General features: G+C 63.2%; 37 protein-coding genes and 1 tRNA gene. 27 read left to right on the top strand and 11 right to left on the bottom strand.

Annotated features, from left to right (window positions below):
* Positions 1-375 precede the first annotated feature (375 nt).
* From ACR30Z_RS22195 to xerD, 9 genes are all read left to right on the top strand, one after another.
* Positions 376-2,217 (top strand): hypothetical protein, encoded by a 1,842-nt coding sequence (locus ACR30Z_RS22195; protein WP_434374619.1) that lies wholly within the window; start codon positions 376-378, stop codon positions 2,215-2,217.
* Positions 2,210-3,196: an HAD-IIA family hydrolase gene (locus ACR30Z_RS22190; RefSeq protein WP_144652849.1), complete on the top strand. Its 987-nt coding sequence runs from the start codon at positions 2,210-2,212 to the stop codon at positions 3,194-3,196. The genes ACR30Z_RS22195 and ACR30Z_RS22190 overlap by 8 nt, the downstream gene beginning before the upstream one ends.
* A gap of 9 nt (positions 3,197-3,205) precedes the next feature.
* A complete protein-coding gene (locus ACR30Z_RS22185; RefSeq protein WP_434374618.1) occupies positions 3,206-3,463 on the top strand; it encodes a hypothetical protein in 258 nt (85 codons plus the stop codon).
* Between the two features lie 3 nt (positions 3,464-3,466).
* Complete coding sequence (locus tag ACR30Z_RS22180) at positions 3,467-4,279, top strand: TlyA family RNA methyltransferase (protein ID WP_144652847.1); 813 nt, start codon at positions 3,467-3,469, stop codon at positions 4,277-4,279.
* A gap of 13 nt (positions 4,280-4,292) precedes the next feature.
* Positions 4,293-5,324 carry an NAD kinase gene (locus tag ACR30Z_RS22175; protein ID WP_434374617.1) on the top strand — a complete coding sequence of 344 codons (1,032 nt, stop codon included), beginning with the start codon at positions 4,293-4,295 and terminating at the stop codon, positions 5,322-5,324.
* A 3-nt stretch (positions 5,325-5,327) separates the two neighbouring features.
* Complete coding sequence (gene recN / locus ACR30Z_RS22170; protein ID WP_144652845.1) at positions 5,328-7,067, top strand: DNA repair protein RecN; 1,740 nt, start codon at positions 5,328-5,330, stop codon at positions 7,065-7,067.
* Positions 7,068-7,209: 142 nt separating this feature from the next.
* Entirely contained in the window at positions 7,210-8,955 is a 1,746-nt protein-coding gene (locus ACR30Z_RS22165; protein WP_144652844.1) for a CTP synthase, read from the top strand.
* Between the two features lie 28 nt (positions 8,956-8,983).
* Positions 8,984-9,646: an NUDIX domain-containing protein gene (locus ACR30Z_RS22160; protein WP_144652843.1), complete on the top strand. Its 663-nt coding sequence runs from the start codon at positions 8,984-8,986 to the stop codon at positions 9,644-9,646.
* Positions 9,619-10,608: a site-specific tyrosine recombinase XerD gene (gene xerD / locus ACR30Z_RS22155; RefSeq protein WP_434374616.1), complete on the top strand. Its 990-nt coding sequence runs from the start codon at positions 9,619-9,621 to the stop codon at positions 10,606-10,608. Before ACR30Z_RS22160 ends, xerD begins: the two co-directional genes overlap by 28 nt.
* Positions 10,609-10,640: 32 nt before the next feature.
* Here the strand turns inward: xerD and ACR30Z_RS22150 are convergent, their stop codons facing one another.
* Positions 10,641-11,411, bottom strand: coding sequence for a hypothetical protein (locus ACR30Z_RS22150; protein WP_434374615.1), 771 nt, complete (start codon positions 11,409-11,411; stop codon positions 10,641-10,643).
* Positions 11,412-11,467: 56 nt separating this feature from the next.
* Between ACR30Z_RS22150 and ACR30Z_RS22145 the strand changes: the two genes are divergently transcribed.
* On the top strand, positions 11,468-11,965 hold the full coding sequence (locus ACR30Z_RS22145; protein WP_144652840.1) for an 8-oxo-dGTP diphosphatase: 498 nt from the start codon (positions 11,468-11,470) through the stop codon (positions 11,963-11,965).
* 74 nt (positions 11,966-12,039) lie between these two features.
* On the opposite strand, the gene ACR30Z_RS22140 is transcribed toward ACR30Z_RS22145, so the two are convergent.
* The 6 genes from ACR30Z_RS22140 to ACR30Z_RS22115 all read right to left on the bottom strand — a co-directional run bounded on the left by ACR30Z_RS22140 (position 12,040) and on the right by ACR30Z_RS22115 (position 18,810).
* Positions 12,040-13,179 (bottom strand): bifunctional 2-methylcitrate synthase/citrate synthase, encoded by a 1,140-nt coding sequence (locus ACR30Z_RS22140; protein WP_434374614.1) that lies wholly within the window; start codon positions 13,177-13,179, stop codon positions 12,040-12,042.
* A gap of 77 nt (positions 13,180-13,256) precedes the next feature.
* Positions 13,257-14,162: a methylisocitrate lyase gene (gene prpB / locus ACR30Z_RS22135; protein ID WP_434374613.1), complete on the bottom strand. Its 906-nt coding sequence runs from the start codon at positions 14,160-14,162 to the stop codon at positions 13,257-13,259.
* Positions 14,163-15,683: an MmgE/PrpD family protein gene (locus ACR30Z_RS22130; RefSeq protein ID WP_434374612.1), complete on the bottom strand. Its 1,521-nt coding sequence runs from the start codon at positions 15,681-15,683 to the stop codon at positions 14,163-14,165. It lies immediately after the preceding gene.
* Positions 15,684-15,693: 10 nt separating this feature from the next.
* On the bottom strand, positions 15,694-16,335 hold the full coding sequence (locus ACR30Z_RS22125; RefSeq protein WP_144652836.1) for a GntR family transcriptional regulator: 642 nt from the start codon (positions 16,333-16,335) through the stop codon (positions 15,694-15,696).
* 118 nt (positions 16,336-16,453) lie between these two features.
* Positions 16,454-17,167 carry a response regulator gene (locus tag ACR30Z_RS22120; RefSeq protein ID WP_144652835.1) on the bottom strand — a complete coding sequence of 238 codons (714 nt, stop codon included), beginning with the start codon at positions 17,165-17,167 and terminating at the stop codon, positions 16,454-16,456.
* Positions 17,164-18,810 carry a sensor histidine kinase gene (locus tag ACR30Z_RS22115; protein WP_434374623.1) on the bottom strand — a complete coding sequence of 549 codons (1,647 nt, stop codon included), beginning with the start codon at positions 18,808-18,810 and terminating at the stop codon, positions 17,164-17,166. The genes ACR30Z_RS22120 and ACR30Z_RS22115 overlap by 4 nt, the downstream gene beginning before the upstream one ends.
* A 138-nt stretch (positions 18,811-18,948) precedes the next feature.
* Here ACR30Z_RS22115 and ACR30Z_RS22110 point away from each other — a divergent pair, with 138 nt between their 5' ends.
* The 10 genes from ACR30Z_RS22110 to ACR30Z_RS22065 all read left to right on the top strand — a co-directional run bounded on the left by ACR30Z_RS22110 (position 18,949) and on the right by ACR30Z_RS22065 (position 28,714).
* Positions 18,949-20,295: a cation:dicarboxylate symporter family transporter gene (locus tag ACR30Z_RS22110; RefSeq protein WP_144652834.1), complete on the top strand. Its 1,347-nt coding sequence runs from the start codon at positions 18,949-18,951 to the stop codon at positions 20,293-20,295.
* 250 nt (positions 20,296-20,545) lie between these two features.
* The gene (locus tag ACR30Z_RS22105) at positions 20,546-21,445 is read left to right on the top strand and encodes a ParA family protein (RefSeq protein WP_434374611.1); all 900 of its coding nucleotides are present in this window, start codon (positions 20,546-20,548) and stop codon (positions 21,443-21,445) included.
* Between the two features lie 6 nt (positions 21,446-21,451).
* Positions 21,452-22,375: a segregation and condensation protein A gene (locus ACR30Z_RS22100; RefSeq protein ID WP_434374610.1), complete on the top strand. Its 924-nt coding sequence runs from the start codon at positions 21,452-21,454 to the stop codon at positions 22,373-22,375.
* Entirely contained in the window at positions 22,368-23,024 is a 657-nt protein-coding gene (gene scpB / locus ACR30Z_RS22095) for an SMC-Scp complex subunit ScpB (protein ID WP_434374609.1), read from the top strand. The genes ACR30Z_RS22100 and scpB overlap by 8 nt, the downstream gene beginning before the upstream one ends.
* A 152-nt stretch (positions 23,025-23,176) precedes the next feature.
* Positions 23,177-24,388, top strand: coding sequence for a pseudouridine synthase (locus ACR30Z_RS22090; RefSeq protein WP_144652830.1), 1,212 nt, complete (start codon positions 23,177-23,179; stop codon positions 24,386-24,388).
* A 3-nt stretch (positions 24,389-24,391) separates the two neighbouring features.
* Positions 24,392-25,498: a prephenate dehydrogenase gene (locus ACR30Z_RS22085; RefSeq protein WP_144652829.1), complete on the top strand. Its 1,107-nt coding sequence runs from the start codon at positions 24,392-24,394 to the stop codon at positions 25,496-25,498.
* Entirely contained in the window at positions 25,498-26,211 is a 714-nt protein-coding gene (cmk, locus tag ACR30Z_RS22080; RefSeq protein WP_434374608.1) for a (d)CMP kinase, read from the top strand. Before ACR30Z_RS22085 ends, cmk begins: the two co-directional genes overlap by 1 nt.
* Positions 26,201-26,935, top strand: a complete 735-nt coding sequence (locus tag ACR30Z_RS22075; protein ID WP_434374607.1) for a lysophospholipid acyltransferase family protein — start codon at positions 26,201-26,203, stop codon at positions 26,933-26,935. Before cmk ends, ACR30Z_RS22075 begins: the two co-directional genes overlap by 11 nt.
* A 10-nt stretch (positions 26,936-26,945) precedes the next feature.
* Positions 26,946-28,496: a ribosome biogenesis GTPase Der gene (gene der / locus ACR30Z_RS22070; protein WP_144652826.1), complete on the top strand. Its 1,551-nt coding sequence runs from the start codon at positions 26,946-26,948 to the stop codon at positions 28,494-28,496.
* Positions 28,497-28,637: 141 nt separating this feature from the next.
* A tRNA-Pro gene (locus tag ACR30Z_RS22065) sits at positions 28,638-28,714 on the top strand.
* A 74-nt stretch (positions 28,715-28,788) separates the two neighbouring features.
* On the opposite strand, the gene ACR30Z_RS22060 is transcribed toward ACR30Z_RS22065, so the two are convergent.
* Positions 28,789-29,235, bottom strand: coding sequence for a MarR family winged helix-turn-helix transcriptional regulator (locus tag ACR30Z_RS22060; RefSeq protein WP_144652825.1), 447 nt, complete (start codon positions 29,233-29,235; stop codon positions 28,789-28,791).
* A 172-nt stretch (positions 29,236-29,407) separates the two neighbouring features.
* Between ACR30Z_RS22060 and ACR30Z_RS22055 the strand changes: the two genes are divergently transcribed.
* The gene (locus ACR30Z_RS22055) at positions 29,408-30,616 is read left to right on the top strand and encodes an MFS transporter (protein ID WP_434374606.1); all 1,209 of its coding nucleotides are present in this window, start codon (positions 29,408-29,410) and stop codon (positions 30,614-30,616) included.
* A gap of 61 nt (positions 30,617-30,677) precedes the next feature.
* Here the strand turns inward: ACR30Z_RS22055 and ACR30Z_RS22050 are convergent, their stop codons facing one another.
* Entirely contained in the window at positions 30,678-31,259 is a 582-nt protein-coding gene (locus tag ACR30Z_RS22050) for a hypothetical protein (RefSeq protein ID WP_144652823.1), read from the bottom strand.
* A gap of 117 nt (positions 31,260-31,376) precedes the next feature.
* Here ACR30Z_RS22050 and gcvH point away from each other — a divergent pair, with 117 nt between their 5' ends.
* The 5 genes from gcvH (at position 31,377) to ACR30Z_RS22025 (ending at position 34,446) form a co-directional block, all read left to right on the top strand.
* Positions 31,377-31,763 (top strand): glycine cleavage system protein GcvH, encoded by a 387-nt coding sequence (gene gcvH, locus ACR30Z_RS22045; RefSeq protein ID WP_144652822.1) that lies wholly within the window; start codon positions 31,377-31,379, stop codon positions 31,761-31,763.
* Positions 31,764-31,900: 137 nt separating this feature from the next.
* Complete coding sequence (locus tag ACR30Z_RS22040; RefSeq protein ID WP_144652821.1) at positions 31,901-32,377, top strand: FHA domain-containing protein; 477 nt, start codon at positions 31,901-31,903, stop codon at positions 32,375-32,377.
* Between the two features lie 20 nt (positions 32,378-32,397).
* On the top strand, positions 32,398-33,114 hold the full coding sequence (gene ftsR, locus ACR30Z_RS22035; RefSeq protein WP_434374622.1) for a transcriptional regulator FtsR: 717 nt from the start codon (positions 32,398-32,400) through the stop codon (positions 33,112-33,114).
* A complete protein-coding gene (locus tag ACR30Z_RS22030) occupies positions 33,114-33,617 on the top strand; it encodes a bifunctional nuclease family protein (protein WP_144652820.1) in 504 nt (167 codons plus the stop codon). Before ftsR ends, ACR30Z_RS22030 begins: the two co-directional genes overlap by 1 nt.
* Before the next feature lie 235 nt (positions 33,618-33,852).
* On the top strand, positions 33,853-34,446 hold the full coding sequence (locus ACR30Z_RS22025) for a MerR family transcriptional regulator (RefSeq protein ID WP_144652819.1): 594 nt from the start codon (positions 33,853-33,855) through the stop codon (positions 34,444-34,446).
* A gap of 86 nt (positions 34,447-34,532) precedes the next feature.
* Here the strand turns inward: ACR30Z_RS22025 and ACR30Z_RS22020 are convergent, their stop codons facing one another.
* On the bottom strand, positions 34,533-35,342 hold the full coding sequence (locus ACR30Z_RS22020; protein ID WP_144652818.1) for a ParA family protein: 810 nt from the start codon (positions 35,340-35,342) through the stop codon (positions 34,533-34,535).
* 303 nt (positions 35,343-35,645) lie between these two features.
* Between ACR30Z_RS22020 and ACR30Z_RS22015 the strand changes: the two genes are divergently transcribed.
* Entirely contained in the window at positions 35,646-39,041 is a 3,396-nt protein-coding gene (locus ACR30Z_RS22015) for a pyruvate carboxylase (protein ID WP_434374605.1), read from the top strand.
* 97 nt (positions 39,042-39,138) lie between these two features.
* Here ACR30Z_RS22015 and ACR30Z_RS22010 read toward each other — a convergent pair whose 3' ends face one another.
* On the bottom strand, positions 39,139-40,950 hold the full coding sequence (locus ACR30Z_RS22010; protein WP_144652816.1) for an AMP-dependent synthetase/ligase: 1,812 nt from the start codon (positions 40,948-40,950) through the stop codon (positions 39,139-39,141).
* Positions 40,951-41,095: the final 145 nt, after the last annotated feature.

Below are 41,095 nucleotides of genomic sequence, written 5' to 3'. Positions count from 1 at the left end.
CACAGCGCCGATGGTACTGCACCCGGGAGGGTGTGGGAGAGTAGGACACCGCCGGACAACCATTCGAAGAGCCCCGACCACAGGTCGGGGCTCTTCACCTTTAACACCCACACACCAGGCAGGCAGACCCCGGGCGGGCGTGAACAGCGAACGTCCCCCCGCGGCTGATTGTTCCGGCGTCACTGCCACGTTGTGAGACTTGCCACGGGTGGCGCAAAAACACCCTCCGCGTTCTGGGGTGTTGGCGGGGTCGAATAGAATTGAACAAGATATACGAGCCGGGAGCTACGCGCTGCCGGCGGCGTGACAACGAAATAAGGGTTATGAGCGACTACGCACGCGCCAGTGGTCGGCTCGCAACAGGAGGAATCCACCATGGCTGAGCACAACGGCGGCAATCGCGGCGGCAATCGCGGAAACTTCGGCGGGAACCGGGACGACCGGGGTTCGTACCGCCCCAACAACAATTCCGGCGGAGATCCTCGTGGGTTCCGTTCCAGGGAAAACCGGGACGGCAATGACCGTCCCGCACGCGACGGCGATCGTCGCCCCTTTGGTAGCGATCGTCCGGCTCGTGATGGTGAGCGTCGTCCGTTTAACAATGACCGTGGGGATCGTAAGCCGTTCGGTGACCGCGATCGTAGCGATCGTCCGGCTCGTGATGGTGAGCGTCGTCCGTTCAACAATGACCGTGGGGATCGTAAGCCGTTCGGTGACCGCGATCGTAGCGATCGTCCGGCTCGTGATGGTGAGCGTCGTCCGTTTAACAATGACCGTGGGGATCGTAAGCCGTTCGGTGACCGCGATCGTAGCGATCGTCCGGCTCGTGATGGTGAACGTCGTTCGTTCGGTGACCGTCCTGAGCGCGGCCCGCGGAACTTTGACGGTCCCCGTCGAGACAGCGATGACCGCCGCCCGTTCAATAACGACCGCGGCGGCCGGAAGCCCTTCGGCGATCGTCCGGCACGTGATGGTGAACGCCGTTCCTTCGGTGACCGTCCTGAGCGCGGCCCGCGGAACTTTGACGGTCCCCGTCGAGACAGCGATGACCGCCGCCCGTTCAATAACGACCGCGTCAATAACGACCGCGGTGATCGGAAGTCATTCGGTGACCGCCCGGACCGTGGCGGCGAACGCCGCTCGTTCGGAGACCGCCAGGACCGCCCGGCACGCGATGGTGAACGCCGATCCTTTGGCGGCGACCGTGGCAATTCCTGGGAAGAGCGCCCGGCCCGCGTGCCGAACGCCAAGGATATCCGCAGCGCCAACCGCCCTGACCGTGAACGTTCGCCCGAGATCGATGAAGACGTCACAGGCAAGGAACTCGACCGCGCCACGGGTCACCAGATCAAGACCCTCGAAGAGCAGAGCGCAGGCTGGGTCGCGAAGCACCTGGTCATGGCAGGCCGCTTGATTGACATCGAGCCTGAGTTGGCGTTCCAGCACGCCCTCGCTGCCAGCCGACGCGGTGGCCGTCTCTCGGCCGTCCGTGAAGCTGTGGGTCTGACCGCCTACGCTGCCGGTCACTATGGAGAAGCCCTGCGCGAATTCCGTACGTACCGCCGCATCAGTGGGTCCAATGTGCATCTGCCGGTGATGGCTGACTGCGAGCGTGGCCTTGGCCGTCCGGACCGCGCACTTGACATGGTCCGCTCTCCGGAAGCCCAGGATCTTGATGCTCCGGGCAAGGTGGAGTTGGCGATTGTGGCGTCGGGGGCGCGCGCTGACTTGAAGCAACTGGATGCTGCTGTCAGCGAGCTGGAGATCCCGCAGTTGGACATCAACCGGGCCTTCTCGTATAGCCCGCGCCTGTTCCGTGCGTACGCTGAGGCACTGAGCGCTGTGGGCCGCAATGAGGAAGCTGACAAGTGGGCCCGACAGGCGCTCGTAGCCGAGAACGCTTTGGGTGTCGGCGACTTTGCGGAGCCGGAGATCCTTGACCTCGGCTGGGATGAGCAGGACGAGGAAGCCGCACGCAAGCCGCGCTTCCAGAAGCCGGCCCCGGAGGCCGACGTCGTGAAGGCCGAAACTGAAACGGTCATCGTGGAAGCCGCAGCGGCTGACGTTGATCACGATGATGTTGAACTGGATGACGCTGAGTCGGACTACTTCGAGTCGGATGACGCTGAGTCGGACATCGACTCCGTTGAAGACGAGGATGAGCACAAGGAAGCAGCAGAGGCTGACAACGAGGGCACCGAATCCCAGCATGGCTGATTCACTGATCTCATCATTTGATGCTGTCCTGTCCGATCTTGATGGAGTGGTCTACGCAGGACCGCACGCCATCCCTGGGGCTGTGGAGTCGTTGCGGCGTCTCGAAACTGTGGGCGTTGGCCTGGGTTACGTCACCAACAACGCATCCAGGACTCCAGCGCAGGTCGCTGCGCACCTGCGTGAGCTTGGTGCGCCGGCCGAGGACCATCAAGTGGTCAGTTCCTCCCAGGCAGCAGGGGAGCTTCTGGCTTCCATGCTGCCTGCGGGGGCGCATGTCCTCATCACTGGCAGCGCAGCATTGGCCCATGAGATCGAATTGGTGGGCCTCAAGCCGGTTCATAGCGCCGAAGAGTCTCCTGTAGCGGTGGTCCAGGGGTTCAACCCGGAGATCGGTTGGAAGGACCTCGCGGAGGCGTCGTACGTGGTGGCCGGCGGAGCCATGTGGTTCGCAACCAACACGGACATGTCCATCCCGCAGGCCCGAGGCATGGCGCCCGGCAACGGAACACTCGTTGCTGCCGTTGCGGCAGCCACAGGTAAAACACCCCTGGTGGCAGGCAAGCCTGAAGCGCCGTTGTTCCATGCGGCCGCCAAACGGCTAAAAGCCGATCGCCCACTGGTGGTCGGCGACCGCTTGGACACAGACATCCTGGGTGGCAATCGCGCAGGATTTGCGACGGCGGCAGTCCTCACCGGTGTTGACACCACCCACACCATCTTGGCTGCGCGGACCGACGAGCGCCCCGACTACCTGCTGGCGGACCTCGAGGGCCTTTATGCTCCCTATCCCGAGGTCATGGGCGACGCCGGTTCCTACCGATGCGGGGCAGCCTCAGCTGTGGCTGAAAACGGCACGGTGACGGTGACTGGTGACGCACACGACCTCGATGCGTGGCGCGCCGCGTGTGCAGCCTGGTGGGCTGCCGTCCCGGACACGTCGGTAGCGCAGGCGCCGAAGCTGGAATGGCGAACTCACTAGACTGGTGCGATGACCGAGCCCAACACTTCTCCGCTGCCCGAGACTCCCGGGCCCGACCTCGACGTTCAGTGGCCTGACGACGCCACACCCACCGGTGACGCACTTGTTGACAGGGCGCTCGGCTTGCTGGAAGGCGTCCCGGACTCCCCGGTAGCCGAGCATGGTGAACTGTACGCCGGGATGCATGACTCCCTGTTGGAGGCTTTGGATGCGGAGCCGGGGCTACCGGCCGCGCCGAGGCCCAACAGCCCGGAAGGCGATAGCTAGAGAATGGCACGACTCGATCAGGAACTCGTCACCCGCGGGTTGGCGAGGTCCCGTACCCACGCGGCCAAACTCATTAGTGATGGCAAGGTCAGTTCCGAGGGCCACGTCCTCGGCAAGGCTGCCCACCAGGTGGACCCCGATACGGAGCTCACGGTCCAAGCCCACCTGGAGGACATCTACGTCAGCCGTGCCGGACATAAACTCGCCGGTGCGCTGGAAGCCTTTCCCGCCGTCGTGGTCGCCGGAAGGCGGTGTCTCGACGCCGGTGCCTCCACCGGCGGTTTCACTGACGTGCTGCTTCGGCAAGGTGCGGCGCACGTGGTGGCAGTCGACGTCGGGCATGGACAGTTGGTGCCGCACCTTCGGGACGATTCACGCGTGGACGTCCATGAAGGTCTCAACGTCCGGTACATGAGCCCGGAACAGATCGGCGGCACGGCTGCATTGACCGTCGCGGACCTGTCTTTTATTTCACTGACGCTGGTAGTGGGGCCCTTGGCGTACTGCACCGAGCCTGGTGGTGACCTTGTCCTCATGGTCAAACCCCAGTTCGAAGTGGGCAAGGAGCGGCTGAGCCGGACGGGCGTGGTGTCGTCGGAGAATGAACGACGCCGTGCGGTTGCCCAGGTGGCCCGCGCAGCAGTGGATGCGGGGCTGGATCTACAGGACGTGGCGGCCAGCCCGCTCCCGGGTCAAGACGGAAATGTTGAATACTTCCTGTGGATGAAGCGCAGGATGTCCGCGGAGTTGCCTAAGATCGAAGAGCGGGACGAGCACGTTGCTGCGTTGATCAAGAAACTCTGGCCAAACCACTAGAAAGCAGAACCCGATGAGCAGGCGTGTACTGGTCCTTGCCCACACAGGGCGGGAGGAATCGCTACGCGCAGCATGGGATGCCTGTACGCAACTGCACTCTTCAGGCCTGGTTCCCGTGCTGCAGAAATCAGAACTTGCCGATATCGAGCGGTTCTTCGGTGCCTTGGATACGCCGATCGAGATTCTCAACGACCACGTCAGCTTGGAGGACGTGGAATTGGTCATGGTCCTGGGCGGCGACGGAACCATCCTGCGCGCGGCCGAACTGGTCCGTGAAGTGGATGTCCCGCTGCTGGGTGTGAACCTGGGGCATGTGGGTTTCCTGGCCGAAAGCGAACGGGCTGACCTCGCCCAGACGGTGGAGTGGATCGCGAGCCGCCAGTACACGGTGGAAGAACGCATGACCATCGATGTCCAGGTATGGATCAAAGGTCAAAAGATCTGGCATACGTGGGCTTTGAATGAGGCAGCCATTGAGAAGGCCAACCGGGAGCGGATGCTGGAGGTCGTCACCGAGGTGGATGAACGTCCCCTGACGTCCTTCGGCTGCGATGGCGTGGTGATGGCTACCCCCACCGGTTCCACAGCCTACGCTTTCTCATCGGGCGGACCCGTGGTGTGGCCCGAGGTAGAGGCCCTGGTCATCGTTCCCATCAGTGCGCATGCCCTCTTTGCCAAACCGCTGGTGGTGTCGCCGCGCTCCAAGCTGGCCGTCGAGATCATGAACCGGACGGACGCCCTGGGGGTGCTGTGGTGCGATGGGCGGCGGTCGGTGGACCTCCCGCCCGGTGCCCGTGTTGAAGTGACACGCTCGGCAACTCCGGTGCGGCTCGCCCGGACCCACAAAACGCCGTTCTCGGCCCGACTCGTCCGCAAATTCGAGCTCCCCATCCACGGCTGGCGTGGCCCGGCCCCCCGGAGCGGCGAAGTCCACACTGGTCCCATCCCCGTGATCCGGACCCTGTCGCCGGCTCCCTTGCCCAGTCCGCGGGATGTTGACAGTCCCCGGGACGGTGAACCTTCCGACCCCACGAATGCGAAGTGAACCATGCTTGAAGAACTCCGAATCCGTGACCTCGGCGTCATCACTGACGCCGCCCTGCCGCTGGGCCCCGGGCTCAGCGTCGTCACGGGCGAAACCGGCGCGGGCAAAACCATGGTGGTGACCGCCGTCGGGCTTCTCCTTGGCGCCCGTTCGGACGCGGGAGCTGTCCGGAGCGGCGCCAAGTCCGCCTCTGCGGAGGCCGTGCTGAAGCTCGATCCCGCGCACAGTGCCGTTGAACGCGCCAAGGAGGCCGGCGGTGAGGCCGAGGAGTTCGACGGCGTCGCAGAGCTCCTGCTGGCCCGCACCGTGGGTGCCGATGGGCGCAGCCGTGCTTACGTTGGCGGACGTGCGGCACCTGTGGGCGTGCTGGCGGAGTTGGGCGAAAGCCTGGTGGTGGTCCATGGACAGTCGGACCAGATCCGCCTCAAGAGTGCTACGGCGCAGCGGCATGCCTTGGACAGGTTCGCTGGAGCCCCCCTCGCCAAAAGCCTGGGGGAGTACCAGGAGCTCTTCAACCATTGGAAGGCCATCCAGGCCGAGCTCGAAACCTTGCGGAGTGAAGCTCGCGAACGTCTCCGTGAAGCTGAGTCGTTGGACGCTGCCCTCAAGGAAATCGACGATGTCGACCCCCAGCCGGGCGAGGACGAAACGCTCAAGGCCGAGGCCGTGAAGCTGGCGAATGTCGAAGAGCTGAGGCTGGCAGCGGCTGCGGCCCATGAATCTCTCATCGCGGAGGAATTCGGGGACGCCGGGGACGCAACCTCCATGGTGGATGCGGCAAAACGGACACTCGAGCATGTGGCCGAGCATGACGAGGAGTTGCGTTCTGCCGCTACCCGGCTTGCTGAAGTCGGGTTCCTCCTCAATGACATCGCGGCCGAGCTGTCCAGCTACCAGGCCGCGTTGGACACGGAAGGGCCGGAACGGCTCTCCGAGATCGAGGACCGCCGAGCCGCTTTGGCCAAGCTGATCCGCAAGTACGCCCCCAGCATCGATGAAGTGCTGGAGTGGGCAGCGGCCGCGAGGACTCGCTTGGACGAGCTGCAGGACGACTCAAGCCGTATCGAGTCCCTGGACGCCGAGGTGGCTTCTGCCGAGGGCACCTTGAGGAAGCAGGCGGCAACAATCAGCAAAGCCCGCCAGAAGGCTGCCAAGGACCTGTCATCAAGGGTCAGCGCGGAGCTGAAGGCCCTGGCCATGGCGGACGCCACGTTGGTCATCGAGGTGGACGGCAGCGGATCGTTGGGCCCGTGGGGCACCGACGAGATCGCCTTCCTCCTGCGGCCGCATTCGGGCGCTCCCGCCAGGCCACTGGGCAAAGGGGCGTCAGGCGGTGAACTCTCCAGGGTGATGTTGGCTATAGAGGTGGTTCTGGCAGCTGTGGATCCCGTCCCGACTTTCGTCTTTGACGAAGTGGACGCGGGCGTTGGCGGCCGGGCCGCCGTCGAAATCGGACGCCGCTTGGCCATGTTGGCCCGCCACGTCCAGGTGCTGGTGGTGACCCACCTGCCCCAGGTGGCTGCTTTCGCCGACCAGCACATCCGCGTGACCAAGACATCCGTGCGGGGCTCCGACGGAAAGACGACCACAGGATTCACCTCCAGCGACGTGCAGTTGCTCAGCGACGACGAACGTGTCAAGGAACTTGCCCGCATGTTGGCCGGGCAAGAGGATTCCGAGTCTGCGCAGGCCCACGCCCAGGAACTGCTGGACGACGCGAAGCTCCTGCCCCAGCGCGCCTAGCCGGCTCAGGCAGGAGGGTTTGACCGACGTGCCCACAATCACATCGCAGCACTTGGTCCGGCCCGGCTCTTGATTGGAACGCGGTCCTGGGCAACTATTGACCATTTGGGGAATCGAACCGGACGCTTGGAAGGCGTAATTGATGATAAGCTCGAATTCCGTGGTGCAGCGATCAAATTCCCGTGTAAATTCCCGGTTCCCGGGCTCGTCCAAGACGACCAAACACATCTTCGTCACCGGTGGTGTGGCGTCCTCGCTCGGTAAGGGTCTGACGGCTTCCAGCCTCGGCCACCTGCTGCGGGCACGCGGTTTGTCTGTAACTATGCAGAAGCTCGATCCCTACTTGAACGTGGATCCGGGCACGATGAACCCCTTCCAGCACGGCGAAGTATTCGTGACGGATGACGGCGCCGAAACCGACCTCGACATCGGACACTACGAGCGCTTCCTCGATGAAAACCTCGAAGGTTCGGCCAACGTGACAACCGGCCAGATCTACTCCACCGTGATTGCCAAGGAACGCCGCGGCGAATACCTCGGAGACACCGTTCAGGTCATCCCGCACATCACGGATGAAATCAAGCGCCGTATGCGACTGCCTGCCGAAGGCAAGAACGCTCCGGACGTTATCATCACCGAAATCGGTGGCACGGTGGGCGATATCGAGTCGCAGCCCTTCCTCGAGTCGGCCCGCCAGGTCCGCCAGGATGTTGGCCGCAACAACGTCTTCTTCCTCCATGTTTCCCTGGTGCCGTACATCGGTCCTTCCCAGGAACTGAAGACCAAGCCGACGCAGCACTCCGTGGCAGCCCTTCGCTCCATCGGCATCCAGCCCGAAGCCATCGTGATCCGCTCGGACCGCGAAGTGCCCGATGCCATGCGCGAGAAGATCGGCCGCATGTGCGACGTCGACATCGACGCCGTGGTCAACGCCGCGGATGCCCCCAGCATCTACGACATCCCCAAGACGCTGCACTCACAGGGCCTGGACTCCTACATCGTCCGGGCACTGGATCTGCCGTTCAAGGACGTTGACTGGAGCAAGTGGGACAAGCTGCTCGAAGCCGTCCACAACCCCAAGCACGAGGTCGAAATCGCCCTGGTGGGCAAGTACATCGACCTTCCGGATGCGTACCTCTCGGTCACCGAAGCGCTCCGTGCCGGCGGGTTCGCCAACGAAGCCAAGGTTAAGATCCGTTGGGTCCCTTCGGACGAGTGTGAAACCCTCGCAGGTGCCACCAAGTCCCTGGCCGGCGTGGACGCCATCTGCGTTCCGGGTGGATTCGGTATCCGCGGACTCGAAGGCAAGCTTGGCGCGTTGAAGTTCGCCCGTGAATCCAAGCTCCCCGTCTTGGGTCTCTGCCTTGGCCTGCAGTGCATGGTCATCGAGTACGCCCGCAACGTCGTTGGCCTGGAAGGCGCGTCCTCGAGCGAGTTCGAGCCGGATTCCAAGTACCCGGTCATCGCCACCATGGAAGAGCAGTTGGACATCGTGGAAGGCAAGGGAGACCTCGGCGGCACCATGCGCCTGGGCCTCTACGAAGCCAAGCTGGACGAGGGCTCGGTCATCGCCGAGACCTACGGCACCACCACTGTCAGCGAACGCCACCGTCACCGCTACGAGGTCAACAACAAGTACCGCGACCAGATCGCGGCCGAGGGCCTGGTGTTCTCGGGTACCTCTCCTGACGGCAAGCTCGTGGAGTATGTTGAGCTTCCCCGTGAAGTGCACCCGTTCTACGTTGCAACGCAGGCGCACCCGGAGCTCAGCTCCCGGCCTACGCGCCCTCACCCGCTGTTCGCTGGCCTGGTCAAGGCTGCACTGGAGCGTCGTGAAGGCGGCCCTGTTGCCACCAAGACCGGTGCCCGCGCGGTAGCTGCCAAGTAAACGCAAGAAAAAAGCAAAGGACGGCGCGATGCCCGGTATCTCTGAAACCCCCCGCACATCAAGGCAGGTTTCGGACATGCCGAGCCCGCGCCGTCTTTTGTCTACCAGCAAGGTTTACGAAGGCCGCATTTGGGATGTGGTCAGCGACTCGTTCCAGCTGAGCGAGGACACTGACGCCCTGGTCCGTGACTACATCGACCACCCTGGCGCAGTAGCCGTGCTCCCCATGAACGTGGACGGTGAGGTCCTGCTGCTGAAGCAGTACCGCCACCCCGTGGGCATGGATCTTTGGGAGATTCCGGCTGGCCTGCTGGATGTCGAAGGTGAAGATTTTGTGGTGGGCGCAGCACGGGAGCTCGCTGAGGAAGCCGACCTCGTTGCAGCTACCTGGAATGTACTGGTGGACTTTTTCAACTCTCCCGGCTCCTCCAGCGAAGCGGTTCGGATCTACCTGGCCCGTGGCATCACCGATGTCCCGGAGGCCGAGCGACATGTTCGCACCGACGAAGAGGCAGAGATCGAGCTCCAATGGGTTCCGTTGGACGAGGCCGTGCGTGCCGTCCTCGAAGGTCGGCTGCACAACCCCTCGGCAGTCCTCGGAATCCTCGCGGCCGCCGCTGCCAAGGCTGACGGATTCAGCAGTCTGCGTCCTGCCAACGCACCATGGCCGGCACACCCGAGCCAGCGCTGAGCATGGCCGAGGCCGCCACGCGAACCGTCAACGGCGTTGACCGCGCAGTGACTGACTATCTTCAGCACGTCGGCGTGGAACGCGGTTTGGCCGCGAACACCTTGGCCGCTTATCGCCGTGACCTCGCAAGGTACTCAAATTTCCTCGCGGCCCAGGGGGTGGAACGGCCTGGCGACATTACCCGCCACCATGTCACCGCTTTTGTTCAAGCGTTGTCCGAAGGTTCGGATGGGGCTGCCGTCCTTGGTGTCCGCTCAGCCGCACGCACGGTGGTAGCTGTCCGTGGATTACATAAGTTTTGGGCCCTGGAAGGAACAACGACGGCGGACCCCGCCAGCGATGTCCACCCGCCCATGCCGGGCAAGCGGCTTCCGAAAGCCATCAGCGTCGGTGAGGTTACGCGCATCCTGGAAGCTGCCGGCTCGGATAGTGCCACAGGACTTCGGGACCGCGCCCTCCTGGAATTTCTGTACTCCACCGGGGCCCGCATCAGTGAAGCCGTGGGACTGGACGTGGACGACGTTTCCCTCGAGGACACCGGCGGCGATCCTGCCATCGTGAGGTTGTTCGGCAAAGGTTCCAAGGAACGGCTGGTGCCGCTGGGCTCCTACGGTGCACGCGCCGTCGGGGCTTATGTTGTCCGTGGCAGGCCCTTGCTGGCGTCCAAAGGCAAAGGCACTCCGGCTCTGTTCCTGAACGCCCGGGGCGGGCGGATCAGCAGGCAGAGCGCATGGACCATCCTCAAAACGGCTGCCGAGAAGGCCAATATCACCAAGGACGTCTCGCCGCACACCCTGCGCCACTCTTTCGCCACGCATCTCCTGGAGGGCGGGGCGGATGTCAGGGTGGTGCAGGAACTGTTGGGCCATGCGTCCGTGACCACCACGCAGGTTTACACACTGGTCACCGCGGACACGTTGCGCGAAATCTACGCAGCGGCACACCCGAGGGCGCTCGGCTAGTTGCTATCGTCCCGCCTAAAACGTCCGGCCAATTAGTCCAGTACGTTCAGCGTCAGTTCCACGGCGTCCACAAACAGCGCCAGCAGCGACGTTCCCAAACCTGCTACCAGCAGGAGACCGGGGTGCGCGAGCCCTACCACTACACGCTTGAGCCGGGGCCGTCCGCGGAGGAACTTCTTAGGCACACGGGTCTTTACCGGTATCTGCCGCCAGCCGCGCAGCCTCCGCAGGAACCAAGCACAGCGCACGATGAAGGCCATCCACAGGATTGAGAGCACCAGCGGAACCGCCGCCAGCATGAGGTTGAAGCCGAGAGCAGTAACTTCCTTCTCGGAATCGCCAATCACGGACTGGACTGTCGTGGAGATCGAGGCACTCATCACGACGGAGGCCGCCCACACCATGAACGCTGCTACAAGCGCCAGGAACCGCACAAAAAAGTGGCCCAGCACGGTGGCGTCCACGGCCCTCAGGTGACTGCGGGGAGTGGCATGCAGCACCACCAGGGTGGAGACCAAGGTGGGGAGGGCGGCCACAAGGACCAGGAGGTACCACGTCCATCCGGCCAGGTCCACCACTTCGTCCAGGATGATGAGCCCTGCCCACACTACTGTCCACGCCCAACCGACGTAGAGGGGGTGCGCCACCAGCCAACGGGGCAGCCAGGAGTCCCGTTCAGGCTTGGCTGCACGGACAGGACCCGTGGCGGCCTCATTCTCCGTGTTCCCTGCCTTTGGCGGCACCTCAGCAACCTCATCGACGGCGGCCACGTTGGCACGCACGTCACCCCCACCTTCGCTCATGGGCTCACTGTAGCAATGGCGGCAACGGCTGGGGAGATCAGGTTAAGGTAGGCAGCATGACTGCAGCCCATGTGACTCTGTGCTTCCTGCTCCGCAACGGCGCGGATGGGGAGTACGTACTTCTCGGCACCAAGAAGACCGGCTTTGGCCGGGGCAAGGTGGTGGGCGTCGGCGGGCACGTTGAACTGGGGGAGACCGCATCCGAGGCGGCATGCCGGGAGGTTATGGAGGAAATCAACGTCGTAGTCCATGCGAACGATCTGGTTCCGGCAGGAACTGTGGATTTCGTGTTTCCGGCCAGGCCTGACTGGAACATGGCCACCACGGTGTTCCTCACCAGAGCCTGGGAGGGCGAGCCGTCGGAAAGCGAGGAGATCGCCCCGGCCTGGTTCCCCGTGGAGCGCTTGCCGGTGGAGCGCATGTGGGCCGATGCCGAACACTGGCTGCCGGCCATGATTTCCGGTCAACGCATCGCAGTACGCGTCGACTTGGCGGCAGACAATGAGAATGTCGCCAACGTCCACACGGTGGCGTGGACGATCCCCGAGGAGTAGAAGGAACAACGGCGGGCCGGTCGCCTCTTCGGTGACCGGCCCGCCGTCGTTCTTCCTTCTGTAAGCCAGAAGCGTTAGGGCACGTGGCGCTCTTCCGGTCCGTTGTATTCGCTCAGGGGACGGATCAGGGAGTTGGACGCCACCTGCTCCATGATGTGGGCGGTCCAGCCGGTGATGCGGCTGGCGACGAACAGTGGCGTGAACGTCTGGGTGTCGAAGCCCATGAGGTGGTAGGTGGGCCCGGCGGGGTAGTCGAGGTTGGGCTTGATGGCCTTGGCCTCATCCATGGCCTGCTCGAGTCCGTTGTACAGTCCCAGGAGTTCGGGTCGTCCGTAGTGGGCGATCATTTTGTCCAGGGCAGCCTTCATGGTGGGCACGCGGGAGTCGCCGTGCTTGTAGACACGGTGCCCGAAGCCCATGACCTTCTTCTTCTGGGCCAGGGCATCTTCCATCCATGCACGGGCACGGGTGGCGGCCTCTTCGAGGGATTCTTCGCTGCGGATGCCGATCTCGTCAAAGGTGTGCATCACGGCTTCGTTGGCTCCGCCGTGCAGCGGGCCCTTAAGGGCACCGATGGCTGCTGTGACAGCTGAGTGCAGGTCTGAGAGTGTGGAGGTGACCACGCGGGCGGTGAACGTGGAGGCGTTGAAGGAGTGCTCTGCGTACAGGATCATGGAGACGTTGAACGCCTCCACTACTTCGTCCACCGGGTCCTCGCCGAATGTCATCCACAGGAAGTTCGCCGAGTAGTCCAGGTCCTCGCGGGGTTCCACTGCGTCCTGGCCCCGGCGGCGACGCTGGTCGTAGGCCACGACGGCGGGCATGGCGGCCCAGAGGTCGATTGCCTTCTTCATAGCGGCTTCGGGCGAGGAGTCCTCAGCCAGCTCGTGCCGGGCGCCGAGCACCGACGTCGCCGTGCGGCAAACATCCATGGGGTGGGCAGTGGTGGGCAACGTATCCACCACAGACTTGACCACCGGGTCCAGGGCACGGCCCGCGCGCTCACGGGCCGTAAACTCGGCGAGCTGCGTTTCGTTGGGCAGTTCGCCATTCCACAGCAGGTATGCCACCTCTTCGAAGCTGCATTTGGCGGCCAGTTCCTGGACCGGATACCCGCGATACAGCAGCGAGTTGGTGTCCGGGTTGACCTTCGAGACGGCGGTGTAGTCCACCACGACGCCGGCTAGGCCCTTTTTGATGTCAACAGCTGCCATGCTGCTCTCCTTCGTTCATTGTGCAGGCGCGCCGGGTGTTTCCGGAGTGCCCGCGTTCCCCTTGATGAATCCGGAACCTAGCGGACGCCAGGAACCTGGAAGTTGAAAACGCCGGTATCGAATTGGTTGTATGCCTCGTAGTCGACGAGTTCGTAGAGGCGCGCACGCGTGAGCATGTTTTCCACTTGCGCTTCTTGGGTCCCCGCAGCCCTAATCGATTCCAGAGTACGCTCTGCAGCGCCCATGGCAATGCGGAGCAGGGTGACGGGGTAGATGACCATGTTTACGCCGACGTTTTGGAGCTGGTCGACGGTGAACAGCTCGCTTTTGCCGAACTCGGTCATGTTGGCCAGGATCGGCACATCCACCGCGTCGCGGATGGCTTGGAACTCGTCCAGGGTTGCCATTGCTTCGGGGAAGATTGCGTCAGCGCCGGCGTCTACCAGGGCCTTCGCACGGTCCTGTGCGGCCTGGATTCCTTCGACGGCCCGGATGTCGGTGCGGGCCATGATGAGGAAGTTCGGGTCCCGGCGTGCGTCTGCCGCGGCGCGGATGCGTTTGGTGGCGGTGTCGATGTCCACCACGTTCTTGCCGTCCAGATGGCCGCAGCGTTTCGGGTTGAACTGGTCCTCGATGTGGCAGCCGGCCAGGCCCGCGTTTTCGAGTTCCTGGATGGTTCGGGCCACGTTCATGGGCTCACCGAAGCCGGTGTCCGCGTCCACCAGGGAGGGCAGGTCCGTCATGCGGGCGATCTGCCCAGCACGGGTTGCCACCTCGGTGAGGGTGGTCAGGCCGATGTCGGGCAGGCCGAGGTCGTTGGCCAGGACGGCGCCGGAGATGTAGACCCCGGCGAAGCCCTTTTCCTCGATCAGCCGTGCCGAGAGCGGGTTGAACGCACCCGGGAACTGCTGCACGGTCCCTGAGGCGAGGAGCTCCCGCAGCTTCACTCGCTTCTGTTCGGGGGTGACTTTGGAGTACAGCATTTAGAACAGTCCCTTGGGTGCGTTGTTGAGGTCGATCACGCCGGGTGCTGCGGTGATGTTCAGTTGGTCCAGTTCGCCTTCGCCCAGTTCGGTGACGCGTTCGACGGCGGCGAGGAACCTTTCGATTTCGGCTTCCTCCACGAGTCCTGCAGCGAGGGTGCGGAACTTGTTGACGTATTGCTCGCGGGCGAACGGCCGGGCACCGAGCGGGTGGGCGTCGGCCACGGCGATTTCGTCGGTGATGACCGTTCCATCAGTGAGCGTGATTTCAACAGTGCCGCCGAAGGCCTTCTCTGCGATGTCCAGCGAGTGGTACCGACGGGTCCATTCAGGGTCTTCCACGGTGGTGACCTTGTGCCAGAGTTCCACGGTGTCCTGACGCGCTGCACGCTCGGGGGCGTAGGAGTCCACATGGTGCCAGGCGCCGTCCTGCAGGGCGACGGTGAAGATGTACGGGATGGAGTGGTCCAGGGTTTCGCGGGAGGCGGTGGGGGAGTACTTCTGGGGATCGTTCGCGCCGGAGCCGATCACGTAATGCGTGTGGTGGCTCGTTTTGATCAGCACGGAGTTCACGTTGGCCGGGTCCGTGGCCTCGGGGTGCTCGCGGTTGAGCTTGCGGGCGAGGTCGATCCAGGCCTGGGCCTGGTATTCGGCGGAGTGTTCCTTGGTGTAGGTGTCCAGGATGGCGCGCTTGGCTTCACCGGGCAGTGGCAGCGGGACCTCGTAGGAGGCGTCCGGGCCGTCCAGCATCCAGGCGATCACACCGTCTTCGCCTTCGTAGATCGGCACGGGGGACGTCTGGCCACGCATGGAGCGGTCCACGGCTTCGACGGCCATCTTGCCCGCGAAGGCCGGGGCGTGGGCCTTCCACGTGGAGATTTCGCCCTTGCGGGACTGCCGTGTGGCGGTGGTGGTGTGGAGGGCCTGGCCCACGGACTGGAAGATGGTCTCCACGTCCAACCCCAACAACGTGCCGATGCCTGCCGCGGCGGAGGGGCCGAGGTGGGCCACGTGGTCGATCTTGTGTTTGTGCAGGCAGATGGCCTTGACCAGGTTCACCTGGATCTCGTACCCGGTAGCAATGGCACGGACCAGATCGGTGCCGTTGGAGCCCACGTGCTGGGCGACTGCAAGGATCGGCGGGATGTTATCGCCGGGGTGGGAGTAGTCCGCGGCCAGGAACGTGTCGTGGTAGTCCAGTTCACGGACGGCCACGCCGTTGGCCCAGGCGGCCCACTCGGGGGAAACCTGCTCTTCGATGCCGAACACGCGGGCGCCCTTGCCGTTGGCGGACGGTGCGTGGGTCAGTGCCTGGGCGCGGGCTGCGACGATCGGTGCCCGGTTCAGCGAGGCGATGGCCACGGAGGCGTTGTCGATGATCCGGTTGATCACCATGTCAGTGACTTCGGGCGATACTTCGACGGGGTCGGCGGCGACCACTGCGATCTTGTGCGCCAGCTGTTCCTCGCGCGGGAGGTTCTCTTCGCTCTTGTAGACGCGGACGTGGTTGTTCTTGACCATGGTGCTCCTTCTAATGAGGGGTATGGGTTGCCTTGACGTGGGTGAGGCTGCGGTGCAGGTGAAGTGTGGTGGCGGCTTCCGCCAGCCGTGGGTTGCCGGCTGCGATGGCCTCGGCAATGGCGGCATGCTCGGCTGCGGCTGCACGGAGCCGGGTGGCATCGTCAGCCGCCAAACGGCGGACGCGGACCAAGTGCACGCGGAGGCTGCGCATGGCATGGGCCAGGTACGAATTGGAGATCGCGGCATCGATTGCCTCATCCAGTCGGCCCACCAGGGCGTAGTAGTCATGCCGGGCTGGGTCGTTGTCACTGAGCAGCTCAGGCGCCAGCAGCAGCTGTGCGTGCAGCTCGGCGAAGACGCCGGGCTCGCCGCGCTCAGCGGCCAGGGCCGCAGCCCGTACCTCAAGGGTTTCGCGCAGTTCGAACAGTTCGTCGATGCTGTCCAGCGAGATATCGGTGACGACGACGCCGCGGCCCCCTGCCGCCATCGTCAATCCTTCAGCGGTGAGCCGGCTCAGCGCCTCCCGGACCGGCGTGCGGGACACGCCGAGGCGTTCGGACTGCTCCACTTCCGCCAGGACCGTGCCCGGCCGTAGGCGCCATTCAATGATGTCTTCACGAAGGGCCGTGTAAGCCCGATCACTGGCGCGCATGATCCCAGTGTATACATGAGCGGATCATTAAGTCAGCAGAAGTAGGAAATCTTCGCTCTGTGTATACATTGGGCGCCACCCAAGGTTGGGTCCTGAGCCCGACAGAAACGGCTAAACCCTAACCCCGGTTCCAGCCGTACTCATTCTCCGGGCGGCCGGGGGTGCCGTACCGCGGCGCCCTGGTGACGGTCCCGGCGTCGGCCAAGTACTCCAAGTACCGGCGGGCGGTGACGCGGGACATGCCCAGCGCCTCCATGACCTCGCTTGCCGACACGGCGTCCTGCCGTGCCCGCACCAGGTCCTTCACTGACTCCAGGGTGGACCCGGAAAGGCCCTTGGGCAACGGCAACTCTGTCGGGGCGCGAAGACTCGCAAAAGCTTGGTCAACGTCGCTCTGCGAAGCGCCCGCCTTCGAGATTCCGGACATCGAACCTGCCAGCTGTTCGCGGAACGTTCGGTAACTGCTGAGCTTGTCGGCGAAGGTCGCGAAGGTGAACGGTTTGATGAGGTACTGCACTACGCCGATGGACACGGCGCTGCGTACGATGTTCAGTTCCCGAACGGCCGTGATGGCGATGATGTCCGCAAAAACGCCGGCCGACCGCATCCTGCGGGCGACATCCAGGCCGTGCAGGTCCGGGAGGTTCATGTCCAGCAGGACCAGGTCCACGGGGGCGCCGGACGCGGCGAACTCGCCAAGGATCCGCAGCGCCGATTGGCCATCCGGGGCGGTTCCCACCAGCGTGAACCCGTCCAACCGGCCGATGTAGACGGAGTGGGCGTCCGACGCTATCGGCTCGTCCTCCACTACCAGGACGCGGATGTCTGTCATGCCTTCTCTTCCTCGGGAACCGGCGCGGGCAGCACAACATGGAACTGTGCACCGCCGGGATTGCTGATGGTCATCGTACCGTCCAACCGCTGGACGGCCTGACGTACCAACGCGAGGCCAACGCCGCGGCCGTGGGCACCACGAGGATTCCCTTCCGCTGACTTGGTGCTGAAACCGTACTGCAGAACATCATCGATCGAGTCAGGATCAATGCCGCGGCCGGAGTCCTTCACCAGGAACTCGACGGCGGCCGGACCCGCTTCCACTGACAACTCCACCTGCCGCGGGAACTCGCCGCCGGCCGCAGCGTCGATGGCGTTGTCGAGCAAGTTTCCAAGGATGGTCACCAGATCCTGGATTTCCAAGCCGCGAACGCCCGAACTCCCGGAAGTCCGCACCACCAGTTCCACGCCACGCTCGTGGGCCTCCGCTGCCTTGCCCATCACCAGGGCACTCATCACGGGCTCATCCACGGAAGCAACCATGTCATCGGTGAGTTGCTGGCTGAGCTCCAAGTCCTTGGTGGCAAACTCCAAGGCTTGCGGCGTTCGCCCCAGTTCCAGCAACGAGACAATCATGTGCAGCCGGTTCGCGTGTTCGTGGGTCTGCGCCCTCAAGGCGTCCGAGAGAGTCTTCATGGTCTGGAGTTCCGTGCCCAGTGATTCGATCTCCGTGCGGTCCCGGATGGTGGCGACCGTGCCATAGACCGCGGGCTTCTGGCGGCTGCGCTCAGGCACGGGCCCTACGGCAGGAGCTTGGTTGACCACCAGTATCCGTGAACCCGTGAGGTGGATTTCGTCATGGACCGGCCTGCCGGATTCGAACAGCGCTCGCAGGCTGCCATCGAAGGGTAACTCGGACAGTTTTGGAGCAGCGTCCGGCGACCGGTCTGCGTCGGAGGGCTCCAACCCCAGCAACTCCGCCGCTTGGTCGTTGTACATCACGGCCTTGCCATGCGTGTCGATCAGGATCACGCCTTCGCGGACGGAGTGCAGCACGGATTCGTAATAGGCGAAGAGCTGGGCCAGCTGTTCAGGGCCCCAGCCCCGGGTGACCGAGCGGAGGTAGCGGCCCAGGAGCCAGGAGGCAAAGGATCCGAACGTCAAAACCACCAGCGCTATCCCACCGATCACGCCCAGTCGTTCGGCAACGTCAGTGTCCACCGTGCGGACCGTAACGCCCGCGGCGACCAGGGCCTTAACCGTCCCGTCCGTGTCCTTGACGGGTGCGATGGTCCGGACCGAGGGCCCCAACGTACCAGCGGTGACCTCAGTGAAGATCTCACCCCGCAGGGCAGGCTCGATAGTGCCGATATATGGCTTTCCCAGCTCTTCGGAGCGGGGATGTGTCCAGCGGGTCCGGTCGGGGGCCATGATCGTGATGAAATCGGCGTCGGCGTCCTCCATGACGTCCCGGGCATAAGGCTGCAGGACGCCGGAGGGGTCTGCCGTGCCGGCCGCTTCCAGGACCAGCGGATTGTTGGCGATCGACGTGGCGAGGGAGAGCATCCGTCCGCCGGCATTGTCATAGGCCCTGTCCCTCGCCTCCACCACGGAGAACGCGCCGAAGACGGCCGTCAGTACCAGGACGAACAGCAGGTTTGCCACGAACAAGCGGCGGGCGATGCTCCAGCTGTGAAACACGTGGACCTCCATGACCAATATGACCGCAACGGTGATGTGTGTCACCAACGGCTCAATGATGGATATCACACAAGGGCAGCGGATTGGACATCAGTGCAGGACCGCAGCGCCTTACACAGTATCCAGAAGGAGAATCCCATGACCTCTCAACGAGGAGAGTCGGCAGTAGCTGCCAAAGGTGGACGCAAGGGGCTCGATAAGTCGCACTACCTGTACATCGCTGTCATCCTGGCCGTAGTGCTCGGCGCCTTGGTCGGCTTGATGTTCCCTGAGGTCGGCAAGTCGCTCAAGCCACTCGGCGACGGCTTCATCAAGCTCATTAAGATGATGATCGCTCCGGTCATCTTCTGCACCATCGTCCTGGGCATCGGCTCCATCGCCAAGGCCGCAACGGTCGGCAAGGTCGGCGGGCTGGCATTGGGCTACTTTGTGGCCATGTCCACCTTCGCACTTGCCATTGGCCTGGTGGTGGGCAACCTCATCCACCCAGGCGAGGGCCTCAAGCTGACCCCCTACGATCCCACCAAGAAGGCCGACACCAACAGCACCGTGGACTTCCTCCTGGGAATCATCCCTGGCGATATTCCGGTCCTGCCCACGCTGCTGGCCGCGATCCTGGTCGGTTTCGCCCTGCAAAAGATGGGCAAGCAAGGGGCGCCCATCCTCGCCGCCATCGGACACGGGCAGCGACTCGTCTTCCGCATCCTCATCATGATCATGTGGCTGGCTCCGGTAGGCGCCTTCGGTGCCATCGCCGCCGTCGTAGGTGCCACAGGCGCCCAAGCGATCCTCAGCATGTTCACCCTGATGCTGGCCTTCTACATCACCTGCGCCCTGTTCATCGTGGTCATCCTGGGCACGCTGCTCCGCGCAGTAGCCGGGGTCAACATCTTCAAGCTCATGAAGTACCTGGCCCGTGAATACCTCCTGATCTTCTCCACCTCATCCTCCGAAGCGGCACTGCCCCGCCTGATCGCCAAAATGGAGCACTTGGGCGTTTCCAAGCCGGTGGTCGGCGTCACGGTCCCCACGGGCTACTCGTTCAACCTGGACGGGACGGCGATTTACCTGACCATGGCTTCCTTGTTCGTCGCCAACGCGATGGGTACTCCGCTGGATCTCGGGGCGCAGGTCTCCCTGCTGGTCTTCATGATCATCGCCTCCAAGGGTGCCGCAGGTGTCACGGGTGCCGGACTGGCCACTCTTGCCGCCGGTCTCCAGGCGCACAAGCCGGAGCTCCTGGGTGGCGTGGGCATGATTGTCGGCATCGACCGCTTCATGTCCGAGGCCCGCGCGTTGACCAACTTCACCGGAAACGCCGTGGCGACGGTCCTGATCGGTACCTGGGTCAAGGAAATCGACAACGGACAGGTGGAGCGGGTCCTCTCCGGCAGTGAACCGTTCGACGAGCAGACCATGATCGCCCACGGCGGCGAGGAGGAAGCTGCTCCCGAGGCAGACACCCGCGAGAAGGCAGCCGTCTAGCAACACCAGCACCAACGCAACACCACGGCACGGAGGTCGGCACCCGCAGGGTGTCGGCCTTCGTGCCGTTCCTGATTCCGGTAGGGCCCAGGGGCAACCTTAGACCTCAACTAGAGGGTCAAGGCTCAAATAGCGGACAAAGTCAAGTTCCCCGAATAACCGTGTCGGGCGCTGTAGCCTAAAGGGGTAGTAGCGCTGTAGCTGGGGGCCAGCGGCAGGGAAGATCGTCGTCGAAAGAGTGGTTAGATACGTGAGCATCGAACGGGGAACAGCTACGCTGGAAGGCGCCGGGCTCGATCTGGAAGACGCCATCATGGGGCCCACGGGCCGCCCTCATCGCGAATTCCCGGAACCCGCTCCGCTTGACTCCCATGGTCCAGCGAGGGTTATCGCCATGGTTAACCAAAAAGGCGGTGTGGGTAAAACCACGTCAACCATCAACCTTGCAGCGGCGCTCGCGGAGTTTGGCCGACGTGTCTTGTTGGTGGACTTTGATCCCCAGGGTGCGCTTTCCGCCGGTCTCGGCGCGAACCCGCATGAACTCGACCTCACCGTCTACAACGTCCTGATGGACCGCAAAGTGGACATCCGCGATGCCATCCAGCAAACCGGCGTGGAGGGCGTGGACCTGCTCCCCGCCAATATCGACCTCTCCGCAGCCGAAGTCCAGCTTGTCAACGAGGTGGCCCGCGAACAGGTTCTTGACCGCGCCCTCAAGAGCGTCGAGGACGATTACGACGTCGTACTCATTGACTGCCAGCCTTCCTTGGGTCTGCTGACAGTCAACGCCCTGACCGCCGCACACGGTGTGATCATTCCGTTGATCTGTGAATTTTTCGCCCTGCGAGCCGTCGCCCTCTTGGTGGAGACCATCGAAAAGGTCCAGGACCGCCTCAACCCGCGTCTGCAGGTGGACGGCGTCCTGGCCACCATGTACGACGCCCGTACCCTGCACAGCCGCGAAGTAATTTCGCGCCTCGTGGAGGCATTCGGCGACAAAGTCTTCGAGACCGTCATCAAGCGTTCCATCAAGTTCGCCGACGCTACTGTGGCCGCTGAACCGATCACCAGCTACGCCGGCAATCACATCGGCGCCGACGCTTACCGCCGGCTTGCCAAGGAACTGATTTCGCGCGGCGGCGCGCCCTAGCGGACGGTGGTACCGTCACTGGCTCCGACATCGGAAGCAGAACCCGCCGCTGCAGCGGAAACGCCCGACGCCGGTACCTCCGATTCCCGCAAGGCGGGCTTTGAGGTACGGCTGGCCAACTTCACCGGCCCCTTCGATCTCCTGCTCGGCCTCATCTCCAAACACAAACTGGACATCACCGAGGTGGCGCTTGCCACGGTCACTGATGAGTTCATCAAATACATCCGCCGTCTCCAGGAACTGGGGGAGGACTGGGCGCTTGATGAAGCCAGCGAGTTCCTGGTGATCGCTGCCACGCTGCTTGATCTCAAGGCCGCCCGCCTTTTGCCTGCCGGCGAAGTGGAAGACGCCGAGGACATCGCCCTTCTGGAGGCGAGGGACCTGCTGTTTGCCCGGCTATTGCAATACAAGGCCTTCAAGCAAATCGCCGGAATCCTGGGCGAAACACTGGAACAGGAAGCCAGGCGATACCCGCGCCAGGTCGCGCTGGAAGGCCATTTCGCCGCACTGCTGCCCGAGCTTGTGTGGCGCCACAGTCCGGAGCAGTTCGCCGAACTGGCAGCCAAGGCGCTCAAACCCAAGGAAGCTGCACCCGAGGAAGTGGGCTTGGGCCACCTCCACGCGCCGCCCGTGAGCGTCAAGGAACAAGCCGAGATCATGGGGTATCGCTTGAAACTCGGCGCCCCTCTGTCCTTCCAAACACTCATTGCCGACGCCGAGACCACCCTGGTGGTGGTGGCACGGTTCCTGGCGTTGCTGGAGATGTTCCGGGACAGGGTTGTCGCCTTCGAGCAGCCCGAGCCTTTGGCGGAACTGACGGTTCGCTGGACCGGCGACGGCGCCGAGTGGGACAGTTCAAGCCTGAGTGAAGAGTATGAGGCAGGGCCTGAACCTGACGGAATCGGAAGCGGGGAAAACGGCAGTGAGTGAACAGGAAACACTCCAGGACGGATTGGCGGAACTGGAGGCACTTCCCGGTGGCCCTCGGGCAGCGCTTGAAGCGGTGCTCATGGTCATCGACCAGCCAGCCACGTCCGAAGAGCTCGCTGCAGGACTCAACGTCACGGTCGCCGTCGTCGAGGATTTGCTGCAGGACCTGCAGCGGGAGTATAGCGGCTATACTGTTAAAGCCCCGGACGTGGATGCTGTCGGCTTTGCCGATGCCAGCACTGCACCCCGGGGTTTTGAATTGCGGAACGTCGCCGGGGGGTGGCGAATCTATTCACGGTCGGATTTCGCCGACATCGTGGGCAGGTTCGTCCTCGAAGGGCAGACCACCAGGCTTACTCAGGCAGCGCTTGAGACACTGGCGGTCATCGCCTACCGGCAACCGGTCTCCAGGGCCCGGGTGTCCGCCATTCGCGGCGTCAACGTCGATTCCGTGGTCCGGACTCTTACCCAGCGAGGTTTGATCGAGGACTCCGGAAACGATCCCGAATCGGGTGCTGTCCTGTACCGGACAACCTCGTACTTCCTGGAACGGATGGGCATCGGCTCGGTGGCGGAATTGCCCCAGCTCTCGCCGCACCTTCCGGGTTTGGAAGGAATCGACGAGTACTACGACGCCAGCCGGATGTAGCCGCAGGCTTACACCGGCGCTGCACGACAATTTCATACAGATTCACGGCACCTTTCAGGGGTGCACAGCGACAAGGGGCAGACGATGTCTGCCCGGCTGGCTAGTGTTGATTTCAACACCAAATGCCTGCCATTACTACACTAGGACGGGTCATGACACAGGCGGGACGCCAGAGTTCACCACGTAACGGTTCGGGACGCAACAGTTCTGGACGCAATGAGGCCAGGGGCGGCACGGGCCGCTCCAACGCCGGCGGCTTCTCCGGCCGCGGCGGCAGCGCCGGCGCTGGAAAGCGCAACTTTCCCCAGGGCGAGGGTCGCCCCTTCAAGGCTTCCAAGCCTCGCGAAGCGGCACCTTTCGATCCCGATAACCCCACGTCGGCCGGCGACTACGATCGCGGCCAGGCCGCCAGGCCGGCCAAGCCTTTCCGTAAGCCCGGCTCCAACAAGCCCGGCTTTGGCAAGGCCCCCGGCACGCCGGGCGCGCTGAAGCCCAAGGCAAAGCCGGCCAAGCAGTACGGCTCCAAAGCCTTCGGAAGCGAACGCTTCGGCCAGAACCTTGGTCCCATCCGCAAGCCGGGCCGCAATCGGGGTCCGCGCCAGGAGGTCCCGCAGTCTGATCTTCACGATGTCGACGGCGTCCGCCTGCAGAAGGTCATGGCCCAGGCCGGCGTGGCTTCCCGCCGCGTCTGCGAGGAAATGATCCTCGAAGGCCGCGTCGAGGTCGATGGCCAGGTCACCACTGAACTGGGCATGCGCGTAGATCCGACGTCCGCCGTGATCCACGTGGACGGCATCCGGATCCAGCTGGACGAGACCCTCGTCTACATGGTGTTCAACAAGCCCAAGGGCGTCGTTTCCACCATGGAAGACCCCGAAGGCCGCCCGTGCATCAGCGACTTCCTCAAGAACAACAAGAACAAGGGCGAACGCCTGTTCCACGTCGGCCGCTTGGACGTCGCTACCGAGGGACTGCTGCTGCTGACGAACGACGGCGAACTCGCCAACCGGCTGACGCATCCTTCGTATGAGGTACCCAAGACGTACCTCGTCCAGGTGCGTGGCCCGTTCCCGCAGGGCGTGGGCGCAAAGCTGAAGAACGGCGTCGAGCTTGAAGACGGCGTAGCTGCCGTGGACTCCTTCCGTTTGGTTGATTCCACCCCGGGCCACGTCCTCATCGAGGTCGTCCTGCACTCGGGCAAGAACCGCATTGTGCGCCGTATGTTTGACGCCGTCGGGTTCCCGGTAGAGCGGCTTGTCCGCGTCAAGGTCGGTCCCATTGGCTTGGGCGACCAGCGCCAGGGCAGCATCCGCAACCTTGGCAGGCAGGAAGTCGGACACCTCCTGGCATCTGTGGGGCTCTAAGGCATGTCGGCATTCGGTACGCACGGCCGGGGCCATCTTGATGGCCCGGTCGTCGTTCTCGGTACAGGCTTGCTTGGGGCCAGCATCGGCCTCGGCCTGCGCGGACGCGGGGTTCCGGTGTTCCTTTCCGATCCTTCGCCCACCAATCAGGCGGTCGCGGTGGATATCGGTGCGGGTCGGCCTCTGGCGGAGCTGGACGAAGAACCCCAGTTGGTAGTCGTTGCCGCTCCGCCGGATGTCACGTCCGACGTCGTGGAGAAAGCCCTGGCGGACTACCCTTCCGCCGTCGTGGTGGACATTGCCAGCGTCAAAGCGACCATCCAGGCGCAGTTGCGCGAACGTGGCGTGGATCTGTCCCGATACGTGGGAACGCATCCGATGGCAGGCCGGGAAAAGTCCGGCCCTGTCGCGGCCAGGGGTGAACTTTTCACTTCGATGCCGTGGGTGGTCTGCCCGTCGGAGGAAACCGCGGGCGACGCCGTCCAAACTGCGCGTTCACTGGCGGGGGACCTTGGGGCGATCGTTTCGCAGTTCACCGCGGACGAGCACGATGAAGCTGTGGCGCTGGTATCGCATTTGCCGCAAATCATGTCCTCGCTTCTGGCGAGCCGCTTGCAGGGTACACCTCTGCACGCTCTCTCCTTGGCAGGCAACGGACTCCGTGACACCACCCGTATCGCAGCCAGCGATCCCACCCTCTGGGTGCAGATCCTGGGTGGCAATGCCGAAAAGGTAGTGTCCATCCTGCACGGTGTCCGCGAGGACCTGAATCGTTTGATCGGCACGCTGGAAGAACCGTTGGCACCCGGTGCACGGCTTGACCTTGCACAGCTGATCAGTGAAGGCAATGCAGGCCAGGCAAGGATCCCCGGCAAGCACGGCGGACCTCCGCAGGCATACTCGTGGCTCACCATCCTGGTGGATGACAAGCCGGGCCAGATCGCACACCTCCTCACGGAGATCGGTGAGATCGGCGTCAACGTCGAAGACCTTCGCCTCGACCATTCGTCGGGACAAAACGTGGGCATGGTGGAGCTTTCCGTCCTTCCCAGCAAGCATGACCTCCTTGTTGAAGCTTTGACTGACCGTGGATGGCGGGTACTCCAGTAATGACGCGTGAATTTTTTGGACCGGAGACAGTCGCCCGTCCCGGCAAGCCGCTCGTGATTGCGATCGACGGCCCGTCAGGATCGGGAAAGTCCAGTGTCAGCAAGGAAGTCGCCAGACGCTTGAAGCTGGCGTACCTCGACACCGGTGCGATGTACCGCGCCCTGACGTGGTATTGCCTCAAGACCGGCGTCGACCTCCAAGATGGTGCTGCGGTGGAACAGGCCTCCAAGACCATGCCTTTGGAGATCAGCACCACCACGGCCACGGAGTACGTTGCTGTTGATGGAACAGACATCACGGACGAAATCCGGGATCCGTTGATCTCTTCGTCGGTGAGTGCAGTGGCCACCACCCTCGGCGCCCGTACCGAGCTGATCCGACGTCAGCGCGAGCTGGTCGACCAGCACCACCACCGCATGGTGGTGGAAGGACGCGACATCACCACCGTCGTCGCTCCCAATGCCGAGGTCCGCATGCTCCTGACCGCCAGTGAGGAAGCCAGGCTCCGGCGTCGCGGAATCCAGTTGGGCGGCACCCAAAGCAAGGAACAGCTCGCCGCCCAGGTCATCCAGCGCGATGCCAAGGACTCCACGGTGGTGAACTTTACGCAAGCAGCCGACGGCGTGGTGACACTCGATTCCTCGGACCTCAACTTCGAAGAAACCGTGGATACCGCTCTGGCGATCGTCAGCAAGGTCATCTATGGGGACTGAGAATCAGCTACCGGCTGAGTGGACCCGTCTGTGGAGCCGGCCGGTCGGGTGGATCCTGGACCACGTCATCTATCGGACAGCGGTGACGGGCAAAAGCAACGTGCCCGCCGCCGGGCCGGTGGTTTTCGCCGGAAACCACATCAGCTTCCTGGATGGACCAGTGATGTTCGGCGCTTCGCCGCGCCCCATGCACATTTTGGTCAAGAAAGAGATGTTCAAAGGCTTCCTGGGCAAGGTCCTCCGGGGCTCCGGCCAAATTCCGGTGGACCGGACCGGTGACCGCACCGCACTGCATACCGGCAAGAAACTGCTCGACGCCGGCCGTTGCGTCGGAATTCTGCCGGAAGGGACCCGGGGGAGTGGCGCAGCGGCGAGTATCAGTTCCGGAGTTGCCTGGCTCGCCCTCAACTCAGGAGCAACCGTCATACCTGTCGCCATCCTTGGAACCCGTCAGGGCGACGAGCATCGAGACCATATTCCAACACCACGCCGAAAGCTGTATGTCAGCTTCGGCGAACCCATCACGGTGAAGCGCCGGAAGGGCGAACCCGGGCGTGTTTCAATGGACAGGGCGGCTGCGGAGATCCGTGCAGCCCTGGCAGAACATGTCCAGGGCGCCATCCGGGCCACAGGCCAGGGCCTTCCCTCGGAGCCTGCGCCCGGACCATCCACTCCGCAGCACCGCCAATCAGCAGTAGCCGGGACGCCGGCAGACCACCACTAAGGAAAGTGCAATGAGCGATACGACTCAAAAATCCGGCCTCCACGGAGCCGGCGACGACGAATACACGCCCACCGGCACCGACCAGGTGGCTGAAAACCTGGCTGCCCTGGACGATGACGAGGCCGAGCTCCGAGCCGCCACCCTTCGCGCGGGCCTGGACGACTACGACCTCGACGACGAAGATGCTGCACTGCTCAGCGGCGAGTACGGCGATGAAGGCGACGAAGGTCCCCTCAAGCTTGACCCCGTCCTGGCCATCATCGGTCGTCCGAACGTGGGCAAGTCCACCCTGGTGAACCGCATCCTGGGCCGCCGCGAGGCAGTAGTGGAAGACACCCCGGGTGTTACCCGCGACCGTGTCATGTATTCCGCCCGCTGGAACGGACGCAACTTCACCCTGGTTGACACTGGTGGATGGGAACACGATGCCCGGGGCATCCACGCCCGCGTGGCCGAGCAGGCCGAGATGGCCGTGGAGCTCGCTGACGCTGTTCTCTTCGTGGTGGACTCCGCCGTCGGCGCTACCGCCACGGATGAGGGCGTCATGAAGATGCTCCGCAAGAGCAAGAAACCGGTCATCATGGTGGCCAACAAGGTGGACGACTTCGCACAGGAAGCGGACTCCGCAGCATTGTGGGGCCTCGGCTTCGGCCAGCCGTACCCTGTTTCGGCACTCCACGGCCGCGGCGTGGCCGACCTCCTCGACCACGTCATGGACACCCTTCCCGAGTACTCGTTGGTGGAAGGCGTGGAGCGCTCAGGTGGTCCTCGACGTATCGCCCTGATCGGCCGCCCCAACGTTGGCAAGTCCTCGCTGCTGAACAAGCTCGCTGGCTCCGAGCGCGTCGTGGTGGATCCGCTGGCCGGCACCACGCGCGACCCCGTCGATGAATTCATCGAACTCGGTGACCGCACTTGGCGCTTCGTTGACACCGCGGGTATCCGCCGCCGCCAGCACATGGCACAGGGTGCCGACTTCTACGCATCCCTGCGTACGCAGGCCGCGCTCGAGAAGGCGGAGGTCGCCGTCGTGCTTCTTGCCGTCGACGAAGTCCTGAGCGAGCAGGATGTCCGCATCCTGCAGTTGGCGATTGAGTCCGGCCGAGCGCTGGTGCTCGCGTTCAACAAATGGGATCTGCTGGACGACGAACGTCGCCGTTACCTCGAACGGGAAATCGAGCAGGACCTGGCCCACGTCGAATGGGCTCCCCGCGTCAACATCTCGGCCAAGACCGGCTGGCACAAGGACCGTTTGGTCCCTGCGCTGGATATTGCTTTGGAGAGCTGGGACCGCCGTATCCCCACCGGACGCCTCAACGCGTTCCTGGGCGAGCTGGTTGCAGCGCACCCGCACCCCGTCCGTGGTGGAAAGCAGCCCCGCATTCTCTTCGGCACCCAGGCATCCAGCCGACCGCCGAAATTCGTGCTGTTCACCACTGGCTTCCTGGACCCGGGATACCGACGCTTCATCACGCGTCGCCTCCGCGAAACCTTCGGCTTCGAGGGCACTCCCATCGAGGTCAACATGCGCGTACGCGAGAAGCGTGGCAAGAAGCGCTAACTGAGACGGGCATCACAGCGGAGTTTGGCTGAGATGGCGTTGGCAGCCTCCAACTTCGTGTAAGCTTTTGGAGGTGGTTCGGCCGGACTGCTTAGGTGGGACTCTTCGGAGGAAAACTTAGGCGGAGAACGGTGGAACCAGCGGGCTGTAGCGCAGCTTGGTAGCGCACTTGACTGGGGGTCAAGGGGTCGCAGGTTCAAATCCTGTCAGCCCGACCATAAAGGCCGGAATCACGCGGAAACGCGGGATTCCGGCCTTTGGTCGTTAATGCCCGGGCGGGTCCGGGATTTGGCTAGACCTTCTGCAGTGCGCCGAGCGCCCTCACCAGCGGCTCGAGCTCAGGCACGGACTCGGCGGCGTCAAGGGCTGACGCCAAGGTCTCGTCATGGACCGGCTTGGCAGCTTCGAGGAGCTTCTGGCCCGCTGCCGTGAGCTCGGTGTAGATGCCACGCCGGTCATCAGCGCACAGGATCCGGGTGAGCAGCCCCCGGTCTTCGAGTCGGTTGACCAGGCGGGTGGTGGCGCTGCTGGAAAGTGCGGTGGCGCGGGCCAGTTGCTGCATCCGCATGTGCCAGCCGTCCTGGCGGCTCAGTGCATCCAGCACGGTGTACTCAACTACAGACAGGTCGCTGGAGGACTGGAGTGCCTTCTCCAGTTCCGCCTCGATGCTTCCGTGCAGGGCCGCAAGGGTTCGCCAACCCTGTGCCCGTACTTCTACGGCGTCATCCTTGATGCCCATGTCTGCTGTGCTCCTGCCTTGTTTTCGGATAAATCGCGACGCGTCCACAAAGTAGTTGCTTGCGCAAGTATGTAGCGTGTGCAACTATATATAGAGCGTCTGCAACTATTATTCTACGGTTCCCGGCGGCGCACTTCCACTTTCCGTGGAACCATCAATTAAGGAGCTCCACATGCCCGCAGGGTTGATTGCCCTTGCCCTCGGCGGATTCGGCATCGGACTGACTGAATTCGTGATCATGGGCCTCTTGCCGGAAGTTGCTGCCGACTTCCAGGTCAGCGAGGCTTCAGCTGGCTGGTTCATCTCCGGCTATGCCCTGAGTGTCACCGTTGGCGCCCTCCTGGTGACGGCCGCGGTCACCCGGCTGCCTCGCAAGCCGGTCCTTATCGGCCTGCTTGTTCTCTTTATTGCCGGCAACTTCCTTTCGGCGATTGCCGATACTTACACAGCCATGTTGATCGGTCGCATCGTTGCAGCACTGTGCCACGGTGCCTTCTTCGGCATCGGCTCGGTCGTTGCTGCCAGCCTCGTACCCGCCCACAAGAAGGCCGGTGCCATCGCCATTATGTTCACGGGGCTTACTGCGGCCAATGTGCTGGGTGTGCCGTTCGGAACCCTGCTCGGCCAGAACTTTGGCTGGCGTTCCACGTTCTGGGCCATCACCGCAATCGGCGTAGTCGCGCTGCTTGGCATCGCACTCATGGTCCCCAAAGCCAGCACTGAGCCCGCCAAGGGTCTTCGCAGCGAGCTGGGCGCCTTCAAGTCCGGCCAAGTATGGCTGTCCATCATCGTGACCATCCTCGGCTTTGGCGGCATGTTCGGCGCCTTCACCTATATTGCTTTCACCCTCACTGAGGTTTCCGGATTCGAGTCCAGCGCAGTTCCGTGGCTTCTGGTGCTCTTTGGTGGCGGTCTATTCGTTGGAAACTTCCTCGGTGGCAGGGCTGCCGACAAGGCCCTGGATAAGACCCTTATTGTCATCCTCGCCGGCCTTGTGGTGGTGCTGGTCTTCTTCGCCCTTACCGCGGGCAACAGTACTGCCACATTGATCTCGCTTGCCTTGATGGGTGGTTTTGGCTTTGCCACGGTTCCGGGGTTGCAGATGCGGGTCATGCACTTTGCGTCCACTGCCCCAACGTTGGCTTCCGGTGCGAACATCGGTGCCTTCAACCTGGGTAATGCGCTGGGAGCCTGGCTTGGCGGGGTGACCATTACCGCCGGCCTGGGCTACACCTCGCCCATCTGGGCCGGGGCAGGCATTACCGTTGCCGCACTGCTGGTCATGCTGGCAGCGGCTGCAGCAGCAAAGCGCAGGGGAGGCGGGACGCCCGCCGCAATGTCCGACGTCGAACGCGAACCGCGCGAGGCGCCTGTCGCCTGACGATGGGCTGCCTGAACGAAGGAGCCCGCCGCGGACCATGTCCGCGGCGGGCTTTCGCCTATTAAACGTTCGGTGTGGGGTCCTGCCGTTCCGCCTCTGCGGTTTTCGCAGCCCTGATGCGTTCGTTTTCTGCTTGCCTCAGTACCTTCATTTGCTTGCCACGCCGCCGCCAGAGCGCCCAGAGTACGGTAACCGCAATGAAGACCACCACGGCAGCGATTGCTGAAACCGCCGTCCAGGTGGTGAAGAATCCTGCATCGACGCTGAGCGTGCGTTGCCCGGCGTGGGCTGATTCCGTGCTGCCGAAGACGATGCCGGCGGTGAGCAGGTTCGGAGTAGCGATGGCGACGGCTACCAGGAGTATGACGATCTTCCACGGCCATCCCACCGATTTGCGCGTGGCCTGCCACGCAACCAGGAGTGGAAGGAAAGTGAAGACGAAACCGTAGAACATGCCCACCAGGACGCTGGCGCCGAGATCCCGACGGATCTGGCCGGCGATGACATCGGACCACCAGCGGGGAAGTATGGCACCAAGAATGAAGTAGGCTGCTACGGCGACAAGCAATGCCACCAGGATCAGGATAATTTTGACGCCCCAATTGCGCTTTTTCTGAGCTGGTACTTGTGCTTGTTCAGTCATGGGTCAATCATTGCAGAGACCCCATCAGGCGCAGGGGAATTGTGCCTATACTTTCAGCGGTGGCCGACAGTGTGGGCCGCCGTCGAGGTTCGTAATTGTCCCGATGAAAGGCCACCCGTGAGCAATATTCCAGAAGAACTTTCGTACACCGCCGAACACGAATGGGTTACCGCTCCAGATGCCGATGGCGTAGTGCGGATTGGCATTACCGACTTTGCGCAGGACGCGTTGGGTGATGTGGTGTATGCCCAGATGCCCGAACCGGGGACGAAGGTCACCGGCAATGAGGTTGTGGGCGAGGTCGAGTCCACCAAGAGCGTCAGTGACATTTACGCCCCGGTGTCCGGCGAGGTCACCAATCGCAATGACGCCCTGGACACTGATCCTGCCCTGATCAACTCGGACCCGTACGGCGAAGGTTGGCTCATTGAGGTAAAGCTCGCAGAAGCAGATGCAGTGGATTCCCTGCTCAGTGCATCGGAGTACGAACAACAGGTAGGCTAAAGTTATCTGGCCCGCCAGTCTGGTTTTCCTTAGCGGGAAAGCGCGACGGCGGGCCAGCAACCGATTTGCCCGGCGGTACCGGGATGCGGAAGTGGCTGGCAGGTTTTGGAACTGCCGGCGGATGAGGAGGAAATTCCATGGTTGGCGGCGAACAGAATCAAGCCAATGTCGGGAACGGCGCGGAGGAACAGCCGACGTCGGAGACCACCTCGATCAGCATCACGCCAACGTGGGACGAGCCAAGCGTTGCACCCAAGTTGGCCCCTGAAGAGCGTGCATCCGTGGAAGCACTTCCGCCGAACTCGGCCTTGCTCATCGCCCATAGCGGGCCCAATGCCGGTGCCCGGTTCCTGCTGGATGCGGACACCACTACGGCTGGTCGGCACCCGGATGCGGACATCTTCCTCGACGACGTCACGGTTTCGCGGAAGCATGTCCAGTTCCTCCGGTCTGCGTCCGGCTTCGAACTGGTGGACATGGGGAGCCTTAACGGAACGTATGTAAACCATGACCGCGTTGACCGCGTGCAGCTGAAAAGCGGCAACGAGGTTCAGATCGGCAAGTTCCGGTTGACCTACTACCTGAGCCCTGTCCGCGCAGCAGGCCAAGTCTGACGGGGTAACTGCCTGTGGCTATTGCCCAGCCGGACCGGCGCGGACCGCAGGTCCTGAACATTGGTGAGGTCCTTGCCCAGCTGAGCGACGACTTCCCCGGGATGACTGCGTCCAAAATCCGCTTCCTTGAGGAGAAGGGGCTCATCACTCCGAAGAGGACCCCTGCCGGCTACAGGCAGTACGTGGACAGCGACGTTGAGCGGCTCCGTTTTGTCCTGGCGCTGCAGCGCGACCAGTACCTTCCCCTCAAGGTCATCAAGGACTACCTTGACGCCATTGACAGGGGAGAACGGCCCGACAATTTGCCCCCTGGTGTTTCCGTGTCGCCCAGGGTTGTTTCTGCCGAGATGGCTGCCGAAGTCCAGGGACGTGCTCGCGCACTGACGGAAGAGCAGTTGCGTGCCGAGTCGGGCGCCAGCGTGCCGTTGCTGGAGTCGCTCCTGAGTTTTGGGCTGATCAGCCATATCGGCGGTAAATTCGATGAACACGCGCTCCAGGTAGCCAGGGCCTGCGTTCAATTGGAGGGCCACGGCCTTGAACCTCGGCACCTTCGTCCCTTCCAAGCCGCAGCGGAACGGGAATTCGGTTTGGTGGAAAGGGCTGTTGCACCCCTGACATCGCGGCGTGACGCTGCGTCCCAGGCCAGGGCAGCCGAGGCTGCGCGGGAAATCAGCGACCTCTGCCTCACCCTCCACAGGGCTCTCGTTCACGACCGAATCTCGCGGATGGACAGCTGATGATCGAAGTCGAAATCGTCGGTGTCCGGATCGAATTGCCGTCCAACCAACCGCTGGTACTCCTTCGGGAAATCAACGGTGAACGGCACGTTCCCATCTGGATCGGAACTCCCGAGGCCAGCGCCATTGCCTTGGCCCAACAGGGTGTCGTCCCGCCCCGGCCGATGACGCACGACCTTTTGGTGGATGTTGTTGAATCGCTGGGCCACTCGATTATCAGCGTCAACATCGTGGCCGTCGAGGACAACATCTTCTACGGTCAGTTGCAGTTCGACGACGGCACAGTGGTCAGCTCGCGCGCTTCGGATGCGCTGGCGCTTGCACTGCGGGCCAAATGCCGTATTTGGTGCGCCGACGCCGTTATGGAAGAGGCCGGCGTCCGTATCACCGAGCACGATGAAGGCGAGGACTCCGAGCCGGACCCCACCGTGGACGAAGAACGCGAAATGCGACGCTTCCGGGAGTTCCTGGATGACGTTGAGCCGGAAGACTTCGAAGGCTGAGCTGGCCTAAGCTTAAAGTTGAGGGTGAAACTTTCGACACGACCGGATTTTGATGCGAAGGTCTTTGACCTCGGAGCCTCACGGGCCTAACGTCGAAGATATCAAGTTCCCGTTGCATACACTGCCTGCGCAAGTCACACTGGAAGGTGCGGACTTGCGGGAATTACACTGCTGCATTTCGTCGTTGTATCAGGGTATGCACCGTCCCCAAGGGAACTGAGAACAAGGAGGTCACGTGAGTCCGAAAGGCGAAGCAGGCGAGCTGAAGCAGTCCTCTGCCAGCATGGCTGCGCCCGCATCCGGCGCCCAAGGTCTACTCTTCACAGAGGACCTTCCTGTGCTGGACGAGGACGCGGGCTACCGCGGTCCTACTGCATGCAAGGCCGCAGGTATCACGTACCGCCAACTCGACTATTGGGCACGAACCGGCTTGGTGGAGCCCGCAGTGCGCGGTGCTGCCGGCTCCGGTTCCCAGCGACTCTATGGATTCCGCGACATCCTGGTCCTCAAGGTGGTCAAGCGCCTTCTCGATACCGGGGTATCCCTCCAGCAGATTCGCACCGCCGTTGAGCACCTCCGCGAGCGGGGCGTCGAAGACCTTGCCCAGATCACGCTCATGAGCGATGGCGCCAGCGTCTACGAATGTACCTCCGCAGACGAAGTCATCGACCTCGTGCAAGGTGGACAGGGCGTTTTCGGCATCGCTGTTGGGCGCGTATGGCGGGAAGTTGAGGGAAGCCTTGCCGCGCTTCCGAGCGAGCACGCCGCGGAGCAGTCCTTTCCGGACGACGAATTGAGCAAACGCCGTGTAGCGCGTCGCATCGGCTAAACACCATCCACGGAACTTCAGATCATTCAAAGAAAGCCTCTTCCCCGCGGGGAAGAGGCTTTCTTTGTGCGTCGGTGAAGGTGTGATCAGCGCTGGCGGCGATCCCGGAATGCAGGCTGGCCTTCCAGGAGGCTCTGGAGCAGGGCATCGAAAAGTTTGGCGGAGTTCTTGGCGGAATCGCCAGGCCAGTGGTGCACCGAATGGGCTGCGCCTTGGATCTGTTGCCAATTGGCCTGTTCCGGAATGTGAGGGGTCAGCAGCAGTTCCCCGAACATTGATTCCATCTCGGCCAGGCGGAACGTGTGCTCCGCTGATCCAGTGCGGACCCGGTTGGCAACGATGCCGGCCGGGGCCAGATGGGGAGCAAACTCCTGCCGGAACAGCTGAATGGCGCGCATGGTCCGCTCAGTGCCTGCGACTGAGAAGAGTCCGGGCTCGGCGACAAGTACTACACGGTCGCTGGCGCTCCATGCCATCCGGGTCAACCCGTTCAAGGACGGTGGGCAGTCGACGAGCACCAGGTCATAGCTGGTGGTACCGGCCAGCACGGCGGACAGCCTGCGGAGGTCGCGCTTGCCAAGGTCGGGGCGGTCATAGATTCCCGTGAAGGCCGAACCCACTGCGACATCCAAAGTTCCATCACTGGAACCGTTGGAGACCCAGCTGCTGCCGGCCACGTTTTCCTGGAGCTTGGCCTTGCGAGGGCTTTTCAGCATGCGGCCGATGTCCAGTTGCCCGCCAGGCTGAACGCCGAGGGCCGTAGTGGCGTCGGCATGGGGATCGAGGTCCACCACCAAAGTAGGAATGCCGGCTGCGAGGGCTGCGGACGCCAGACCCGTGGTCACGGACGTCTTTCCCACTCCACCTTTGAGGCTGCTGATGCTGACTACTTGCACTTGAAAACCCAAAACCTAACGCCGGTTGCCGTATCGCGCTGATTCGGCTCCGGAAGCGCCGGAGCCGGGGCTTGCCGAAGCCCCCTCAACATCATATGGTGCATCGCCGTCGATTCCCGCTTTCTACGCGCCCGGCCGAGGGAGAGAAGGGTCGGCATTAGCATGCTGGCGGATCGCGCGCACGCATATACAGCCCACATGACGATTCCTTTGTGATGGTTGCCACAAAGATTTGTGTTTGATGCTGGCGGCACTACACACTGTGACCACCGACCGATCCACCCGCAATGATGCAGGAGAAGTATGTTTTCGAAAATTCTGGTGGCCAATCGCGGCGAAATCGCGATCAGGGCGTTTCGCGCTGGTTATGAACTGGGCGCCAAGACCGTAGCCGTCTTTCCGCACGAGGACCGTAACTCGATCCACCGGCAGAAGGCCGACGAAGCCTACCTGATCGGCGAGGTGGGCCACCCCGTCCGCGCCTACCTGGACGTCGAGGAGGTTGTCCGCGTTGCCAAAGAAGCCGGCGCAGACGCCATTTACCCCGGCTATGGCTTCCTCTCCGAGAACCCGGATCTTGCCCGTGCCGCCAAGGCCGCGGGAATCACTTTCGTGGGTCCCCCCGCCGAGGTCCTTGAGCTCGCAGGCAACAAGGTTGCCGCCCTGGAAGCTGCCCGCAAGGCAGGTGTGCCCGTCCTGAAGTCGAGTAAGCCGTCCAAGGATCTTGACGAACTTATTGCAGCAGCCGACGATATTGGCTTCCCCATCTTCGCCAAGGCTGTTGCCGGCGGTGGCGGCCGTGGCATGCGTCGCGTCGAGACGCGCGAAGCCCTCCCCGAAGCACTGCAGTCGGCCATGCGCGAGGCCGACGCGGCCTTTGGCGACCCCACGATGTTCCTTGAGCAGGCTGTACTGCGTCCGCGCCACATCGAGGTCCAGATCCTGGCCGATGCCGAGGGCAATGTCATGCACCTCTTCGAGCGGGACTGTTCGTTGCAGCGCCGCCACCAAAAAGTTGTTGAAATCGCTCCGGCGCCCAACCTGGACGAGAACATCCGCCAGGCCCTCTACCGTGATGCCGTCGCATTCGCGAAGGCCCTGAACTACGTCAATGCCGGAACGGTCGAGTTCCTGGTCGACACCGAGGGTGAGCGCGCAGGTCAGCACGTCTTCATTGAAATGAACCCGCGCATCCAGGTGGAGCATACTGTCACCGAGGAAATCACCGACGTCGACCTCGTGCAGGCACAGATGCGGATTGCCTCCGGCGAGACGCTGGCGGACCTCGGATTGAGCCAGGATTCGGTCTCCATCAAGGGCGCTGCACTGCAGTGCCGCATCACTACCGAAGACCCGGCCAACGGTTTCCGCCCGGACGTCGGAAAGATCACGGGTTACCGTTCCGCCGGTGGTGCCGGTGTGCGGCTCGACGGCGGTACGGTCTACTCGGGTGCCGAGATCAGCCCGCACTTCGACTCCATGCTGGTGAAACTGACGTGCCGCGGCCGCGACTACCCGGCCGCCGTGGCACGTGCACGACGAGGCTTGGCTGAGTTCCGCATCCGTGGCGTGTCCACCAACATCCCCTTCCTGCAGGCCGTTCTCGCCGACCCGGACTTCAACGCCGGCAACGTGGCCACGGACTTCATCGACAAGCGCCCGGAGCTGCTCAAGTCGCACATCTCGGCAGACCGCGGCACCAAGTTGCTCACCTGGCTGGCGGAGGTCACCGTGAACAAGCCGAACGGCGAGCTCCCTGTCCACTTGGACCCCGCAAGCAAGCTGCCTGCCGTCGAGGGGCCCGTTCCAGCTTCGGGTTCGCGCCAGAAGCTGATCGAACTCGGTCCTGAGGGGTTTGCGAAGGCGCTTCGGGAGCAGCAGGCCGTGGCCGTCACGGATACGACGTTCCGCGACGCGCACCAGTCGCTCCTGGCCACCCGTGTCCGTACCCGTGACCTCGTTGCGGCAGGCCCGGCCGTCACAGCCCTCATGCCGGAACTTCTTTCGGTTGAAGCATGGGGTGGGGCAACCTACGACGTCGCCTTGCGCTTCCTCGGCGAAGACCCGTGGGACCGTTTGGCAGCCCTGCGCCAGGCACTGCCCAACACCTGCCTCCAGATGCTCCTCCGCGGACGCAACACGGTGGGTTACACGCCGTACCCGGAAGAAGTGACGGAGGCCTTCGTCAATGAGGCCGCAGCCACGGGCATCGACATCTTCAGGATTTTTGACGCCCTCAATGACGTGAACCAGATGGCCCCGGCCATCCGTGCCGTGCGTGCAACGGGCACAGCCGTTGCCGAGGTGGCCCTGTGCTACACCGGCAACCTGCTTGACCCGAACGAGGACCTGTACACCCTCGACTACTACCTGGAGCTTGCCCAGAAGATCGTCGATGCCGGTGCACACATCCTTGCGATCAAGGACATGGCCGGGCTGTTGCGTCCGGCCGCTGCTGCCAAGCTCGTCACAGCTTTGCGTGAGCGTTTTGACCTCCCCGTGCACCTTCACACGCACGACACCGCCGGTGGCCAGCTGGCCACAATCCTGGCGGCTGTCGACGCGGGCGTGGATGCCGTTGATGTCGCCTCGGCGTCTTTGGCGGGCACCACCAGCCAGCCGGCCGCCTCTGCCCTTGTGGCAGCGTTGGCCAACACGCCCCGCGATACGGGCCTCAGCCTGGCCCATGTCGGTGCGATGGAGCCTTACTGGGAAGCTGTTCGCCGAGTGTACGCGCCCTTCGAGTCCGGCCTGCCCGGTCCCACAGGGCGGGTCTACCAGCATGAAATCCCGGGCGGTCAGCTGTCCAACCTTCGCCAGCAGGCGATCGCGCTGGGCTTGGGCGAGCAGTTCGAAGCCATCGAGGACATGTACACGGCGGCCGACCGCATCCTCGGCCGTCTGGTCAAGGTGACCCCGTCCTCCAAGGTGGTGGGCGATCTCGCCCTGCACCTGGTGGGGCTCAACGCTGACCCCGCCGACTTCAACGAGAACCCTCAGAACTACGACATCCCGGACTCCGTCATCGGGTTCCTCTCCGGTGAACTCGGTGATCCTCCCGGAGGCTGGCCTGAGCCGTTCCGCACCAAGGCCCTCCAGGGCCGCAGCGTCAAGGTGCGCGACGTCGACATCAGCGCCGAAGACAGTGCTGCGCTCAAGGGCGACTCCAAGACCCGTCAGCACACGCTGAACCGCTTGCTGTTCGCGGGTCCCACCAAGGACTACCTGAAGAGCGTGGACACTTACGGCAACATCTCGGTGCTTGATACCCGTGACTACCTCTATGGTTTCCAGCAAGGTGCGGAACACGTGATCGAGCTGGAGAAGGGTGTCCGCCTCATTGCCCAGCTGGAGGCCGTGTCCGAGGCCGACGAGAAGGGCATGCGTACGGTGATGTGTACGCTCAACGGCCAGTCCCGTCCCGTGGTGGTGCGCGACCGCTCGGTGGTCAGCAACGTCAAGGCAGCAGAGAAGGCAGACCCGGCTCAGCCCGGTCAGGTCGCAGCCCCGTTCGCGGGCGCCGTCACCGTGACGGTCAAGGCCGGCGATGTGGTCAACGTAGGCGACACCGTTGCCACCATTGAGGCGATGAAGATGGAAGCATCCATCACGACGCCGGTGGCAGGCACGGTCTCGCGGCTCGCCATCTCATCGGTAGAGCAGGTCCAAGGCGGCGATTTGCTGTTGGTGATCGGCTAGCCGTCCAGGAACCAAAAGTGCCCCGTCCGGTTTCCGGACGGGGCACTTTTCTGTTCAGCCTTGAATGACCCGTCTTTCCTGGGTCTTTTGTTAGGGTCTAGGACGCGCGGGGTGCCGAGTACATTTCCTCGATCACGGCATCGAAGTCCTTCATGACTTGGGCGCGCTTGACCTTGAGGGACGGCGTGAGGTGGCCGGAAGCCTCCGTGAAGTCGGCTGGCACAATTCGGAAAGACTTGATGGCCTCGGCTTGCGACACAGACTGGTTGGCCTTGCTGATGAGCTCCTGGACCGCGGCCTTCACCACTGGATGGGCGGTGGCCTCGGCCAACGTGGTGCTTGACGGGAGTCCGTGGCGATCCAACCACCCGGGCAGTGCTTCTTCGTCCAATGTGACGAGTGCGCCGATGAAGGGTCGGTTGTCACCGACCACCAGGACCTGGGAAACAAGGGCGTCGGCGCGGATCTGGTCCTCCAGCAGCGCCGGAACCACGTTCTTTCCGCCTGCAGTGACGATGATTTCCTTCTTGCGACCGGTGATCTTCAGGAAGCCGTTGCTGTCCAGCTCGCCAATATCACCGGTGCGGAACCAGCCATCGGTGAACGTTTCTTCCATGAGGTCGTCCCGCTTGTAGTAGCCGCGCATGACGCAGACACCCTTGGCGAGGATTTCGCCGTCGTCGGCAATCTTGACGGAGTTGCCTGGCAAGGGCGCTCCCACCGTGCCGATACGAATCATTGACGGGGTGTTGACGGAAATCGGTGCCGTGGTTTCGGTCAGGCCGTAGCCCTCCAGGATCTGGAGCCCGATGCCCTGGAAAAAGTGGCCGAGCCGTTCACCCAGGGGGCCACCGCCGGAGACTGCGTGCGCGACGTGGCCGCCCATGGCGGCCCGGAGCTTCCCGTAGACCAACTTGTCGAAGACGGCGTGCTTGATTTTCAGCCCAAGGCCCAGGGAACCTGACTGGCGGGCCTTGGAATAGGCGATCGCAGTGTCCACGGCCCGGTGGAAGATGGCTCCCTTGCCTCCGTCCTCTGCCTTGGTCAACGCCGAGTTGTAGACCTTCTCGAATACTCGGGGTACGGCAAGGATGAACGTCGGCTGGAAGCTCTGGAGGTCGGCCAGGAGGTTCTTGATATCCGGGGTATGGGCTACCTTGACGCCGCCGGCCACTGCAAGCACGGAGATAAATCGTGCGAACACGTGGGCCAGCGGGAGGAACATGATGGTCTTTGCGGACTCGTTGATGATCTCCGGCAAGGAAGCGCGGGCATTCTCCGAGAGTTCCACGAAGTTGCCGTGGGTCAGTTCACAGCCCTTCGGCCTGCCCGTGGTGCCGGAGGTGTAAATGATCGTGGCGACGTCGGCCAGGCCTGCCGAGGAACGGCGGGACTCGAGTTCGTCGTCGGGGACCCCGGCGCCTGCGGCGCGCAAGGCATCCAGTCCGGATCCCTCAAGCTGCCACACGTTTGCCACTGAACTGATGTCCTCGGCGGCAACGGCCTGGCGAATCACATCCTCGTGGTGCGCAGCTTCGCCAAAGGCTGCCACTGCTCCGGAGTCACCCAGGTTCCATGCCACCTGCGACGGCGAAGATGTTTCGTAGATCGGAACGGAGACGGCTCCTGCGAACCAGATGGCGAAGTCCACCAAGGACCATTCGTACCTGGTTCGGGACATGATTCCAACCCGATCGCCTTGGCCCACTCCGCTGGCGATGAGGCCCTTGGCCAGGGCGCGCACATCGGCGAGGAAGTCTTTGGCACGGATGTCCTGCCACTGTCCACTGCCGTCCAACTTGGCAAAGAGTGCAGGGTTGGATGCCTTTTCCGCTTCTCGGATCACGAGGTCCGTGATGTTGGTTTCCGGGGCGATGTTCACGAGGGGAGGAACACTGATTTCACGCACGGTAGCTCCTTTGATATCCACGGGCCACGAGAGGGCTGCTTTCACTCTAGTATGCCCGCTCGCGGAGGTGTGTTCTATTTCACCTACTGGCGAGTAACTTTACGGATGTGCCGTCATTTCAAGCAACTTGGGGGCCATCCGGGGC

Origin of the sequence: Paenarthrobacter sp. FR1, assembly GCF_051106045.1 — a bacterium.
Classification (GTDB): Bacteria; Actinomycetota; Actinomycetes; order Actinomycetales; family Micrococcaceae; genus Arthrobacter; species Arthrobacter nitroguajacolicus_A.
Note: the sequence above shows the minus strand (reverse complement) of the source record. Positions and strands in the feature narration are given on the sequence as shown.

Excerpts from the sequence above, each read along its gene's own strand:
- ACR30Z_RS22195 (WP_434374619.1), top strand. The coding sequence starts at position 376 with ATGGCTGAGCACAACGGCGGCAATCGCGGCGGCAATCGCGGAAACTTC.
- ACR30Z_RS22190 (WP_144652849.1), top strand. The coding sequence starts at position 2,210 with ATGGCTGATTCACTGATCTCATCATTTGATGCTGTCCTGTCCGATCTT.
- ACR30Z_RS22185 (WP_434374618.1), top strand. The coding sequence starts at position 3,206 with ATGACCGAGCCCAACACTTCTCCGCTGCCCGAGACTCCCGGGCCCGAC.
- ACR30Z_RS22180 (WP_144652847.1), top strand. The coding sequence starts at position 3,467 with ATGGCACGACTCGATCAGGAACTCGTCACCCGCGGGTTGGCGAGGTCC.
- ACR30Z_RS22175 (WP_434374617.1), top strand. The coding sequence starts at position 4,293 with ATGAGCAGGCGTGTACTGGTCCTTGCCCACACAGGGCGGGAGGAATCG.
- recN (WP_144652845.1), top strand. The coding sequence starts at position 5,328 with ATGCTTGAAGAACTCCGAATCCGTGACCTCGGCGTCATCACTGACGCC.
- ACR30Z_RS22165 (WP_144652844.1), top strand. The coding sequence starts at position 7,210 with ATGATAAGCTCGAATTCCGTGGTGCAGCGATCAAATTCCCGTGTAAAT.
- ACR30Z_RS22160 (WP_144652843.1), top strand. The coding sequence starts at position 8,984 with ATGCCCGGTATCTCTGAAACCCCCCGCACATCAAGGCAGGTTTCGGAC.
- xerD (WP_434374616.1), top strand. The coding sequence starts at position 9,619 with ATGGCCGGCACACCCGAGCCAGCGCTGAGCATGGCCGAGGCCGCCACG.
- ACR30Z_RS22150 (WP_434374615.1), bottom strand. The coding sequence starts at position 11,411 with ATGAGCGAAGGTGGGGGTGACGTGCGTGCCAACGTGGCCGCCGTCGAT.
- ACR30Z_RS22145 (WP_144652840.1), top strand. The coding sequence starts at position 11,468 with ATGACTGCAGCCCATGTGACTCTGTGCTTCCTGCTCCGCAACGGCGCG.
- ACR30Z_RS22140 (WP_434374614.1), bottom strand. The coding sequence starts at position 13,179 with ATGGCAGCTGTTGACATCAAAAAGGGCCTAGCCGGCGTCGTGGTGGAC.
- prpB (WP_434374613.1), bottom strand. The coding sequence starts at position 14,162 with ATGCTGTACTCCAAAGTCACCCCCGAACAGAAGCGAGTGAAGCTGCGG.
- ACR30Z_RS22130 (WP_434374612.1), bottom strand. The coding sequence starts at position 15,683 with ATGGTCAAGAACAACCACGTCCGCGTCTACAAGAGCGAAGAGAACCTC.
- ACR30Z_RS22125 (WP_144652836.1), bottom strand. The coding sequence starts at position 16,335 with ATGCGCGCCAGTGATCGGGCTTACACGGCCCTTCGTGAAGACATCATT.
- ACR30Z_RS22120 (WP_144652835.1), bottom strand. The coding sequence starts at position 17,167 with ATGACAGACATCCGCGTCCTGGTAGTGGAGGACGAGCCGATAGCGTCG.
- ACR30Z_RS22110 (WP_144652834.1), top strand. The coding sequence starts at position 18,949 with ATGACCTCTCAACGAGGAGAGTCGGCAGTAGCTGCCAAAGGTGGACGC.
- ACR30Z_RS22090 (WP_144652830.1), top strand. The coding sequence starts at position 23,177 with ATGACACAGGCGGGACGCCAGAGTTCACCACGTAACGGTTCGGGACGC.
- ACR30Z_RS22085 (WP_144652829.1), top strand. The coding sequence starts at position 24,392 with ATGTCGGCATTCGGTACGCACGGCCGGGGCCATCTTGATGGCCCGGTC.
- cmk (WP_434374608.1), top strand. The coding sequence starts at position 25,498 with ATGACGCGTGAATTTTTTGGACCGGAGACAGTCGCCCGTCCCGGCAAG.
- ACR30Z_RS22075 (WP_434374607.1), top strand. The coding sequence starts at position 26,201 with ATGGGGACTGAGAATCAGCTACCGGCTGAGTGGACCCGTCTGTGGAGC.
- der (WP_144652826.1), top strand. The coding sequence starts at position 26,946 with ATGAGCGATACGACTCAAAAATCCGGCCTCCACGGAGCCGGCGACGAC.
- ACR30Z_RS22060 (WP_144652825.1), bottom strand. The coding sequence starts at position 29,235 with ATGGGCATCAAGGATGACGCCGTAGAAGTACGGGCACAGGGTTGGCGA.
- ACR30Z_RS22055 (WP_434374606.1), top strand. The coding sequence starts at position 29,408 with ATGCCCGCAGGGTTGATTGCCCTTGCCCTCGGCGGATTCGGCATCGGA.
- ACR30Z_RS22050 (WP_144652823.1), bottom strand. The coding sequence starts at position 31,259 with ATGACTGAACAAGCACAAGTACCAGCTCAGAAAAAGCGCAATTGGGGC.
- ACR30Z_RS22040 (WP_144652821.1), top strand. The coding sequence starts at position 31,901 with ATGGTTGGCGGCGAACAGAATCAAGCCAATGTCGGGAACGGCGCGGAG.
- ACR30Z_RS22030 (WP_144652820.1), top strand. The coding sequence starts at position 33,114 with ATGATCGAAGTCGAAATCGTCGGTGTCCGGATCGAATTGCCGTCCAAC.
- ACR30Z_RS22015 (WP_434374605.1), top strand. The coding sequence starts at position 35,646 with ATGTTTTCGAAAATTCTGGTGGCCAATCGCGGCGAAATCGCGATCAGG.